The sequence below is a fragment of the Legionella worsleiensis genome (assembly GCF_001467535.1).
GTDB lineage: Bacteria > Pseudomonadota > Gammaproteobacteria > Legionellales > Legionellaceae > Legionella > Legionella worsleiensis.
Genome location: NZ_LNZC01000007.1, coordinates 1 through 57,671, shown reverse-complemented (window position 1 = coordinate 57,671; position 57,671 = coordinate 1). Strand labels below are relative to the sequence as shown.

The following is a 57,671-nucleotide window of genomic DNA, read 5'->3' as shown; positions in this document are numbered from 1 at the left end:
CGGCCCAAAAGCTCGATAAACTGGGCATGAGAGGTTCCAATACCTGTGAACTGGTTTTCGAACAGTGCGAAGTTCCGGCTGAAAACGTCCTTGGAGAAGTCAATCAGGGTGTTCAGGTTTTAATGAGTGGCCTTGATTACGAACGCACTATTCTTGCAGCAGGCCCTGTGGGCATTATGCAAGCATGCATGGATGTTGTTTTGCCCTACGTGCATGAACGCAAACAATTTAATCAGGCAATTGGAGAGTTTCAGTTTATCCAGGGTAAACTTGCCGATATGTACACAGAACTTAGCGCATCCAGAGCATATCTGTATGCCGTTGCAAAAGCCTGTGACAACGGTATGGTAAGTCGTAAAGATGCAGCAGGCGTTATTTTATATACTGCAGAAAAAGCAACACAAATGGCGCTTCAGGCAATTCAAACCCTGGGTGGTAACGGATACATTAACGAATACCCCACAGGACGATTGTTACGAGACGCCAAACTGTATGAAATTGGAGCTGGCACGTCTGAAATCAGAAGAATGTTGATAGGTCGTGAACTTTTTAAAGAAACTGCATAAGGAATAGTGACATGGAACAAAACGATGTGGTAATCGTAGCAGCAAAAAGGACTCCTATGGGAGCGATGTTAGGTTCGCTTTCTGCTCTTTCAGCACCAGAGCTTGGCGCAATAGCTCACATGGCTGCGTTAACTCAATCAGGACTTACCCCTGCAGAAATCGATGAAGTCATTAGCGGTTGCGTACTCCAGGCTGGAATAGGACAAGCGCCTGCAAGACAAGCTGCAATCAAGGCAGGAATACCCAATTCTGCTGGTGCCACAACCATCAATAAAATGTGTGGTTCGGGAATGAAAGCCGCCATGTTGGCACATGACTTGATTAAAGCAGGATCAGCACAAGTTATTCTGGCAAGTGGAATGGAAAGTATGAGTAATGCGCCATATCTACTCGCAAAAGCACGTTCAGGTTATAGACTGGGACATGGTGAGCTGAAAGATCACATGTTCCTTGACGGACTTGAAGATGCCTATGAAAAAGGACAGTTGATGGGATGTTTTGCAGAAACAACTGCCAAACATTTCAATTTCTCCAGAGAACAGCAGGATGAATTTGCAATCCGCTCTATGACCAATGCACTTAAAGCTATGGAAAGTGGCGCATTTAGAGATGAAATTGTTCCTGTGACCTTAACTACCCGTAAAGGTGACGTAACTGTAAGTGCGGATGAAGGTCCTGATCCTGCAAAACTGACTAAAATGTCACAATTAAAACCAGCCTTCCAATCAGACGGTACGGTGACAGCAGCCAACTCCAGTTCTATTTCAGATGGTGCGGCAAGCCTTATCCTGATGAGTGCGGCCAATGCGGAAAAGCGTGGTATCTCTCCTTTGGCAAGAATAGTTGCTCATGCCAGTCATGCTCAAGCGCCTCAATGGTTTACAACTGCCCCTGTAGACGCCATTCGTAAAGTAATGAACAAAGCATCATGGAAACAAAATGATGTTGATCTTTATGAAATAAACGAAGCGTTCGCAGTAGTCACCATGGCAGCAATATCGCAACTTGAATTAAACCCTGAACACGTTAATATTCATGGTGGCGCATGTGCTCTGGGTCATCCTATAGGTGCTTCAGGTGCACGTATACTGGTTACTTTATTGCATGCATTAAAACAACAAGGCAAAAAACGTGGTGTTGCTTCTTTGTGTATTGGTGGCGGTGAAGCAACGGCTATGGCTATTGAACTGATGTAACCAAGCAAAAATTCACTTATACCTCACCCTATAGTGAATCGTTCTAATGCCGTGCCTATCCAGGTGATGGACACTATGAAAAGAAGCGTGGATTTAACCATGCTTCTTTTCATAGTACCGTTCACTTCGTTGGCGTCAAAGATTCATGTTAAAATTGTGGCGAACAGTTAATAATAAAAATAAAGGATGTACATGCTACGACAAAGTCTTATTTATCTCTTATTGAGCGTTCTGGTTGTAATCTTTGCCAGATATGCGCACCTGCTTATTGTTTACATTGATCTGTTATTTACCTACATCAATCTGAAATTAACACCAATATTCAGCCAGACTGGATGGGGATTAATTATAAGAAAAGTGCTGGTATTGATGTTTATGCCCATAGTGATCACGGCAATACCCGCCCTTCTTTACAGGGCTATCAAAGGCCGAGAGATGCCTCATTTTATTGCTGTTGTCTGGGTAATCTGGACCATCATCGTATTGAGCGTTATTTTGATTCGTTAAGGACTCAGGCATGGCACAACTAATCAGTCAAATCAACACGGGCAGTCAGGAATTTAAAAGCAATCAGGCTGCAATGCAGATTCTGGTGGATGAGCTTCGTAACAGAATCAAGGAAATCGCCTTGGGTGGCGATGAAAAAGCCCGCTCCCGACACTTGCAGCATGGTAAATTACTGCCCAGAGAACGTCTGCATCAATTATTGGACCCTGGTAGTCCGTTTCTTGAATTATCACAACTTGCAGCCTATCAGGTTTATGAGGACAACATTCCGGCCGCAGGCGTTATTGCCGGTATAGGAAGAGTATCTGGAACTGAATGCGTTATTGTGGTCAATGATGCTACGGTAAAAGGGGGTACCTACTACCCGCTTACCGTTAAAAAACACTTAAGAGCTCAAGAAATAGCCCTTGCCAATAATCTGCCCTGTATTTATCTTGTAGATTCGGGTGGCGCTTTTTTACCTCTTCAAGATGAAGTCTTCCCTGATAGAGATCATTTTGGCCGGATTTTTTATAACCAGGCTCAAATGTCTGCCCGAAACATCCCACAAATTGCGGTAGTTATGGGATCATGCACCGCTGGCGGAGCCTATGTTCCTGCAATGGCGGACGAATCCATCATGGTTAAAAATCAGGCCACTATTTTTCTGGGCGGCCCTCCTTTAGTTAAAGCGGCCACTGGTGAGGTGATTAGTGCGGAAGAACTGGGCGGCGCAGAAGTACATTGCCGACACTCAGGCGTTGCAGATCACTATGCAGAAAACGATGCTCATGCCCTGCATCTGGCACGTATTGCCGTAGAAAACCTGAACAGAAAAAAGATTGAAACCATTACACGCACCCAAACAAAAGAGCCACTTTACGATCCTAAAGAACTTAACGGAATTGTCCCCAGTGATCCCAGAAAACCTTTTGATATTAGAGAGATTATCGCTCGTTTGGTTGATGGCTCCGAATTTGACGAATTTAAAGCCTTGTTTGGAACAACACTGGTCTGCGGATTTGCAAGACTTTATGGTTATCCAGTTGGCATCATTGCTAACAATGGAATTTTATTTGGTGAAAGTGCATTAAAAGGAAGCCATTTTATTGAATTGTGCTGTCAACGTAAAATTCCCTTGATCTTTTTGCAAAATATAACCGGCTTTATGGTAGGTTCCAAATACGAGGCATCTGGAATTGCTAAACATGGCGCAAAAATGGTTACCGCAGTTGCTAATGCCAATGTACCCAAATTTACCGTGATCGTTGGCGGAAGCTTTGGTGCTGGAAACTATGCCATGTGCGGACGTGCCTATAATGCCCGTTTTATCTGGACCTGGCCTAACTCACGTATCTCAGTCATGGGTGGAGAGCAGGCTGCCAATGTGCTGGCGCAGGTCAACAGCGAAAAATATGCCAAACAAGGTAAAATTTGGCCTATTGAAGAGGAAGAGCAGTTTAAAAATCAGCTGCGTTCCCAGTATGAAGCACAAGGCAATCCTTACTACGCCAGTGCAAGGCTATGGGATGATGGCGTCATAGCTCCAGAGGATACACGAATGATACTGGGGCTTGGTTTATCTGCCGCTTTAAATGCACCCATTGAATCAACTCAATTTGGCGTTTTTCGCATGTAACTGGAATAAAACACATGAGCGACCTTCTTTATGAAATTCAAGATCACCTCTGTTTGTTAACCATTAACCGGGTTAACAAACGCAATGCTTTTGATAACCATCTTCTCACACAGATGCAAACACAGCTTGACGCAGCAATCAATAACGACAGTGTCCGGGTTATCGTGCTCAAAGCCAATGGAGCGCATTTTTGTGCTGGTGCTGATTTGGCTTGGATGCAAAGTATGATTGACTTTGATGAAGCACAAAATCTGCAAGACTCCATGATATTGGCTCGCTTGATGCACACCCTGAATCAAAGCCCCAAACCAACCATAGCCATGATCCAGGGCTCTGCATTTGGTGGTGGAGCAGGACTTGCAGCTGCCTGCGATATTAGTATTGCAGCACATTCCGCTCGCTTTTGTTTTTCAGAGGTAAAATTGGGATTGATACCTGCAGTAATCAGTCCTTATGTCGTAAAAGCTATCGGAGAGCGAAACGCAAAAATGCTGTTTATGACAGCTGAAGTGTTCGATGCAGCAAAAGCCTGCTCTCTTAATTTGGTGCAACACCTTGTCCCAGAAGAACAATTACTGGACTTTACTTTGAATTACGCCAAACAAATCATTAATAACGCACCTCAAGCAGTGACCATGTCCAAAAAACTGGCTCAACATGTAGCGAATAAAGACATTGATGAGGAACTGGTTCATTACACAGCCAGCCTTATTGCTCAAAAACGTATTTCTGCTGAAGGACAAAAAGGCCTGCACGCTTTTTTAAATAAAGTAACACCTAACTGGAACTAGGAACTTGCATGTTTAATAAAATTCTGATCGCTAATAGAGGTGAGATAGCCTGTAGAATCATAAAAACAGCGCGCTCCATGGGGATTCATTCCGTAGCAATTTATTCATCTGCAGACAAGAACAGCCTTCATGTTCAATTGGCTGACAGCGCCTGTTATGTTGGAGAGGCGGTGGCAAAAGACAGCTATCTGAATATAGATCATATTATTCAGGCAGCAAAAGACAGTGGGGCTGAGGCAATTCATCCTGGTTACGGGTTTTTGTCAGAAAATCCCGGATTTGCTAAAGCCTGTGAAGAAGCCGGCATTGTTTTTATAGGACCTTCAATTGAAGCACTGGATGCCATGGCCTCAAAACAGCTGGCCAAACAACTGCTTGAAAAAACCAACGTTCCTTTAACTCCAGGATACCATGGCAAGGATCAATCAGAAGACCGATTGCTGGCAGAAGCAAAAAAAATTGGCTTTCCAGTACTGATCAAAGCAGCGAATGGCGGCGGCGGTAAAGGCATGAGAGCCGTTCATAACGAAAGTGAGTTTAGTGCGTGTCTGGCTGGAGCCAAAAGAGAGTCGCTCGCCAGTTTTGCAGATGACACCATGATCATTGAAAAACTACTGCTCAATCCCCGTCACGTTGAATTACAAATTATCGCTGACAATCACGGATCTGTAGTTCATTTATTTGAAAGAGATTGCTCCATTCAACGAAGGCATCAAAAAATAATCGAAGAAGCCCCTGCTCCCAATCTCACAGATTCCTTAAGACGCAGATTAGCTGATGCTGCCTGTGAAGTAGCCCGATCAATTAACTACAGAGGCGCCGGTACAGTTGAGTTTCTGGTTGACAGTCAAGAACAATTTTATTTTATGGAAATGAATACCCGACTTCAGGTTGAACACCCGGTGACTGAAATGATTACAGGAATAGACCTGGTCGCCTGGCAATTTAAAATAGCCGCTAATCAACCGCTTCCTCTGGCGCAAAATGACATTAAGGCCAAAGGACATGCTATAGAATGTCGAATTTATGCGGAAGATCCTTTTAACGGGTTTATCCCCTCAATTGGGCAATTGAATTTTTTGCAAGAACCCAATGGCGAAGGAATTCGTATTGATACAGGAGTCAGGGTTAACTCTCATATCACCATGTATTACGATCCCATGATCGCTAAATTAATCGCTTGGGGAAATAACAGAGGAGAAGCGTTGCAACGCTTGAGTCAGGCGCTTGGCCATTATTATATAGGTGGGGTAAAAACCAATATTCCGTTTTTGCAAGCCATATGTCAGCACCCTAAATTTACTCAAGCCGAGCTGAGTACTGATTTTTTAACACAAGAACACATTGAGTTATCAACCCCGAATTGGCATTTGGCACTACGTCTGGCAGTCGCTTATGATTATTTGCAAACGGTGCACTCGGTGGGTGACCCCTTACTAAAAGACACTTTCGCCTGGCAGATGCACATTCAAAGTCACTGGGTTTGGCGTTACCAACACGATGGAGATATTACCGAAGTATATGTAACCCCAATTGACAAGCAAAGTTTCAAACTCAAGCTGGCAGATAACGAGGAATTCATTAGCGCAAATTGTAATGACAATCTCTTACAAGTAGAGCTCAACCAACATCATTATCAAGTGACTGTTGATAACAAAGAAAGAAATCTGACTTTATATTCCAGTCAGGGTCAAATAAACATCGAGCGCTTTCGCTGGAATAAGCTGGATGCACATGCGTCGCAACATAAAGGTCAACTGACCGCCCCCATGCCTGCAACAGTAGTTGCCATTTTGAAAAAAGCAGGAGAACAAGTCAAAGCTGGGGACAGATTGATTATTCTGGAAGCGATGAAAATGGAACACACCATTCATGCTCCAGTAGATGGTATACTTGCGGATGTATTTTACACAGTAGGCGCACAAGTAAGTGAAGGAGCGGAATTGCTTTCACTCAGTGAATCGGATTCATAAATTACTGAGATTAATATGGACTATCCTCAACACGTGACAATAATAGAAGTAGGTCCTCGTGATGGCCTGCAAAATGAGTCCTCTTTTGTATCCACGGAACATAAAATTGAACTCATCAATAAACTTAGTCAAACAGGCCTAAAGCATATAGAAGCAACCAGTTTTGTATCTCCCAAAGCCATACCGCAACTGGCGGACGGTGAAGAGGTATATCGTGCGATTTTAAAAAATCCATCCATAGCCTATTCAGCACTGGTTCCTAATGAACGTGGCATGATTAAAGCGCTACAAGCAGGGGTTCGAGATGTGGCCGTATTCACCGCAGCAAGTGAATCGTTTAACCAAAGAAATATCAATTGCTCCATTCAAGAGAGTATAGAGCGATTCAAGCCCGTTCTTGATTTGGCCAAAGCTAACGCAGTCAAAGTCAGAGGGTATATTTCCTGTGTTCTTGGTTGTCCTTATGAAGGAGAAGTAAGTCCCGCTAAAGTTGCTGAGGTTATGCAAAAATTGCTGGATCTGGGTGTGGACGAAATATCGCTCGGGGATACCATAGGCGTTGGGACTCCCAGACAGACCCAACTCGTGTTGGATAAAATTTTAAGACTTATCCCCTTAGACCAGTTGGCCATGCACTTTCACGATACCTACGGTCAGGCTATTGCCAATATCCATGAATCGCTACACCACGGAGTGTATCGTTTTGATAGTTCTGTAGCTGGTCTTGGAGGCTGTCCCTATGCCCGAGGCGCAAGCGGTAACGTTGCCACCGAAGACGTGTTATATCTGATGCACGGCTTGGGAATAAATACTGGAGTTGATATATTTAAAATCGTGGCGACTGGAGACATGATTTGCAAACAATTGGGACGCAAAAATCAATCCAAAGTAGCCAATGCATTACTGGCGAATCCCTGTAATTAACCCATTTCATTCAGGCCTGATTGCTGCTCATAGGACACATCAGGGAAGTATACAGCAAGAGAGAACAATTCATGAACGAAGTAATATGGACCCCTAAAAACCCTCAAAATACCCGCATGGGGCAATTTATGCGCTTTGCAGCGGAGCAACATTGCCAGATTTTTGAAAACTACCATGATCTGCACAGTTGGTCGGTTAAACATCCTGATGCCTTCTGGCAAACTGTGTGCGATTTTTTTGAACTCACTTTTGATACCCCGCCGCATCAAATACTTAATTATTATGAGTCCATGCTGGATGCTCACTGGTTTAGCGGTGCACGATTTAACTTTGCACAAAAATTATTATCACGCCAAGATGAACATCCAGCACTTATCAGCATTAACGAAGCAAATGAAAAACAAATACTAAGTTATGGGCAATTGTACAAGGAAGTTGCACAGTGCGCAGCTGGGCTCAAGGCTATTGGTGTAGGTATTGGCGACAGGGTTGCAGCGCTCATGCCCAATATTCCCTCGACAATAATCGCCATGCTGGCAACGACTTCTCTAGGAGCTGTGTGGTCTTCTTGCTCACCGGATTTTGGAGCACAGGCGGCTATAGACCGTTTGGGACAGATTGAACCCAAGGTATTGTTTATTTGCGATGGGCATCAATATCAGGGAAAAACTCATAGTGGCGCTGAAAAAATTATTCAATTAAAAACCGCAATTACCTCATTAAAACAAGTAGTGATTTGCCCCAATATTAATGAAAAAATCAACATCAACGAGCTCCAGGATGCCTTATATTGGAATGATTTCCTAAAACCGGCAATGGATTGTGAGTTTGCAATTCTGCCTTTTAATCATCCAATCTACATCCTTTTTTCATCAGGTACTACAGGAAAACCCAAGTGCATCATTCACGGTGCGGGCGGCACTCTAATCCAGCATTTAAAAGAATTGGGATTGCATACCGATTTACAAGATACTGACAATTTATGTTTTTATACCACCTGCGGCTGGATGATGTGGAACTGGACGGTATCTGCTCTTGCGCTAGGTGTTACACTCACTTTATACGAGGGCTCACCCACCTATCCTGAAGCTGATCGCTTATTCAAATTGATTGATGAAGAACGTATTACAGTGTTTGGAACCAGCGCAAAATTCATTTCATCTATAGAAAAAGCAGGAGTAAGACCCAACGAACAATGCAACTTATCTCAACTCAGATGCATTCTCTCCACAGGCTCTCCCCTGCTGCACAAAAATTATGATTTTGTTTATGAACACATTAAGAATGACGTTCAGCTCAGCTCCATTTCGGGAGGAACCGATATTATTTCCTGCTTTGCCTTAGGCAATCCCATGCTTCCAGTATATAGGGGTGAACTCCAATGTATTGGTTTGGGGATGGACGTGGATGTATTTAATGAAGAAGGGAAATCCATACACCAGGCACGTGGTGAATTAGTCTGTACCAGGCCTTTTCCATCCATGCCGGTAGGATTTTGGAACGATAAAGATAAAACAGCCTATACCAATGCCTATTTTACCCGTTTTCCGGGTGTATGGGCTCATGGTGATTTTGCTGAAATAACCCAACATGACGGCCTCATCATTTATGGACGTTCAGATGCCGTACTCAATCCCGGTGGCGTTCGAATAGGTACAGCCGAAATCTACAGGCAAGTTGAAAAAGTTGACGCCGTCATGGACAGTATCGTCATAGGTCAAGATTGGCAAGATGATGTTCGGGTAGTTTTATTTGTTAAATTACGCGAAGGCATTAACCTTGATGAGGATTTAATACAGCTTATCAAGCGCACTATAAAAGAAAATGCCTCACCAAGGCATGTTCCCTCCAAAATACTGCAGGTCAAGGACATTCCACGAACCATTAGCGGCAAAATTGTCGAGGTGGCGGTCAGGCAAATTGTTCATGGCCAACCGGTACAAAACATTCAATCCCTGGCCAATCCTCAGGCTTTGGAGTGTTTTAAAAACAGAACAGAGTTATTAAATTAACTCTTTGTGATTCGTTGTTTGTGTCATGAAGTTGGTGGAAAAATAGTACTACATACTTCATGACATATATTTCTGAGCATTTAGAAATATCAAAAAACTCTGGCACCAAAAAGCAGTGCCAGAGCAAAATTAAAAAAAATCCAAATGTACCTTACCTGATTGGACTTAAGGTTGACAAACCTTCTTCATTGCTACTTTCTGGACCCTCAAGGGATAATTGTTTATTCGTTTTTTGCACAGCAGCTGCCAGGAACAACATCACTAAATAACCCACACCAAGTACAGAAAAAAAACCATACAGCACCTCGTAGCCCGATGACTTAAGTGCACAGGAGTCCATAACGCCCCCCCAACGAGGTGGATTACCCCCGTAAGTTTGATAACATGCACTTCTATACTCACTCGGGTCTGCCTTAAAGCCCAATAAATCAGGTAACCAGGTTAACACATTATCCATTATTTCATTCTCCATAATAAAACAAAAACTTACCATTACTTCAGTTTAATGAACACCGCATGCGTTTGTGACATGACTCATTTGAATCAAAAATGTGTTCATAAAACCAAAGATTCGATACCCACAAACAACCGACTAATTATTTACAAAACATAAGGTTATCGTTTCGATAAGAGTCACTCTGTCATAAATAAATGCTGATTGGATCCTGAGCATATACTGAAAGATAAAAGATGACAACAGGATTACAGAAATACACAATGTATAAGCGAGTTCTCTCAACTTATCTCAATGGCAATGTCTAATGATTGGCCGCTTACGCTGGCAAGACTGTTTTCAGAGGATATATAGTGAGCGAGTAATACAAAATTATTATTCATCACTTAAGCTCAAAGGGATACCTATTGGAAGTTTTTATTAGAGTATATGAGTGGAAAAGCATTATATTGATTCATAATTAAACACATGGTATTATTGTTATCTTTATGTGCCATTGGAAATCAAATGCGTGATAATGATATAAAAAAAAACCATAGAATAACTAAATCGTTATTAAAGCCGAGAAAGCAGTTTAAAGAGGATACTAAGGGATCTGTCTTTGGTGGAACACATGGTGCACGAGGTCAATTTTTTAAACACTCGCTCAAGACATCTAAACCAAAAGCTTATTATTTGGCAGAACGGGGCAGCTATCATGAGTACTTCATCTTCGAAGTGTTTAATGCTATTGGTTTTTCTACACCCAAAGCAAGAACTGTTATAAATGATGAGAAAAATACAACTAATATAACGATGGCTAGCCGTGCAATAGATGGATATATGCCCCTGCAAGCCTATACTAATTGGTGGCCTGACAGTGGGTTTTTAGGGCACAACAAACAAGCTAAGGAAATCAAACAACGTTATACGCTAGATGTTGATAAACAAGTTATATTTGATAATGAAACTCAATCAGAAATTAAAATTTCTGGGAACCTGTTTGCAGCTAATATAGGCGAATTTCTTGTTCAAGACTCAGATTTTTCTGGCGAAGGAACAAACCTGAGTTTAATAAAAAAAGGCCAGCGTTTTCATTGTTATTTTATTGATAAAGACGGTGCATCTCTACTACCCAAGGAAAGCTATAATCAACTAGCTAAAATTGGAACAGGTTTGCCTAAATTATTTAAAGAAACATCTGATGACCAAGTGTTGGCAATCGTGAATAATTTAGCAGAACTGTTGAATAAGAATAACAGCAGCGAGTGTTCTAACTTAGAAAAAATATTTTTCAATCCAAGATCTGCAAGTATTTTACGGTTATATTTAAAACATTTCATAGAACAAAAAATTATAGAATCTATAAATTCAATTAATTTTCGTTTTGCCATAGAATCAGAAGGAAATCTCCTTTTTAATCGATTTTTTAAACTCGAACATCCTCAGATTCTTCAAATTAAATCAGAGTTATTAGAAGCGGTAAAAAGTGAATTTAATAAGCACAATGACAATGAAGATTGGAATTTTAGTGAAAAACAGGATGTTGAGTCTTATATTAAAAATCTTGAAGCAATTGTTCCTGGAGCACTTAAAGCGGTATTGAATAGAAATAAAGGGATATCATTGATCAATGCAGGCGCACTGTTAAATGAGATTATAACTCCAGGAAATATTGATGAATCAAAAACATACACTATTGAAGCCGTCCCAGGGTTAACAGCATCAGGGGTAATGGTCAAAGAGGGTACTCATGACCACTTTGAATTTAGAACCAGCATGAGCTTAGAGGAATTTATTTATAAAGTCTTTAATATTTTTTATTCTAACCCAGCTTATGGGTATACATTCAATACTGACCAATGCAATATAATACCCTATGACCCTGTTGTAATGTATAACAATATTAAACATAATGCTGAATTAATAATAAGCCATTTCACTGAAAATAAACCTGATATACTAAACCAATTTAAAGAAAGAGAAGCTATTCGTGAACGAATTGCATTGGCTGTTATAAGACGGTTTTCATTTAATAAAAAACTAGACTCTAAGCAGCAGCAGTTATACGCTAATATTGTTGAAGACTTACGCGGCCCCTACTATACATCGCTTTTTTCTGATCAGACATCAAAACTAATTTCCCTTAAAGATGAAGAGAATAAAGACCTTCTTGAACGAATTTGCATTGATAACGAGTCAGAGTTAAATATTTTTTTAGTCAACAATATTTTGCTTACCTTGACAAAAAAATGCTCTGAATATCAAAATCATATTAAGCAATCAATACTTAAACTCGCACTTCAAATACCAGAAAAGTTTATAAAGGAGTGCTATCATATGGATGGCAGTCTTGATATTGATAAACTGATTAATATTAATGACTCTGGCATAGAATGCTCGTCCTCAGGAACTTTATCAAATCAACTAACTCATGAATTTTCGTTGGCTTTAAATAAATATAAAATAGTTAACGCCATGAATAACCATCTTAATGATAATACTGTGAACAGCATAGCTGATCGTATCAACAATATGCAAAGTGTACTTTCCGAAGAAAACAAAAATATATTGAAAAATCGTCGTGATTCATCAAATGGAATTAAATTTTTAGAATACATCTTCCATATTCTAACACTAGGTATTTATTCGAAAGCGAGTAAAGGTACCTTTGCTTTTTGGAAAGCTCATGGTGAAAGTCTAACAAACTGCGTTGAAGAAAAAATAGAATCAGTTAATTCTCCAACTTTCTAATTCGCCAGCATCATTTCCTTTTCGGGTAAAATGAATTTATTTATCCGAAGAGAACGGGTGGACGCAGGGCAAACGCATCTAAATTATGAACATAAATCTCCACCCTTTTGCCTACGTCCTGTGCTTTATGCGCAGGAGCCATGCGATCTTAGTGCAGGCAAAGATCTGGATTCTGCGCATAAAGCGCAGAACGTAGGCGTCTTGGTCTTAGATAATACGTTTAGATGCTTTTACCCTGCGGGTGGACGCAGCGAATAGATAATTTAAGAAAAATATCAACCATAAAAAGTTTAGACATAATTTAAACAATATCCCCAATACTAAAATTTGGGAGAGATTCTATCGCAGCAAGCCAATAATGTACCCGATCTGAAACCAACAGCTGTGTTGAATTTTATGAACAATCTGCTTTATTTCAAAGGCCATAGTGTGTATAATGTCAACTTGCGTCGATTTGAACATTCAGCTTGCGGACGCTCAAAAAAGTTCTCTTTTTTGAAAAAACGGCTAAAGCGGGCAGTTATTACCCCCCTCTTCAAAGTCTTCCGCAGCATATTCCAGGTTATTGTTATGATTGAATTGTGTGGAGTAACGAAATCCTTTTTTGGAAAACCCGCCTTGCAGGATATTAATTTATTCATTCAAGAAGGCGAGATATTCGGAATTATAGGCAAAAGTGGTGCAGGAAAATCTACTTTATTGCGGTGTATGAATCTTCTGGAGCGTCCTGATTGTGGCGATGTTTTAATCGATGGCCAGAATCTCATGAATTTATCATCAGGCGATTTGGCCACTGCTCGTCATAAAATCGCCATGATTTTTCAACAGTTTAACTTGCTTAATTCCAAAAATGTTTATGACAACATTGCCCTGCCCATGCGTATTCAGGGAATAGATGAAGAGACCATCAGTGCAAAAATCAATGAGCTCTTACCTCTTGTCGAATTAACCGACAAGAAAAATGCCTACCCTGGCCAACTCAGTGGGGGACAAAAACAACGAGTGGCTATTGCCCGAGCACTAAGCTGCTCCCCCAAAATACTGCTTTGTGATGAAGCAACATCTGCTCTTGATCCTGAAACAACCGATGCAATCCTGAGCCTGCTCAGTAAAATTAACAAGATCTATGGCATTACTGTTGTTCTCATTACCCATGAAATGGATGTAGTCAAACGAATCTGTAACAGACTCTCGGTGATGATCAATGGCTCCATAGTAGAAACAACTGCGCTGTCCAATGTACTGGACAATCAAAACAGCCTCGCTCGTTCTATGCTCTACGCCCGGCTCAGCCCCGAATTGCCTGCTTGCCTGACCAGCAGAATGGCGCCTTATGCAACGGACAAACCCCTGCTGCGCTTGTTATTTCAGGGCGAAGAAGCAACCGTTCCCTTCATCAGTCAAACCAGTAGGGAGCTGAATATAGACATTAACATTTTACTGGCCAACATCGACAGATTTGATTCGGTCACCTGCGGTGTGCTTGTTGTGGAATTAACTGCAAACCCCTTATTGCTCGATGCCTTTGTGGAGCGCTGCAATCATGTCGGTTTAACTGTGGAGAAATTAGGTTATGTCCTACCCGATGGTCTTTGATTTGCTCAATGCAACTGGTGAAACACTTTACATGGTGATCACCAGTACCTTTTTTGCCGTATTGCTGGGATTTCCTTTAGGAACATTACTGTATGCAAGCCACCGAATCAAAAATAATCCCAAATTGCATAAAACACTTTCGGTAATCATTAATGTATTACGCTCTATTCCTTTTATTATTCTTCTGGTCGCCATCATTCCACTGACTCGGCTCATTGTAGGTACTTCTATTGGCATGAATGCAGCTATAGTTCCCCTGACCATTGGAGCCATCCCATTTTTTGCACGATTGGTTGATAATGTTTATCAAAGTTTACCTTCCGGTCTGATAGAAACAGGCTATGCAATGGGAGCCAGTCCCAACCAGATTATCCGTCACATCCTGCTGCCTGAAGCCAAATCCGGCTTAATTCATGCCATTACGGTTACAGCAATTACCTTGATAAATTACTCGGCAATGGCAGGCACCGTTGGCGCTGGCGGATTGGGAACATTGGCAATAAACTACGGTTATCAACGATTTAATGCGGGCATTATGATTGCAACAGTGCTTGTATTAATTCTACTGGTTCAGCTCATGCAAATGACTGGAGACTATTTGGCTAAACGGTGTACTCACCATTAATGAAGAGATATCACATGCGAATTTTAAGTTGTTTAGTATTCATTTTCAGCCTGGTTGCCTGCAGCAGCAAGCCCACACCCAATACACTGGTCATAGGAACAATTGCCGGACCTGAAACTGAACTCATCCAAACAGCCAAGGAAGTAGCTGAACACGACTTTGGGTTGACGATAAAGATTGTAGAGTTCAATGATTACAACCTGCCCAACGAAGCCTTGCAAGATGGCAGTCTGGACGCTAATGTTTATCAACACTTGCCCTACCTCAAAGCAGCCATGGCCGCTCATGGCTATACCCTGGAAGCCATAGGAAGAACCTTTGTTTATCCTATGGGCATTTATTCCAAAAAATACAAATCTCTGGAAGAGCTACCGGATAACAGCATTATTGCCGTACCCAACGATCCCAGTAATGAAATGAGGGCTTTTTTATTACTGGAAAATGCTCATTTAATAACACTTAAAGATGAAACCAGCGCTGGCGTACCCGAAATTAAAAGTAATCCCAAAAATCTGCAGTTTAAAGAAATGGACGCTGCTCAGTTGCCACGAGTTCTACCTGATGTTGCCGCAGCAGTTATTAACACGACCTTTGCCCTGCCGGCAGGACTAAATCCACGCCATGACGCCCTTTTTACAGAAAGCAAAGATTCACCCTATGCCAACATCATCGTCATTCGTAAAAACACAGAAAAAAGACCGCAGTTGGAGCTTTTTGTCAAAGCATTGAACTCTGATAAAGTGAAAACAAAAGCGCAGCAACTTTTTGGTGATGCCGCAATACCTGCCTGGAGCACAAGTAACTGATGAGCGTTAACAAAAATTGCGTTAATAAAGGTATAATTTTTTCTTAATTAAATCATGTTATACTTTAATTAACACGTCCCATGATTCGGAGATACATATGCCAGGTCCTTTACTAACTCGCATACCGTTAATCGGCAAACATTTATTTTCCAATGAATACATTAATCAGCTGACACCTAAAGCTATTGAAGATCTGGGTAAAACGTACCGTAATATCATAGGGCTTGGAAATAATCCAAGCTTTGCTGACCAGGCATTTAATACATTGGATTCCCAAAGAACAGAAAGCAATGCCGTAACGCTCATCAAATCAAAAGACCTGTATGGGTCATCCATTTTTGACAAAATGGACGACCGTAAAAATAAAGAAGCATCAGAAGCTGCCAAAGCAATAAAAAATACGCTGACAAATCAACTTAAAACCGAACCTGCTTATACTAAGGCTTTGAAAAAATACAATGATCAAATTACATTCTTCAAAGAATTGGTAAAGAAAATTCCCAATGAAAAGTTTGGTGCAGAAGCACTACTGAGCACCTACAAGTATTACATTGATAAAGCCAGAGCAGCGATAATGGCACAACAGGATTTGGACAAAAATCATCTGGAACAACAATTTGACAGTGAAGAATTTAAGGCAAACCTGCAAACCGTCTACGGTATAAAGAAAGATGATGCTGATGCAGATCAAAGACTTGCTCACATCAAAACAACCATGATCAACGATCTGGTCAATGCACAAAAGACTCAGTTAGCTGAATTTGATAAATCAACCTCTGCTTCGATTAATAAACTTCATCAGGCTTCTGCTGAAGAATACCGGCAAATGGGATTGATAGAAACCCTCAAAAGAGCACATAACGATAACGTTGCAATGCTTGAACACTTGGCTGAAAAAAACAGAAAAAAAAATGAGGAAAATGAGGAAAAGGTCAATGTACCCAGTGTGGCACTTGCGAATGTCGATGAAACTGGGGCAAAAATAAAAATGACCAACGTCAAACTGGGAGACATTCAGTCTTTTAAATCAATGACCGGCATGGAGATAAAGCAAGAACAGCCAGGAGTTTTTAAATTTCAGTTCGATGTATTAAGTCCAAGATATTATCAAAGTCTTGCCCAAAAACCGCTTACCGATTTCCTGTTAATATCGCAACTGATTAAGACTCAAGGAAACGATAAAATCAACTGGACTATAGACATTAAAGATCCCAAGACTTTGATGGAACGAGCAAGACAAGCTATAGAAGGTTCGGTGAGAGCCGGATTTGCTCTGGACAAAATCAAAATTTGCGACAAATCAGGTAGAGAATTAAAACTTGAAGAAATCTTTAAAGACCACTCGGAAGCTTTTAGCCGGGTACAAAACAGAGCGGCTGAAATTCAACAGGAACTTGCCACATTAAAAGCACCTGAAATCAAGTCAGCCAAAAACAGCTATGCAAAAGAAGCCATTCAGGCCCTTAAAAATAAAAATAATCCACCCCCACAACCACAACCTGGGGATAATCCTAATCCTGCTCCAACTGTTTAAATGACACCACACCATGCAAAACGGCTCTCCCAAACATTTTTTGGGGAGAGCCGTTGGTGATAAAATCACCGAGTTTTGTTCATTAATTAATCAGGTTGTAGCCTTGATGCAGCGTAAGCGAAATCAAGGAATTACTTTCCAATCAAGTACCGAGTTAGCCTAATTCGTGGTTTTTTTTTCAGTTCGTAAATAATGTTGAAAATACTATACGAATTGGATAAGAGAATACTCATTATGAAACTTAATTGTTTTAGTAAATTGTTATCCTGGTTGATTACTGAGCTGATTGAAATTCGATTCACTTTCTATTTGACGAATTGGTTGTGCACCATCTTTTAACTCCTGAATAATACACACCAGATTATGTTGACTTGTAATAGCGAGTCTATCTGCCAAATTTCCGATAAAACTGGCATTATTTTTGATGCGAGTAATAAAGGCATTCAGAAAAGATGAAAATTGCTTGCTGTATTCAGATTCTTTATCACAATAATGCGCCTCAACCCGTTTAATAAGTGACTCAATAACCGAACTGTCTAACAAATTAATCGAGTGGGCAGATGGCATTGAGGGTTTGGCATAAAAACCATAAATAAATTGGCTCACAGGAAGATGATTTCGAGTACCAAGAAAAGTTAAAGGAAGACAGTGAATATCTAAAGGACGAGCAGTTTCGACTGAGGTAGTAAGTGTCAATTTTTCATTGGCAATACATTGAAGGCATGCATCAAAAAAATCCCTAAAACGTTTAAACAAGCACTCAAGCCCAGGATCATAGGTAACGCAGGAGATGAGCATTAAAGCATCTCTTTTTAATGTTTTCAACACGAGTTTTTTTTGATTTCTTTGGTCTTTTACGGTATTTCTTAATTCATGTTCAGGATGAACCATCATATCAACAAAGACAGCTCTTAACTTGGATGAGCATTTGCGACTATCAGAACTTTTGCATAATGGCGACTGCAGCGTTTTTGGCCCTTTTGCCTGCAATATCAACAAATCACACTCAGGTATTTGTTGAACAATAGAATCAAAACGAGAAGGAATACGCACTATACATAAAGCGAGCAAAACAAACCAATAGGCCATAACATCAAGAAGTAACCAAAGAAATGGCGAGTGCTGGAAGTGACACAAAGACACTTCATTTCTGATTTGTTTCACCAGATGATTACGCCTGTTAATGGTTTTATAATCATAAAAAGAACTGTAACTTTCAGCAAATCTATCCAGAATAATTTTAAATGGGATCTGATGTTTCATTAAGTGCTCTGCTACGAATAACATAGGCCCTGCTCCACCACACATTCCATATAATACCAGTGATTTTTTGCGAGAGACCTCGTGCTTAGCAAATGCAATGACATCTAAAACAATATCACCAAGAGTGTCGGCTCGTTTACTTGCATGCAAAGAAAAATTACGATGATTGATTAATACCACTTCAGCATTAAAAAATTCAGGTAAAGTATGTTGAATCTGATGAATATAACCATGTTCCAATTGTAATTGACCAACCAAAGCCAGTACTGTGGTATCAGAATGTTTCTGCCTTTGCCTGATACGCAGACCTTCAAGAATAACACCGTCATGACCAGACAATAAAAATTTATAGATGCTCAAAGTGGGCATGGCTACACGTTCAATCTCAAACGACTGAGGAGAAAATGGGTGAAGAGGCATGCAGCTGGAAGTTAACAGCTCTGTGATATGTTGTTTGAGATTAAACCTGTTATGTTTTATTGAAAAAGGACGTGGGGTAAAGAGAGGCGTTGAGGTTACTGGATTCATAAAAGGCGTAATTTGTGTCCAACGCATTAATTGAGAGAGTAACTCGACACATAGTATTTTGGCGCTCATCACTATTTTTTTTTCTTCCACTGAACAATCAGGAATAACAGACAAGGCACCAACGCCATGAATTAAAGGATAAAAGAGAACTTTGGGTGCCTGTTGCAAGCATGTGTAGTGCTCATTGAAATGCAGAAAAAACGAAGCTGAAATGCGATGCAAAATCCGGTACGCCTGTGAGTCTTTTTGCAACAAACTTAAATGTCGGTCTATAGTAAGCACACAAAAATATCCCCAATCCAAATAAGGACATACAGCCAATGTTTCTTTATTAAATGAAGCAAGCAACGCATTGCGAGTGATACTTGACCCCAGCCAAAATGCCATAATCCATTTGGCATAACTGTTTGTATCTTCCGCAGGAGCAAGAGTCAAATCCTCGATCAGTAATTCTCTTAGTTCAAAATGATCAAGCGCATTAACAAGCAGTGCAGGAGCAATGAGTTGCATTTTGGATATACCTTAAATTCTGACAGAATGCTAAAAAAGAAATGTATTATAATGAACAACCGTTGTATCAAAAAAGATATTTTTCCACAATAATTGCTCATCAAATGCAGATACAGTCTTTAAAACTAATCCAACCCGAAGTGTATTTTTCTCATTTGGTAGCCTTGATGCAGCGTAAGCGAAATCAAGGTTTTTTATATGCTACGCACTCAATTAATCTCTAATTCAACTCGTATTGTATTTTCATCATTATTTAAGAACAGGAAAAACAAGCAGAAATTGGACTGACTCGGTTCTTGATCCTATGGGTCGATTCGGAGAGTAATTCCTTGATTTCGCTCACGCTCCATCAAGGCTACTTTTCTGATCAACTAAGGATTAACAGAGGGGGTCGGTGAGCTTTTTTCCAGAGTATTATTAATTTTACCTATGTTATAACGAAAAAATCGATTTGTATGTTCGTTATTTCTGTCACACATGAATGTATACGTCGAGGGACCTTCGAAAGAACGTCCAGAAATGCGCATTTCAATTTGATCGGATGTGATCTTTGTACAGTACATGTTATTAATGCCACTTCTTGATTCTCTAAATAATTGCTCTAAGGACATTACTCTTTCGTTAACAGGTTTGCTAGAGGACATCCAATTTGATTTTACATTACCCTGTACCATTCCAACCTCTTCAAGACCGTTTGGACATTGAATCCTGTCAACCAGTCTCACAATCCCTGCCGCCAGAAAAGTAATAGGCGCAGCAGTAAATGTGGCAATAACCGATACCAGAAATCTGGAAATATCAAGCATTCTGTTCAGACCGTACACAGGAAACTTCAATAGCAAAAACCACGGATTATAGGAATTGCTCATATACACTTCAGAACGCGCCAGAAAAGCGGGGATTCCCAAAGTCGCCCAATCAAACAAACCCATTCTGGCTTCTTCCCTTCTCGGATATATTTCGCCACAAAATACAGAAAAAGTGTCGCCCAATTTTTCAGAGAAAGAGGTACGAAGTGTGCGGGCATGAGGATTGTCTCTGCTTTCATTTAAAAAAGAAAAAGGGTTAAAACGCATAGTGAATCCTTAGAGTTTACAACAGACCTTTTATGCTCCTATGTCAAATCTGCATGCAACTTACTGACTGTAGCAAAAAAATCATGATTGTTTTAAATGTGACATATTTTCCTTGAAAATAGATATTTGGTCAAGAAAACAGCACTTTTTTTCTAAATTTGGCGAAAGCCTTCTAATTCTAATTCATATTTCAATTTAACTTTGGACAGCTGGTAGCCTTGATGCAGCGCCAGCGAAATCAAGGTTTATTTATATCGCACATTCAATTAATATTCTTTTATCCAACCATTCAAGGAATATAAAATTGGTAAATTATCGAAGAAATTTTGTTTCGGGAGGGACTTTTTTCTTTACCCTAACCTTGCGTAATAGAAAATCAAGTGTGCTCATAGATCAAATTCATCTATTAAAAGAAGCGGTCCAAATTACCAAAGCTCAACACCTTTTTTTAATAAAAGCCTATGTGATTTTACCCGATCATCTCCACATGATTTGGCAGTTGCCAGAGGGAGATGCGAATTACTCTGGACGGTGGAAAAAAATCAAGGCACTGTTCTCAAAATCTATAAATAAATCAGCATTTCCATTAAGCAAAACAAGGCACAACGAATATTGTTTGTGGCAACGTCGATTTTGGGAGCATACTATTAAAGACGCTAAAGATTTTGAAAATCACGTGAATTATATTCATTACAATCCTATCAAGCACGGTTTGGTTGAGTGTTTACATCATTGGCCTCATTCGTCTTTTCATCATTACTTTAAAACAGGAAAAATAAGCAGAAATTGGGCTAACTCGGTACTTGATCCTATGGGTCGATTCGGAGAGTAACTCCTTGATTTCTCTGGCTCTCCACCAAGGCTACTTTTCTGATCAATAAACGAGCAACAGCTGGTAGCCTTGATGCAGCGTAAGCGAAATCAAGGTTTTTTATATGCTACGCACTCAATTAATCTCTAATTCAACTTGTATTGTGTTTTCATCATTACTTAAAAACAGGAAAAACAAGCAGAAATTGGACTGACTCGGTGCTTGATCCTATGGGTCGATTCGGAGAGTAATTCCTTGATTTCGCTGGCGCTCCATCAAGGCTACTTTTCTGATCAATAAACGATCAACAGCTGGTAGATACTGTCTTTAAAGGCAAGCAAAATTTTCATTAAAAGGTTGCTTGCTTTTAAGTACTCCAAAAATGATATGAGCTAATTTTCGCATCACAGCTGGTAGCCTTGATGCAGCGCCAGCGAAATCAAGGTTTTTTATATGCTACGCACTCAATTAATCTCTAATTCAACTCGTATTGTGTTTTCATCATTACTTAAAAACAGGAAAAACAAGCAGAAATTGGGCTAACTCGGTGCTTGATCCTATGGGTCGATTCGGAGAGTAATTCCTTGATTTCGCTTACGCTCCATCAAGGCTTTTCTGATCAACTAAGGATTAACAGAGGGGGTCGGTGAGCTTTTTTCCACAGCATTATTAATTTTCCCTATGTTATAACGAAAAAATCGATTTGCATGTTCGTTATTTCTGTCACACATGAATGTATACGTTGGGGGACCTTCGGAAGAAAATCCAAAAATGTGCATTTCAATTTGATCGGATGTGATCTTTGTACAGTACATATTATTAATGCCACTATTTGATTCTTTAAATAATTGCTCTAATGACATTACTCTTTCGTTAACAGGTTTGCTAGAAGACATCCAATTTGATTTTACAGTACCCTGTATCATTCCAACCTCTTCAAGACCGTTTGGACATTGAATTCTGTCAACCAGTCTCACAATCTCTGACACCAAAAAAGTAATAGGCGCAGCAGCAATTTTAGCAATAAACGACACCAGAAATCTGGGAATATCAAGCATTCTGTTCAGGGCGTATACAGGAACTCCCAATAGCAGAGACCAAAGAGTAGTGGAATTGTTCATATACACTTCAGAACGGGCTAGAAAAGCGGTGATTCCCAAAGTCGCCCAATCAAACAAACCCATTCTGGCATCTCTGCTGCTCGTATATACATCGCCATAAAATACAGAATAAGTGTCGTCCAATTTTTCAGAGAAAGAGGTACGAAGTGTGCGGGCATGAGGATTGTCTCTGCTTTCATTTAAAAAAGAAAAAGGGTTAAAACGCATTGTGAATCCTTAGAATTTATAACAGAATTTTTATGCTCCTCTGTCAAATCTGCATGCAACTTGCCGATTGTGCTGGATTTGCTTTGTAACAAAAAAAATCATGATTGTTTTAAATATGACATATTTTCCTTGAAAATGGATGTTTGGTCAAGAAAGTAGCACTTTTCAATGTCGCTAATGCCTTCTTATTCGCCCTCTACTTCATATATCAATTTGAATTTGGATAGTATTTAGCACTCAAGATAGCTTTGATACAGTACATTCAATTATTTTCTAATCCAACCCATATTATGTTTTCATCATTATTTTAGAACAGAAAAAAAACTACGAATTAGGCTAACTCATTGCTTGATCCTTTAGGTCGATTCGGAGAGTAATTCCTTGATTTCGCTGGCGCTGCATCAAGGCTACTTTTCTGATCAATAAACGAGCAACAGCTGGTAGCCTTGATGCAGCGTAAGCGAAATCAAGGTTTTTTATATGCTACGCATTCAATTAATCTCAAATTCAACTCGTATTGTGTTTTCATGATTATTTAAGAACAGAAAAACAACTACGAATTAGGCTAACTCAGTGCTTGATCCTTTAGGTCGATTTGGAGCGTAATTCCCTGATTTTGCTGGCGCTGCTTCAATGCTAGCCTGGCTATTCCAAATAATTAAAATCTGATATTTTTAATAGGCAATCAACAGCAAAGTTGATACAATATTTTGGGTATCTTATTACAATATATCTATATTTTTTAAGATATTTATTATCAATAACTAATGTTGCAACTCCTTTTACAGAAATTGGAATTCAACGGGTTGGCTAAGGAGATGGCTGTGAGTACTCGTGATTTTGATGATTTTGACACTGATATTGAAGATGTAAATGATGTGGCACCAATTATTCCAGAACCAAGTCCTTCTACAAAACTGGAACGGCGCAGAAAAATAGAAGATTTGTTTGAAGAAAAAAGATTAAGAGAAGAGCTTGCGGAATTCGGTTAACTAAACTGAAAATAAGCTTAAACTCTGTCTTGAAACTAGATCTGACCGACCCCGGATGCAAGAGAAGCCGTAATCCGGGAGGTTGTACTTAAAACACCTTGGGATCTCTTCAACCGCACCCTTTTGGTATTGAAATACAAATTTTGATACATGTAATTCATTACTTAATACTCCATCAATACTTATATCAATTCAATAACTCAACATCCCCCTCTACCAGTAACGCTCGATATTTATTTTAAGAAACCCCAATAATAAACAGTTAAATTTGGAAAAAGAATATCTTAAAAATATCGCTTACCAGTTGCAGGAGATATCGATGTATTTAGAATCAACTAAAATCCACTCAATACGATTTTTCCTCGAGCCTTTCCGCTTTCCAGTAAGGCATGAGCTCTACGTAAATTGAGCGCATTAATAGTTCCCATGTGTTCTGCCACAGTCGTTTTTATTTGACCCTCGTCAACCAATTGAGCTACTTTACTTAAAATCTCGTGTTGCCTCACCATATCAGGAGTTTTAAACATCGAACGGGTGTACATCATCTCCCAGTGAATGGAAATGCTTTTAAGTTTAAATAGCTTAAAATCCAAGTGCTGCGGATCATCAATTAAAGCAAATTTACCTTGAGGTTTTAAAGCATCAACCAATGCTTTGCCGTGCTCGTCACTGTGCGTCAGGCTAATGACATAATCGACTTCTGGACAATTTATTGCCTGCAATTGAGCCTGCATATCCTTGTTGTGATTGATGACATGATGAGCACCATTATTCAGGATCCATTGAGCCGATTCCGGACGTGAGGCAGTCCCAATAACAGTTAACTTAGTTAATTTTTTTGCCAATTGAACCAAAATGGAACCAACACCCCCGGCAGCACCGGTAATTAATAGACTACCTGGTCTGGTAGGTGAGAGTTCCAAACGATCAAAGAGGAGCTCCCAGGCTGTCAAGCTGGTTAAAGGAAGGGCTGCCGCTTGCTCAAAACTTAAAGACTCTGGTTTTTTAGCCACAATTCGTTCATCAACCAAATGAAATTCACTGTTTGTGCCTGGCCTCGTTAAATCTCCGGCATACCACACCTCATCACCAGATTTAAACAGCGTCACTTCAGGCCCCACATCAATAACCACACCAGAGGCATCCCAGCCCAAAACCTTAGGCTCATTATCCTGTGGTTGAACGTTGCGTCTTATTTTAGTATCTATGGGATTCACAGCAATTGCTTTCACAGCAACCAGAATATCACGCCCTGTAACTTTAGGAGCTGGCAGCTCCAGATCGATTAAAGCCTGATCATTATCAATGGGCAATGATTTTAAATAACCTATTGCTTTCATAATTCATCCTTAAAATTAAAATGGCAGTACTTGTAATAACTCAGCTTTGCAAAAACTATATCATTATTTCTTCATCAAATCGCAAAAAACACAGATCAAACCCAGTTAAATCAGAAACAATTCTTTGAATTTCATAAGGAACGATACTGGGATCATTCGTGTATTTGTTTCATGTAAGAAAGGAGCTTTTTATCCTCATCGGTTAACATACTGTCTGAATAACCTGGATTGGGCTCATACCACCATTGCTTATTAAAATAATGCTGCAAATCAGGGGAGTTGAAAGATCTTCCATACTGAGCAAATACGGTATTACGCAAGAGTCTTAGTTGTGAAGGAGTCATTTCAGATAGCTCATCCATGGGCTTTTCAGAATTTAAAATGGGATAAATCATTTTATAGCGAACAAAACTTTTAGGAGTAAACAGACACAATGACAGATCCTCTTCAGGCTGGAATTGCAGCAAATCCCATACATAACTCCTGTTGGCGCCAGTACCCCGAATGGTCATACCTTTTGGTGTCGTCTTGAGATAGTCCTTATTGCCGTCAATTTCAGAACATAACCGTGTTGGGGTATTCGGGATGACTTCCAGACGGGTATGTCCTATGGTTTGTTTATGCCAAAGCGCTCCCGTCTTGAGAACGTAGGCAACCCAGTGATATCCCATTACATCAAAAGTAGCGCCGGTAATGTAATTATGATGAATACGTACCGATGCCAAAGGAGGAAAGACATGAGTCCATAAATATGCTTCCTCATAATACAAACCTTTATCCCTGTTTGGAGCAATTTTTTCTTTATGGGCAGATACTGTATGACCATCAACAAGCACCTGAAAATCATAAACCAAAGGCTTTCCCTGCCCCGTTTTCTGACCTTCAGGCAAAGCAATAACACTTGATTCTTCATCGTACACAGGAAAAGGGAACCCCATGGACACGCTCAGTTGTGCATTCAGTGTATTTTGAAAATTAAAATCACAACTGTAGTGCCAAGCACCGTTCATTTGTGAGCTATCCAGATTAGTGCCGGTGATGATGATGACTTCCTCAACCATTTTAATATTTGGTTGTGAAATTGGGATAGGCAAAGAACCCTCTCCACCAAAAGCGGTATCGTTTGCCATTACTCCTGTAGAAAAAAGAAGCAGAATCAAAACAACCAACAATGCAGAAGTTTTGCAGTATTTATCCGTTATTTCTGCCATGAACTCACCTTGATACCAAAATAATATTCATTATAGTTAATAATTATCGTTCTGGATTAATAACAAGGAGAGACCTATGCTTGAATCTACTGCAATGAATAAAACAACAAACCAAGCTACTTTTTAAAATACAGATCAAATCGAACAGTTTTTCCTTCAATACTGGCATCTGGAACTCTCAAAGGAGTCACTTTTTGCGGCCATTTAACCACAACTCGTTGTGTGACATGAGATAAAGCAACATGTAATAAATCGCATGCATCCTCGTCAGTACCTATCATTTGCTGTAACGCTTGCATGTCTTTTTTAACCAAAGCCGATTTGTTACGTTGTGGATGCATGGGATCGATGTAAATGACATCTGGATACTCAGCAGGATCGAGTTGGGTTAAATAAGTTCGGGTATCCAGAGTCTCAATATTCAGCTTCAGATTATTTTTATCCGCAGCACTCTGGCGAAGTAGTGCATCAGATAATAATGCAGCCATGATGGGATTACGCTCAAGCATGGTAACTTGTGCTCCGAAACTGGCTAAAATCGCCGCATCCCGCCCCCATCCAGCAGTGGCATCAATGATCTTTAAACCGGCAGCAGGTTTACAAGCACGGATCAGCCCTTGTTTTTTTCCTTCCGCTCTTCGTTTACTCCAGGTGGCAAAAGTAAAGTCGGGATAAAGCAATGAAAAATTGGGTAATTTCAAGGTAAGCTTGTGTGCAGTTAAATACAAGCAACTTGTGGCATCTTTATCAAGGTTAAGATGAAGTTGTTGTGCCAGTATGACAGCAGAGTCTTTCAAATCCTCATGTTCATACCCTAAACTGGTGATAATAGTCATGGGGTTGCCAATAATTGAGCCACATACTCAGCCAAGGAATGAAATACCGGAACCTCCGGGTAAGCACTTAGGCCATCCAAATCAGTCATTGAAGACAATACCATCACCGGAGTTGCTCCAGCTGCATAAGCAGCTTGTATATCGGAAATTCTATCGCCTATAAAGGGAACGCCTGCAAGAGAGCACCCAAACTTTTTAGCCAGTGATAACAACATACCCGGATTAGGTTTTCGACAAAAACACTGCTGGGAAGGCAGGTGCACGCAATATTCAATTGCGTCAACTTTGCCTCCAGCGGCCAGGACTGCCTGCGTCATCTTTTGATGAATCATAGCCAGATCATCTTCAGTATAAAGCCCTCTGGAAACTCCAGATTGATTGGTAGCCACCCCAATGGTATAGCCAGCCCGGCTCAATTGAGCTATGGCTGCCACACTATCGGGAATAAAAATGAACTCATCCACACTTTTGATATAATGCAAAGAGTCCTGATTTATCACACCGTCACGATCCAGTAAGATTAATTGCCTCATAACCACTGTAACATTGAAATATCAGCCACGCCCTGCAACAAATCGTTTAATTTGGATAACAGCGTTAAACGATTTCTTTTCACAGCCTTATCATCAACCATAACCATCACATTATCAAAAAAAGCATCTACCGGCTGTTTAAGACTGGCTAATTGTTTTAGAACTAACCCGTAATTGGCTTCAGTGTACAAAGTAGCTGTAGACTCGCTGACTGCATTAATGCTCGTATAAAGTGTCTTTTCTGCTCCATCCTCTAAAAGGTTGACGTCAATTTCATCTGCCAAATCTGTTGTTTGTGCATGAGCCAACAGATTATTAACTCGTTTGCATGCAGCAGAAAGGGACGCCGCTTCCGATAATGTAATAAACAGTTTTAGCGCATTCAGACGTAAGTCCAAATCAAAGAGCCAATCCTCCTGTCGAGCACGAACAGCATGGATCACATCAGCACTCACACCCTGCCCCTGATAATAAGAATGCAATCTATCGAGAATGAATTCTTTTAAATCAACAGCTGTAGCCTTATCTACAGGAACTTTTGTGCGATAGTTGGCTATGGCTTCATCAATCAAAGTCGATAAATTAAGTGGCGATGGTGTTGCAATCAACATTCTCACTACAGCTAAAGCATGACGCCTGAGTTTAAAGGGATCTTTGACCCCTGAGGGCTTTTGACCTATTGCAAAAATCCCCACTAAAGTATCCATTCTATCCGCCAAAGAGAGCGCCATACCCAACTCCGTTTTGGGCAGCATATCAGCAGCAAAACGTGGCATGTATTGCTCATTAAGCGCTTTTGCTACACTCTCATCTTCACCGTCATTTAGAGCGTAGTAATATCCCATTAAACCTTGTAACTCGGGAAACTCGCCCACCATTCCAGTCATCAAATCGCATTTGCTTAATTTTGCAGCACGTTCAGCATGTGTTATTGATAAATTAAGAGGCTGACTTAGATGCTGCATCATGGCATTGATACGCAAAGTCTTTTCATGCAAACTTCCCAGCTTATTCTGAAATACCACTTTTTCAGTTGCGGCTATATGGTTTTCAAGGGGATTTTTTTTGTCTTGTCTAAAAAAGAACGCCGCATCACTTAGACGAGCACGCATGACTTTTTCATTACCCGCAATTACCTGCTGAGGTTTGGTACTGGCAAGATTTGTAACCGTAATGAAGTGAGGCAACAATTTGTCGCTTTTATCTTTCAAGGCAAAGCACTTCTGGTGCGATTGCATGGAGGCAATCAGCGCTTCTGCTGGAACGTCAAGAAACTCATGTTCAAAATTAGCAACCAGTGCCTGAGGCCACTCCACTATAGAAGTTACTTCGTTCAATAACTCCTCAGGCATTACGGCCATGGCATTTAAAGATTGAGCCAGTTGATCCACCTGATTTTTTATAATCTTGCGACGCTCTGCAAAATCGGCAATAACATAGGCCTGACGCAACTGTTCTTCATAACTTTGAGCGTTATTAATCCTGATTTGCTGCGGATGGTGAAATCTATGCCCCCTACTTTCTCGTCCCGTTTTAACCCCAAGAATCTCATAGTCAAGCACATCATCACCATAAAGCATCACCACCCAATGTACAGGCCGGGCAAACTCGGCATCACCATCGCCCCAGCGCATGGGTTTTGCAATTGAGAGCGAAGTGATGGACTGGGCAACCAGAGCAGGAAGTAACTCTTTAGTCTGCGCACCGGAGTTGTGCATCTCACAAACCATCCAATCCCCTTTATCCGTCTGAATTCGGGTCAAGGCTTCTATAGGTACACCACAAGATTTGGCAAAACCAATTAATGCAGGGGCAGGCTTGCCTTCTTTATCAAAAGCGGCTATTACAGCCGGACCTTTTCTGGTTACTGTTTGACTTTTTTGCTCTGCTTGTAAATCACGAATCACTACAGCCAAGCGTCTTGGGGTGGCGAAGCGCATTACTTCACCATAGCTTAATTGGGCTTTATCCAATGCAGCAAGCAAGAGAGTAGCAAACTCATCAGCCAAGGGCCAAACTGCTCCAGAGGGTAATTCTTCGCACCCTAACTCAAAAATAAAATCATTGACCATCGTACACCTTTTGCATAGGAAAACCCAAAGCCTCTCGGGCGTCATAATAAGCCTGAGCCACCGCCCTGGAAAGTTGACGTACTCTTAAAATAAAACGTTGTCTCTCAGTAACCGATATGGCTTTACGTGCATCCAGTAAATTAAACGAATGAGATGCTTTCATTACCATCTCATAAGCCGGCAGAGGCAACTGTAAAGCAATCAGTTTTTGAGCTTCACTTTCGTAGTAATCAAATTGTCTGAACAATTCATCAACATTGGCGTGCTCAAAATTATACGCCGACATTTCCACTTCGTTTTGGTGAAACACATCACCATAAGTCACTATACCCTGCGAATTTTTACACCAGGGTAATTCAAACAAATTATCAACACCCAGAATAAACATGGAAATACGTTCCAATCCATAGGTTAATTCACCGGTAACAGGTTTACACGGCAATCCACCTACTTGCTGGAAATAGGTGAATTGAGACACTTCCATACCATTTTGCCATACTTCCCAACCTAAGCCCCAAGCGCCCAGAGTAGGTGATTCCCAGTTATCCTCAACAAAGCGAATATCGTCAGCCAAAGGGTCAACACCCAAAGCTCGCAATGAATCAAGGTATTTGTCCTGGATATCTAATGGAGAAGGTTTAAGCACGACTTGAAACTGATAATAGTGCTGCACTCTGTTGGGGTTTTCCCCATAGCGCCCATCGGTAGGTCTTCTGGATGGTTGCACATAGGCAGCTGACCAAGGCTCAGGACCAATGGCTCTTAAAAAGGTAGCAGGATGAAAAGTACCTGCACCAACTTCCATATCCAAAGGTTGCAGAATAACGCAGCCTTGTGCAGCCCAGTACTGCTGCAGTGTTAATATGATTTCTTGAAATGTAGTTGGTTTTGTCATGAAAATCTCAAAATTAACAATAAGGGGGTTTATGGCGACTCTTTTAGTGTTTCTCTGGCTTAGACATCATACTGCCCTCATCAGGCTTGAAACTTATAGAGACTGTGAAGTCACAGTCTCTATAATTATTTGCTTCTGGTATGTGATTTGTTAGAGAACAATCTTACACATCCAGAATCACGTCAAGAGGTCACAGAATTACTCTAGTTTCCAGCTGCTTTCTTAATGAGTTCTCTTAAAGACTCTTCACTTGCTGCACCTGGAATAAATGAAGGCTCAGAGCCGGCTTTAAATTTGCCATCTGGAGTCGATGCAACAATAAACGCAGGTGTCCCCATCAGATGTAATTTTTCAGCTAATTGACGATTGGATTCTAAAATATCAGTAACTTCTTTACTGTCCATATCTTTTTTCAGTTTATCCATATTCAAACCCAAAGATTTGGCTGCATCCATAACCAGCTTATCATCAAGACGTTTGTCAATTTTTAACAGAGCTTCATGCATCTGGAGGTATTTACCTTGCATACCAGCGGCAAGAGCTGCTCTTGATGCCGTTTCAGAACTTTTACCAAAAATAGGAAATTCTTTATAAATGACCCTAAGACCTGAATCTTTTTTCACTAAACCATCAATGACAGGGGACATTTTTTTGCAATGAATGCATTGATAATCAAAGAACTCGACTATGCTAACAGCGCCCTTGGCATTACCTACAGTAGTCAACTTACCCTGAAACAGCTGATCTGCATTTTCTAAAATAGCAGACTGTGCTTGCTGCTGCATGTTTTGCTGTTGTTTTTGTTGCAATGCTTGAGAGGCTTCTAATAATACCTCTGGATTACTGATCAAATAATCATGAACCAGTTGTTCAATTTCTTTTTTTTGAGCATCAGACATAGGGGTAGTTGTAGCATCAGCGGCCATGGTCATGGGTGATACTAAAGATGTTGCCAGTGCTCCTGCGGTTAAAAATTTTGAAAATTTCACACAATTCCCCTTATTAATGGTTAACTAATAATCCAAGTTAATTTCGGCAGCTTTTTTTGTTTATTCACTACCGCGACTGAATTTTAATTGAATCCAGTTCCTTTAGCCAGTTGCACCCTAGCATCGACGAAAGAAAAATTCAATAATTAATAATGAACTTGACCTTTCGTTTATCAATTGATAAAACGCAAATCATTATGAACTATTTGTTTCATTCCATTTAGTGTGCAATTTACGCTCATAAATAATAGGAGCATCCAATCATGGCAGCAACAGAAGAAAAAATATCCGAAGACATCAAACGCAAACTGCAATTGACTTTATTTGGGCTTATGCGTGATGAGACATCATGTCAGCCTGGACCTGACAAAATTAAAAAATACAACCGGGCCTGGGTAGCCGCACAGGCATTAGAATTATTCGAACATGTAGGGTATGGCAGACAAAATGAGGCGGAAGTCATTCTCAGAAAAAATATTGGACTATTAAGTTACAGACCATTGAGTCCTTTTAAAGACATAACCGGGGCATCCTTTTCAGGTACTGCATTTCAATATGCCCTATGGGCTATGGATACCCACATGTATAACATGATGATCGATTGTCTTCCCCAAAACGAACAGGGAGAGGAAATCAGAAAAGACTTGTTAAAGCAAGCCGAGGAGCAAAAAGAACACTTTAGTTTTAAGCCTCTTATTTCAGCACTGCAAACCTGTGTTAATAATTGTAATTCCTGGAGTACGTCTCAGTTGGAAGCGCACTGGTGTAAGGTTGTAGGCATGGCTCAGCGAGATTTACCAGCACACGTTAGGCACGAGTATTGTAATCCTTTCCCATATCTTAAAGAAACGCCAAGTTCTAAAGATGGATTAAAACGTTCTCTAAGGTTTTTAAAGGTAGAATCAGGTAATGTGTTGTTATCTAATTGGCAGACTTGGGATGCTAATACACCTGGTTTAGGTATTGATTTTGCAATTACACGCGGATCCGTTTATAACCTCTGGTCAGTACTAGGCACAAATATTATTGCGCCGTATGCTGTGGTATTTGATTTGCGTGCCATAACTGCCTTATGCCGAGTGAGAACTGCAGACTTGACGACGCTTATGGAGCGACTTCAGACCCCTATTCAAATAGCTGAAGAAGCGTCACACGCTCCAACCAGCATGGTAGTCTAATTGATGTACACAATCCCACTGCAACAAATGCTGTGGGATCCAGCGTCCAACTCTCCATTAAAAATGAGAGAGCTCATCAACTACCGTTAAGTTAGCATAGGCTAAAACCAGCCACTTGACTCCATGCTCACTGAATTTAACCTGTACTCGGGTGTGCGCACCGCTTCCCTCGATAGCAAGAACAATGCCTTGCCCAAATTTCGCATGAATCACACTTTGCCCCATAGGAATACCGGAAGATTCAGGGACCTGAGCAATAGAACTACGTGCACTGGCAGCAGGAGTAAACCGTGATTTGACTCTCACTTGTTCGAGCAACTGCTCGGGTAATTCTCGTAAAAAGCGTGAAGGCCTGTGGTATTCTTCTCGCCCATATTGACGCCTGACTTCAGCATAGGACAAAGTCAATTTGCGCATGGCTCGAGTCATGCCCACGTAACATAAGCGACGCTCTTCTTCCAGGCGTCCCGGCTCCTCAAGCGATTGTTTGCCTGGGAAGACACCCTCTTCAAGACCAACCAAAAATACGCAAGGAAATTCCAGACCCTTGGCTGCATGCAAGGTCATTAAATGAACAGAACGCTCGTACTCATCAGCCTGCATCTCGCCCGCTTCCAGTGAAGCATGAGCTAGAAATGCGTTGACCAAGGGAAGTTCTTCGTCCTGATCCTGTTCGTAGCGAAATTGTTTGGCCGCATTAATCAATTCTTGCAGGTTGTCCAATCGTGATTCTGATTTATCACCTTTAATTTTACTGAAGTGAGCATAAAGCCCGCTTGATTGAATCACTTCGGATAATTGCTCATCCAATTCCGTAGCGGCAGTTTTTAACTGCAACTGTTCTATCAAATGGATAAAGCGTTGTAACGATGTAGCGGAGCGCTGTGTCATGGCATCGGATTGCAGCAAATAGTGTGCGGCACTCCACAAGGAACATTGCTCTGTCTTGGCATAATGCCGTAAATCTTCCAGCGTTTTTTCACCAATTCCACGAGTAGGAAAATTAACAACACGCTCGAATGCGGTATCGTCGTGATTATTGACTACCAAACGTAAGTATGCCAAGGTATCTTTTACCTCTGCTCTATCAAAGAATCGCAGCCCCCCATAGATTCTATAGGCAATTCCGGCGCGTAATAAGGCCTCTTCCAACACCCGTGATTGAGCATTAGAACGATACAATATGGCAATTTCATCAGCACTGCCACCCTGATTCAGTTCCATCATGATGCGTTCGGCAACAAAACGGGCTTCCTCAATCTCGTTAAACGCACTGTATACCGTGATTTTTTCACCTGCATTTCCTGCCGTCCATAAATCCTTACCCATACGTGACTGATTATTGGTAATTAAGGCATTTGCTGCTTCAAGAATGGTAGCCGTTGAGCGATAATTTTGTTCCAGCCTTATTGTAAGCGTGTTTTTAAAGTCTGTAGCAAATTTTTGGATGTTTTCTACCTTGGCACCACGCCAACCGTAGATAGACTGATCGTCATCGCCTACCGCTAATACAGGAGTATTATCTCCGGCAAGTAAACGAATCCAGGCATATTGAATGGTGTTAGTATCCTGAAATTCATCAACCAATATCGCTTGGAATCTATCCCTGTAATGCGCCAACAGTTCAGGATTATCTCTTAACAGCTCATGGGTTCTTAATAATAATTCGGCAAAATCAATAACGCCCGCTGTTCGACAGGCTTGTTCGTAAGCACTGTATATTGCGACCAAGGTTTTAGTTGGACCGTAAGAAAGGGCATTAACATGTTGAGGCCTTATGCCTTCATCTTTTCTACCGTTAATAAAGGACTGCGCTTGCTTGACAGGCCACCGTTCAGAATCAAGATTTAGCGAGGCAATAACCCGTTTAATCATTCGAGCCTGATCTTCAGAATCCAGAATGTGAAACTGCTCGGGCAAATGAGCCTCTTTATAATGGCGACGCAACAGACGGTGGCATAAACCATGAAAAGTACCCACCCAAAGTCCCATCACAGGATCTTTTAGCATGCTGCTTAGTCGAGTACGCATTTCTCCAGCGGCTTTATTCGTAAAGGTAACAGCAAGAATTCCATGGGGTGAAAGCTGTTCTTTTTCAATTAACCAGGCAATTCGGCTGACCAAAACCCGAGTCTTACCGCTACCGGCACCGGCCAAAACCAACATATTATTTAAAGGTGCTGTAACAGCCTCGTACTGTCGTTCATTCAAGCCTTTAAGGAGCTCTGTCATGCTCATAAATACAGTCCAGTTGAATAGAGATGGGACATTATCTTCAATTTAACTCATAAAGACAAAGGGATTATGCACGTCCTGGATAGAAAAGCCTGAAAAACGAGTTTGTTTTTAAAACGTATTCACAACGCATAATACGGTAATTTTTTGTTTTACAATTAATTCAAGTATACTATAAAAAAAATGATAAAGGACTACTATGCATTCTCTCTATCCAGCAATAAAACCCTATGCCCAACATGAGGTTAGGGTCAGCAAATCGCATCAGCTGTACGTCGAAGAAACGGGTAACCCTGAAGGTATTCCGGTTATTGTGCTCCACGCAGGTCCGGGGGGTGAAGCAGACCCTCATCTCAGACGCTTTTTTGATCCTCAACGCTTCAGAATCATTCTGTTTGACCAAAGAGGTTGCGGGCGTTCAACCCCTCACCTGGACATTACAGAAAACACTACTTCATTACTTTTGGATGACATAGATACCATTCGAGATTTTCTAAATCTTTCAGAATTTGTTCTCTTTGGCGGTGGGTGGGGATCGCTCTTGGCCCTTCTTTATGCACAAAAATTCCCTCAACAAATCAAAGCATTATTATTACATCAGATCTTTTTGGGTCGGAAACAGGACATTGATTGGTTTTACAAACAAGGGGCAAGTCTTGTTTATCCTGATTATTGGCAGGAATTTATCAGCATGGTTCCAGAGAACAAGCAAGATCGTATTCCACAGTTTTACGCAGATTGCCTGCAAGGTTCTAACGATCTGCTGCGGATGAGTGCTGCAAAAAACTGGGCATTATGGCAGGCACGATGCAGTAGCTTGCAACCGCATCTGTACGTGATTGATCAATACAGCGATCCTCATTTTGCGCTTGCCCTGGCTACATTGGAATCACATTTCATCACCAATCATTATTTCATTGAAGAAAATCAGGTGATGAATAATGTCAGTAAAATCAGACACATACCAACCTACATTGTACACGGACGATTTGATCTGGTGAGCCCTTTGGCCGGCGCTTGGGAGCTGCATCAGGCAATTCCTGCATCCAATCTTAGAATAGTCAGAGATGCCGGACACTCAGACAGAGAATCAGGAATAATTGATGCCATCATTTATGCCACCAAAGAAATATCCAAACAAGGATTGGATGCATGTTAACCGTACTGCAACGAGTTTCCGAAGCACGAGTTGACATTGATAACACCACCGTTGGATCAATTAAGCAAGGTCTTATGATTTTGTGTGGTTTTGAACCCGATGACACAGAATCCCGGTTAAGCAAGATGCTGCATAAGTGTCTTAATTACCGTGTATTTGCTGACAGTGAAGGCAAAATGAACTTAAGCCTGAAAGAGATCAACGGTGGTCTTTTGTTGGTACCGCAATTTACCCTCATGGCGGACACCCAAAAGGGCCTCAGACCCAGTTTTTCAAATGCAGCATCACCAGAACTTGGTAAACAGCTTTTTGATAAATTACTGAACATGGCGTTTACAGCTCATCCCAACACGGCTAGCGGGTGCTTTGGGGCGGACATGCAGGTTCATTTATGTAACGATGGACCGGTTACGTTTTTAATGCAGTTTTAAATTACATCCAAATAATTGCACCAAAAGCGAAATAAATCATAAAGCAAAAGGCTTGTTTGTTATTCATTAAATTTCTTGATGAAACAGCAGTTTGCAAGAAGTATAAACTGGTGTAACATCATTTTAAGTATCTAATAAATAGAAATAATCATGCGCTTAATTGTTACATTTGCTTCGGTGGTCAGTTCTTTGATATTAACAGGATGTGCTCATAAAGGGACAAATCCCATAGACCCATATGAACCATTTAATCGCAAAGTTCATAACTTTAATATGGCATTTGATGCAACCGTACTCAAACCACCGACCCGTCTTTATGTAGCTGTTGTGCCTGCGGTAGTACGTAAAGGGGTAAATAATGCGTTTAATAACCTTGATATGTTGCCCACCGTAGCCAATGATATTTTACAAGCGAAAGGAAAATGGGCAATAAGAGACTCCTGGCGTTTTGTGATTAACTCAACCCTTGGTGTGGCTGGAGTTTTTGATGTAGCAAGTACATTTGGCCTGCCTCCCCATTATAATGATTTAGGGCTAACCTTCGCCAAGTGGGGAGATAAAAAATCACCTTATATCGTTATTCCCTTTATAGGCCCCAGCACAATCAGAGATGGATCGGGATGGCTGTTTCAATTTGCTCTCTGGAGTCCTTACGTATATATGGAGAATGATGCCCTGGCTTTTGGACTTATAGGCTTAAGGTACGTTGATTTGCGTTCACAACTTTTTGAATCAGAGCGGTTAATGAGTGAAGCGTTGGATCAATACTCATTTATTCGTGATGCCTATTTACAGCACAGAAGTTATCTTATTACTGGAGCAGAACAAGATAATGGTTCTCTCTATGCCCAAGACGTACAGGCAGACGAATCAGCGGCAGCTAATGATTATGTAGATGAGTAAGTAGTCAAGCTATTATTTAAGAAGTGGCTTCCCTAAAACAACAGGAAGCCCTGATTAAGCCCTCTTTTTTGCAACCAATATCAAACTCGTTAGTGACGAAGTTTTGCCAAACCTTTCAGAAAATCTCCGGCAATATCCAAGCCCGTCTCGGCGGCTATCTCTCGCAAACAAGTGGGGCTGGTCACGTTAATTTCAGTCAAGTAATCACCAATCACATCAATACCAACAAAGTACAAACCTTTAGCTTGCAGTACAGGCGCAATTTGTTCACAAATCCAGCGATCTCTTGCTGTGATAGGAACCACCTCACCCCTGGCACCAGCGGCCAAATTTCCTCTTAACTCACCCGGTGCAGGGATCCGAGCCAGAGCATAGGGCACAGGCTCACCGTGAATCACCAGAATTCTTTTATCACCGGTCTGGGCAATTTCAGGAATATAGGATTGAGCCATGATGCATTTATTTTGACCTTTAGTTAATACTTCAAGAATCACAGATAAATTTCTTCCCTGCTCATCAACATGAAAAACCGAGCTCCCGCCCATTCCCTCAAGGGGTTTAAAAATCACGTTTTGATGTTCTTGCCAAAAAGCTTTTAATCTTTTTATGTCTCTGGATACCAAAGTAACCGGACAACACTGGGGGAAGTTTAAAGTAAAAAATTTCTCATTAGCATCACGCAAACTTTGTGGCTTGTTAGCAACCAGCACCCCATCTCGCTCAGCTAAATCCAAAGCATAAGTCGAATAAATGTACTCCATATCAAAAGGAGGATCTTTACGCATCAGAATAATATCAAAATCACTTAATGCCTGCTCCCCCAAATCTTTTGTTTTAGCCCAATGAGGGGAATGTAAATCGCCCAGGCTGATTTCATGAACGCATGCATAAGAACGACCCAAACGGCAAAATAAGTCCTCCTGAGTAAAATAAACGCACGACCATCCCATGGCCTGAGCACTGGCAATCATGGCAACCGTTGTGTCCTTATAAGGATGCAAACGATCTATCGGATCCATTAAAACTGCAAGTTTCATTACTCGCCTCCTATAGCTCTTATTTCTCTTGCGGCAGCTAGAGCAGCCAATCGGGCAATAACCCCGTAAACATAAAAACGATTAGGGCAATCCACTACTTCCAATTCATCAGATGGCATATTACAAGCCTGAGCAAAGGCAAGTGGCTCAAAATGCATTCCTGGAGCATTCAGATTTTCATCAATTCCACGCCCTTTATGGACTCGGTAAAATCCTCCGACAACAAACTGACCAATCATATAAACCACAGGCTCGGCCACCGCTCCATCAGGCATGGTTTCAAAAGTATAAACACCTTCCTGAATGATCACTCTGTCTACTTTTTTACTTCCTTTGCTACTGGACATTCGGGTACGCTGTTTTCGATTTAACTGCCTGATTTCATTGGCATCATGAACCATCATTACACTCATACCATAAGTACCATTGTCTGACTTGACTACGACAAAAGGTTTTTCTTTTATTCCATATGCAGCGTATTTTTCTCTAACCTGGGCAAGAATTTTATCAACCTCCAGAGCCAATTGCTCTATTCCTTCCTGAGCCATAAAATCTATGCCATTAATTGCACTGAAATAAGGATTAATTAGCCAGGAATCGAGATTAATCAACTCAGCAAACTCTTCGGCCACCTCAGCAAAAAACTGAAAATGACTTGATTTAAGACGAGATGCCCAACCCAGTTTGGCAGTAGGTCTGATACGTTGCTCTAACCCCTCAAGCAACGGCGGAATACCGGAAGACAAATCATTATTTAGCAGTAAAAAACAAGGGCTGAAATCATCCAGACCTACTCGGTCTCCTTGCCTGCGCAAAGGCTCTATCAGTAAACTTTCACCATGTTCAAGCATGATTTCTTTAGGATTAGTAATTTCAGGATCAAGACTACCGATTCTGACGATAAACCCTGCTTTAGTAAAAACAGTACGCAAGACATTCAAACTCTCTAAGTAGAATTTATTACGGGTATGACTCTCGGGTAATATTAAAATTTTAGTACAACCCGGGATGTAATCGTTCAATACCGACTGAGCAGCCTGAATACACAATGGCAGAAAATCAGGATTGAGATTATTAAACCCGGCTGGAAATAGATTAGTATCTACTGGAGCCAGTTTAAAACCGGCATGACGTAAATCCACCGAAGAAGTTAAAGGTGCTGGAGTCTCTTTCCATTTTTTCCTAAACCAAGCCTCGATTGGTGCGATGTGATTTAATAGAATTTTTTCTACATGATATAAAGGTCCTGATTGAGCAGTAGTCAAATGCGGAACCGGTATTTCATTAGCGTTCATCTGTATTCTCTAAGTTTGGCAATGGTCAGATGTTACCTTATGTTCATGTTAAAATGAAAGATAAAGTGATTTTTGCTGCGGGCATGATCTTGCAAACTGCACGCATTGCCTTCTTAAGTGCTTGAGTGTCATAATCTATCAATTCCACATTACCAATGCTCATACCTGTTTATGGATAAATTAAACTCCTTCAAAGCACTTCTGCTTCTGATTATTTTAGGTTTTATCTGGGGGTCGGGTTACTCATTGGCTAAATTTGCCATGATCAACGGAGTACCACCACTTGGTTATGCCTTCTGGCAATCCTTGGGGCCTGCGTTGCTTTTATCCTGTATTTGTATCGCAACCCAAAAACATAGCTTCTTCAACCCGTCGTTCTATCCCTATTTTTTCATCTGCGGCTTGATAGGAATCGCTATTCCAAATACCAACATGTACTTCATTGCCAGCCATATACCAGCAGGATTACTTGCCGTGCTAGTTAATACAGTCCCTCTTTTGGTCTACCCACTGGCTCTTGTAACAAAACAGGAACAATTGGATGGATGGCGATTTTTTGCATTAATACTCGGTATGACAGGAATCATGTGCATCATAGGAGTAAATACCAGCGGGTTTTATTCTGGCTGGACATTGCTTGCGTTGTTGAGTCCTTTTGGTTTTGCGCTGTGCTCGGTTTATATAGGAATAAAACAACCCAGGGGAATTAATGCGCTTCAGGCTGCGAGTGGCATGCTGCTTACAGCAACAGTACTGCTCTTTCCCCTCGTTATATCCCAAGGTGCTTTTTATTCCCTTGCAGGCCCATTTACTTTTGTGAAACAAATTATTGTGTTGGAAATTATCTTATCCAGCATAGGGTATTTGATTTTTTTTACTCTAATACGTTTGGCTGGTCCTGTATTTTACAGTTTAACCGGTGGAGTCGTTGCCCTGACGGGATTATTTTGGGGTTATCTTGTTTTCGGTGAAGCCCCCTCCCCCATGCAAACGCTGGCTATTCTTTTAGTCATTTCTGCAATTTTTCTGTTATCATGGAGACAATCAATACCCGTTAAAGGAGCATGATTAATGATTGGGGAGTTAGCCAAGCAGTTCAGTACTCAGCTGGAAACCTTTTTTTATTTAATTGCTTTAATCAATGGCCTGCTGCATGTAATCTTTGCTGGTGCCGTAGCTCGAGATGCCGGAAATTTATACAGAATAGGGCAAAAACCTGTTCTGGTGTCGGCTCCTACCTGGGCATTTGCCACGTTAATAGGTGGTGTGCTGACTGCAACAATTTATTGGCTGCTGCATCATTCAACATTAACCAGACCATCAATGAGAGATATTCGTTATGACAAAGCATGAGATTAATACCGTAGATGTTCATGAGCTAAAAAACAAAATGGATACTCAATCAAATATCTGTTTGATTGATGTCAGAGAGCACGATGAACGTAACGATATTCGGATACCAGGAACCTTGCATATTCCCAAAGATGAGATCGCATCACGAATTGCCGACTCAGTATCGGATAAATCCAAACCCATTTACCTGCACTGCCGAAGCGGTGTTCGGTCGCTTTATGCGGCGCAGTGTTTACTAGATTTGGGTTATCAGGAAGTTTATTCGGTTAATGGTGGAATAATGGACTGGGCTATGTTTGGTTATCCTGTCGAGCGATAATAATTTTTTCTTCCTAAAAACAGGTTTAGCACAGCAAGAGCTTACCCGTTATCATCTCGAATTGAGATCATCTCTCGGTACAAGACGAAAAACAGCCCCGTACCGAGACCTGATATGGGCTCGTTTTTTGCGGATGAGATGTTTTTTTTAACATCTGCATTTTATAAAAAACAACCCATACCATGCTCACCCAATCAGCTAAATCGCCTTGATGGCATGGGTACTGGTTCTGCTGAAGGTGTTGAGCTCGTCCGTAAATAAGATTGCGAGGGACTTGATGAAAAGATACTGGAACTGGATTTAAGCGAGCCGCCTGATTGTTTGTACTTTACCTTGGCTGCATTGTTATTTTTAATTACTGCATGCGCCTGTTTAAGAGTTAAATCGTTAATATCATCCTCGACGCTGTATTCTTTGATATCAAAAGGTTGGATGTGTAAATAACCTTCGGGACTAAAGCCTTCAACATAAACATGATGATTTAAAAATTCCAACAAAGCTTCGTACATTTTAGCCAAATCGATATCATTTGGCACATTGTCTTTTAAATTAAGCGAATTATACAAACCACGCTTTAATGTGCTGCTATCAGGACTTGTTACAAAAGAACATATGCCGCTATATGTTTCAACTATTTTTTCATGAATATAAAAAGCCAGTGTATTTAATACAAGAGCCGCTTTACGCAAATCATCCTCTCCATTAAGAAGTTCAATTGTTTTTAATAGAACTCGGGATTGCACTTGACGTGGGCCAGAAATTTTTTCCAATTTGTTCCAGAGAAATTCAAGATACTTTTCATCGGAACCTGAATCTGAAGCTGAATATGAATGTTCCGCAATCAACTGTTGTAGACGCTTCTTTTCTTCTTCACTAGGTGCGTGAGCAATAATCAATGTTGCTATGCTTTCCATAATGCGTTGTTTTAATAATTTGTAGGCTACCAGCTCAAAAGACATAAAATATTCTCCTAAAACTCTATTAACAGGATTGATGAATTTCGCACATCAAAAATCAGTGTAAACCAATTAGTCATTTACGTCATGTATTTTTCTTACACTACCCAATTAAATTTCAACCAATTGATTTTAATGAGAAAAATTTGAATAAAATTAACAAAACCTAACGAAATGAATTGAAAAAAAAATAGCTCATGCAATCAAATTTTATGTTGCATTACTCTTCTTTATTGCGGTAATTTAACCCGGAGTTTACTTACTAATAAAGACAATAATGAATATTTTTTTCCGATTTCTGCTGATAATGTGTGCGTTTAACAGTTATTCCTATAGCGCCCAACCCAAGCTGATCCTACAAATCGTCATTGATCAGCTTCGAGGTGATTTACTGGCTCACCATCAACATCAATTTGGTGCTAAAGGCTTTAATTATTTGTTAAACCATGGATTAAACTTCAATAATACCCATCATCCTCATGCAAACACCACAACCTGTGTTGGTCATGCGACTATAGCAACTGGTAGTTATCCTTTTTTACACGGTGTGATTGATAATGATTGGTTTGACCGCAAATCCAAACACCTTGTTTATTGCATGGAGGATTTAAACAGCCAAATTTTACCAACTCAACACACCAGGATGCCATTAGAAGGTCGCTCCCCCAAAAACATGCAAGGCACGACTTTGGGTGATGAAATGAACCTGGCTAATAAAGGAAAAGTTTTTGCGGTCTCGTTAAAAGATCGTGCTGCGATTACCCTGGCGGGGCATTCAGGTAAAGCATTTTGGTTTGATAAAATGAATGGGGGCTTTATTACCAGTGATTATTATTACTCCAGCTATCCACAGTGGGTTCAAAACTGGAATAAAAATTACAAACCCGAGGTCTTTGACTGGAATCTCAGCCAACCTTTGACCTATTACCAAAACAGCCGTACAAAACCGTTTAAGGCAAATTATGGGGACTTCAACCAAACTTTTCCTCATCACATCACCAACCCACCCTCAGAATCTTATTTCAAATCCTTATCCAGAACCCCCAAAGCAGATCAGTTGACCGGAGATTTTGCCGAGCAACTCTTAATCAACGAAGGCATAGGGCGCTCAAATAATCAGACCGACTACCTTGCAGTCAGCTTTTCCGCTGTAGATACTATAGGACACCAATTTGGTCCCAACAGCCTTGAAGCAGAGGACAATTTACTGCAACTGGATAAAACACTGGAGCATTTTCTATCTATAGTTGATAAACAGATTGGTCTTGAGAATACGTTAATCATATTAACAGCAGATCATGGTGTCAGTGACAGCCCCGCATACCTGAAAGAGTATCACATTCCTCAGGGACAACCTCTGGATGTTCAGGCATTGGAAGAGTCAGTACGGGAGATGCTAACCAAAGAATACCAGCTCCCAAAAGATGCACTGATGTCCGTCACTCCGCCATTTGTCTATCTGAATCATCAGATCATTGCAGATCATAAGCTGAATCTGTCTCATGTGAGTGATTTTTTAGCGAATGCTTTAACCAACCAGCAAGGCATATACATGGCATATTCATTGCCAGTTACCCGTAGTTCTGAAAATTGGCTCACAAAAAAGGTAAACCGAATGGCCTACCCCTACAGATCAGGAGATGTTTACTTCATTCCCCCACCCTATCAATCACATCATGATAAACAGGAAGACAGGGTCTCGCATGGAACTCCGTGGCAATACGACAGTTACGTGCCCTTATTGTTTGTAAATCCCAAATTTAAACCCGAACTGATTTCAAGACCAGTTTATACTACAGATATCGCGGCTACCTTATCCGCCTTATTAATGATTAAACCACCATCCGAATCTGTAGGTGTACCGCTTCATGAAGTACTGGAACGATTCAACACAGCATCCTGAAAAATAAGCGTCATTACAGGAAATCATCCTGACAAAGTGCTCCAATAGTCACTTTGCCAGGATGCATACTGGGTATGATGCTGAGATTGGATCAATGAATAAAACGAAAAACAAAGATTAAAAAGCAGGAAAAACACTCTATTTAATTGAAATTATCGCAAAATAGCTTTACTATTTGCGCAAAATTTTAAACGATACTATTATGACCAAACAAGCAATTATTATTGGAATTTCTGGACCGTCTGCATCAGGTAAAAGCCTGCTGGCAAATACTATTGTAAGCGAACTTGGCTCCGAACAAGTCGTTGTTATCTCGGAGGATGCTTACTACAAAGACAATGGTCACATGCCCTTCGCTGATCGTGAAAAAATAAACTACGATCATCCAGACTCCTTCGATCATGCCCTGCTATGCGACCATCTTCGGCAACTAAGAACGGGTAATGCTGTCGATATTCCTATTTATTCTCATTCAAAACATTTGCGTCTGCCAGAAACCAGAACCATTGGGCAACATGCAATTATTGTTTTGGAAGGAATTTTACTGTTCAGTGATAAAGCGCTGCGGGAAATTATGGATATTCGCATTTTTATGTCCACTCCCTTGGACGTTTGCCTGACTCGCCGTTTAAAACGAGATGTTGTTGAGCGTCATCGATCCTTTGAATCGGTACTTCATCAATACGAAACCACAGTCAGACCCATGTATTTGCAATTTATCGAGCCATCAAGCCGCTATGCTGATATTATCGTACCACGTGGTGGTGAAAATAGAATTGCTATAGAAATGATTCAAGCTAAAATGCGTGAATTACTCGCATCACATACTACTAAATAAGCGCATTACGAAGGAGACTACGGTGGGATTTTTATCTGGAAAAAAAGCATTAATAATCGGGTTGGCAAGTAATCGTTCCATAGCTTACGGAATTGCAAAAGCATTTCATGCTCAAGGCGCTGAGCTTGCCTTCACGTATCAAAATGAAAAATTACAGTCTCGGGTCGAAACCATGGCCGCCGAGTTTAATTCCAATCTCACATTTCCTTGTGATGTAGCTCGAGACGAAGACATAACCGCTTTATTTCGCAATCTGGGGACTCACTGGGATAAACTGGATGTATTGATTCACTCCGTTGCCTACGCCCCTGCCGATCAGATCAGCGGTGATTTTCTCGAGTGCTCCAACAGAGAAGGCTTTAGAATAGCGCACGACATTAGCGCCTACAGCCTGGTAGGACTGGCTCAGGCCGCATTACCCATGATGCAAGAAACTCAAGGCTCTATCCTCACGCTGAGCTATTATGGAGCTGAAAAAGCTGTTCCAAACTACAATGTAATGGGTATAGCCAAGGCAAGCCTTGAAGCAGCTGTCCGCTATCTCGCAGCAAGCCTCGGACCAAGGGGACTTAGAATTAATGCCATATCAGCAGGTCCAATAAAAACCCTCGCTGCAGCTGGAATTAAAGATTTTCGTAAGATTCAGGCAGCCTACGCAAACATTACACCGCTGCAAAGAAACGTAACTGCCGATGAGGTAGGAAATACCGCCGCATTTCTATGTTCAGACCTGGCATCCGGAATAACCGGTGAGGTAGTTCATGTAGACGCAGGGTACCATGCCGTTTCTACAATGAGTGAATTAGGACAATAACTCCGCCTTTGCTCAAACGCCATTGAGTATTAGCCCATGCGATGATCGTATGGACTGATACTCTTTGACATTATTATGTTTAGGGTCTGTTGTCATTCACCTCTGCCTACGTGCCGTGGCTTGTCAAGAGAACCTAATTTCTACAAAAAAATAAAGCGGTTGCAAACAAATAGCCTGATTGGTTTAATGACACCAATCAGGACAATTTAAAATCTTTTTTTCCAAACCATAACTTAACACATCATCCATAACATTTTTTTTTCCTGTTCATCCCGAAAATCAGTCCTATTGCTGGATGGTATAGATTATCGGAAAACATTTTGAGAATATTCGATAAAAATCTGGAAAGCAGGATATTTATCCAGCAATGGCATTCAACCAACACTAACAAATACAGTTGAACGATACCCTGACTTAATCTAATCTTGGGTACTAGCAAACAGATTAAATTTTTTAAATTGATAAAAAAATCGATAGGGCAATCAATTATTATTTTAGGGGTGTTAATTACTTACACACTACTTGGTTATTTATCGATAAACGATCAGTTCAAACTTGATTTCAGTACTTTTTATTCATCCTTACAGGCATTAAGTCATGGCAATAATCCATACGCATCCTTAACAGCCGACTATCTAGCAGTTCCCAGAACACTGCCTCATAATTTGTGTCCTCCTTTTTTCCTCATTCTAACCTATCCTCTTGGATTGATGAGCTATCATCCAGCTCTGCTGTGTTGGTTGCTTGTGTCTTTTATTTCTGGGTTAATAGGCGCTCGAATAAGCTTTTCTATGGTTTTGAATCAAAAAAGTTTAAGCCAATATGGTTTTTTATTGACTCTTTTTTATTTGATGCTTTTTTCAACCATCATGAATCTTGCTATAGGCCAAATAGGCTCATTATTGTTTTTATTTGTCATGGCCGGTTACCATTTTTATTTAAAAAAACACTATTATTGGGCGGGTATTTTTTGGGCAACTATCATTTCAATCAAACTGTTTCCTGGATTATTGTTTTTTTATGCATTGGCAGAACGGCGATTTAAACTAATACTGATTATGCTTGGCTCATGCTTATGCTTTTGGGCCATTCCCTTTATCCTGTATGGTGCGCAACTGTATCTCGATTACTTTAACGTTATGACTCAAGTAAGCTGGTATGCCGACAGTTGGAATGCCAGTATTTACGGTTTCTTATTTAGACTGTTTACGTTCAGCTATTATGTACCTAATGAAATGCGGCAGCAAATTAACCTGATTTATTTATTCGTATTTCCCCTTGTACTCGGTATTTATTACTGGTTGCTGAAGAGCTCTCCCCCAAAAAACAGCATCCATTTGATCAATCATTACCGATTTTGCCTCACTCTGGTGTTTATGCTGCTGCTTAGTCCTCTGGGTTGGATTTATTATTCCTCATTATTAATTCTGCCCCTGGCTTTGTGTTGGTTCAACGAGGTACCTACAAACACTTCCGGAAAACGTCCTTCGAAAGCTTGGTTGTTTTGTTTCTTTTTGATTAATTGTCCCTTTGATTACGTAGCAACAGGATTTACTCCCTCTTTGCTAATGCGGATAAGCATTTACTCACTTCACTTTTACGGTCTTTTGCTACTGGCTTATCTGATGTCTAAAGAAAAAAAACTCATGGGCAATAACCTATTAAATTCAGTGCCAGTATCAGGCTCATTCATAGCAATCCTGTTGATTGGCATGATTATACCCGCAGTCAGTTTTGTACTTATATTCAGCAAACAATAAATTCATGAGTTACTATTTTTTATCAACCCACAGCCAAAAGATATATTTTTGAACCAAAAGATCATAATATAGACATTAATTGCAAAATTGAATATAATCCTAATTAAGAAAACTTTATTGGGGTATTTTATGACTTACACAAAAAAAGAGCTAAAAAAACCTGTCGCACTGCTGGATGTTGATAATACCCTAATTTTTGGAGATAGTTCCGCAATTCGCTATAACGATGTATTAATAGAAAAGTTAATTGCTGAAGGAATCTTGGATGTTTACCTGTTTACCTCAATGCGAATTACTCAGGAACAGATAAATGACCGTTTAAGGTTAATTGAATATTTAAAAACCAAGGAATTAACCGTTCATGGGGTCATATCAACATGCGATATTCTTTGGCGTGAAAGAGAATTAGCTTATGAATTTCAACAGGAATTCGATCAACAAATCATAACCCATGGTAATTCAAAAACTACTGATGAAATAACCAGAGAGCTTTTTTCAAACGATCGTTACAAACCACTTTTGAATATAGCAAACACTGAAGCAGGAATTGCATTTGAAGAAGGTCAAAACAATCTTCCTGCAACAAAAGAACAAGAGACTAGCCTGGTAAACGCCGTTGGAGTAGTAATAAAATATTTACATGGTAATTCTGATCACGAAAAAGGGACATTACTCACCGCTTTTCTTAGCAAGAAACCCGAATGGGTTGGTCAAGTGGTTGTTGTAGATGATGGAAAACCCAACATTGATGCCGTCAACTCTGCTGCTCAAAAATTACCCAACGAAAGTGTAATAGCAATTCATCACGCAATAACGACTACAGGAGCCAATGGGCGTCAAAGGACAACTAAAGAATTGTCTAGGGAACAGCTTGATGCAAAGTTTTTACCGGTTCAAAAAAATACATTCCTCATGAACCTGGACAAATACACTACAGTAAGAGAGCAACACGATGAATACAAACACAGTTTTTTCTGCATAGGCTTAGGACACAGTAAAACACAGAAAATAGATGCTGTTAATGCGCTGAAATCAGCAATAAAGGATCCGACCAATGCCTCTAGCATCACTGTAGAGCAACTCGCTGCATTAAGAAATGGTGAATTAGGTAAGATGATACGTTCATTTGTCAAAAAAGGTGGAGCAAATTCAATTCTTACTAATGAGGAAAACTCCATCACCACAGTTCGTGAGTTTGTTCAAGCGCTCAATAACCGCATCGAGCAAAACAACAAACCAACTGCACGCATCGGATGATGGAATTCATTTTATGGCCTTATAAAATTAAGGCCAGCTATACTGAACCGGTATATTTGATGCCTGCATAAGCTCCCATCAATCCAAAATCTGAATTTGGCCGCGTGTTGAATGTCAACGTTTCCAAACTAAGATCATTTTCATGCAATGGACTGAAATAATTAGCGACCATATAACCCAAATCAAAGATTAAGTTACCCTGGGTCATTCCATAGGTATAAGTAGCACCTATTTTAGCCTCAAGCTCAGGAACCAAAGCAAGATAAGATGAGCGAACCGGTCGACCTGTTTGATTGAACGGTGCATTATCAGAATACTTGGTGTCTCCAGCAAGTAATGCGGTTGCTGCGTTAGCATAGATCGCAAAACCATTCAAAAAATCATAGGACAAATCTGTGCCTATTCGAGGACCCGCCCCACTAAACTTATATCGGTTTGTTATGCTGATGTCGCCGTTAGACGCATCATCTGGAGGCAGTAATCCCGAAACGATTTGACGTGCTATCAAAGTAACGTCCACATTGGCGTATTGCACTCCTCCGTGAAAACGGATGTTTTTATTAGCACCAAAATCTACATGCTGTCCAAACTCAACATTGACCTGATTAAAATCAGAGCCACGATATCGGTAATCAATAATAGTCGCTTGGGTCTGACCAGCAACTCGTCCAGGAGCCGGATTAATTCTTAAATCATTGGGCTCCTGCCAATAGGTCCAGTTCAGAGTCAAATCGTTTCCGGTATTGAAATGATAAGCCCCTTCCAAGCGAAAACCCCATTCAAAATTATCAGGGTATTTTTCAAAAATACGAACCCCGGATCCACTGCCAATATTGAGATTATTTAACTCGCTATTACTGTACATTGATTGTAAATAAAGAGCTTGGATTCCAATATCCCAAGTCGTTTGTTCACAAGGAACCGTTGCGTTTCCAGGGGTACAAACTGGACCCATAGTTCCTGAGAAAACGGAGCTGCTCCCTAGAACAAGCAGCGTAAGTGCTGTTTTTTTAAACATCCTTCATCCTTATCCTGATTAGTTTCCTTTGTAAAAATACACAAATTTTGAACAATCCTTTATTGCCAATTCCCACAGTGAAGTATCTGGTTAATATCAAGGAATATGATTAACTGATGAAAAAATTAAGAGATTAAAATAAACCTCGTATTTTCCACTGCACAAGCGGGATTGAGCGTTAATGTTCACTTTTTGCAACAAAAACGCAGGTATAGTACCCACATCAGCAGGTTATTTCAATTAATAAAACAGATATTAATCAGCAACATAGATTTTTATTTAGCCTATATGAACGCATTCATCAGCCATGCCTCCTATGATAATTCATTAAAACTGCTCTATCAGTCAGATTCATGATTATTTGTATACGAAGTAGAAATAACATCGAAATTAAAAATCCTTAACCTCATGATTGAATTCTGTTTTTTTTAAAGGTATATTTCTTCCCGCTAAATAATAAGAATAATAAAGGATGATTATGAAAAAACATGTTTTTGCTTTATGTTGCATTGCTTCATTACCTGCTGCTGCAGGAACAATGGGAGAAATTTCCCATCCTATGCCTTGGTTTGCTTCAATTGGAACAGGTTATTCCTGGACTGAGCGCTCCGGTATCGTAAATCCTGAGCCTACATTTTGGGATAATGCGGCGCAAGGCTACGACGGTGAGTTGTCTAATGAAGGTTTTTATACATTCACAATTGGAAAACAGATTCACCGCTACATTGATTTAAGCGTCAGTTATTACAATAACGAAGATATTGATTACCAAATCTTCCAAACTGGAGCCAGCGGCACCCCTGGATTCACAGGTTCTGTAAGAAACCGTTTCTTTACTCTGAATAATAAATCAGTTTTAGCGAATATCATTTTACACAATGATTCAGCGTACCAAACACCCTGGTCACTTAATGTAATGCCCTTCATTAGCGGTGGTATTGGTGCAGGTTATAACAAAGTCAATAACTTCCATACTGTAGGCGTAATTCCTTTACCTACAGCTAACGTAGGTTCTACTACATCAATAGCCTACCCTGTAAGCAATACATCGTTTGCCTGGCAAGGAAGTGTTGGTATTAACATCCAACCCGATGCAAGTCATTTAAGCGCTAACATTGGCTACAGATACTTTAGTGGTGGTACATTCAGAGGTCCTGGTTACGTTTACACCAACAGCGATGGCTGGAGTTATGGAATTCCATGGAAAGGTACCCTGGAAGCAAACCAACTTTTTGTTGAATTTAAATTTACAGCCTAAAAAATATCTCAATTGGCAGCGTAATAATTTACGCTGCCTTTTTTCTTAGAAAGTGCGCCCAATTCTTTGCACATCACAAAATCAAATGCCCCCAAAGTTTTTATAAACCTGAAGTTCATCAAACCATAAAAAACCTCTTTACTAGCTGCTTTTAGCGCATATCTTTTGCTTTTTAACTCAAAATTAAGCAACAAATAAGACACTAATTTTAAATCAAGAAAAAACACTGTTTAAAACTGCCTTTAGTTATCTGGAAAAAAGCCATATAACAAAACATGATGTTCATCATAAACTTCTCCTAATAGTTGAGCCCTATCATTCTATCCATACGGGGTTAATCTAAAACTACATGGAGCCGCAAGTGAAACAATAGATAATAGACACAATCGTTAAAGCGAAATTAGCCAAGGACATCATCAAGTGCAAGTGCTGCCGGGATAATTTCTGTCAAAATCAGGCAACCAGGAAGGTAGAATTTTTAAAAGCCGGCATGATTTGCATATAGATACGCACCCCTGTTGATTTAGTCTAATATTTTGATTAAGATGAAATGTATTTGATTATTTTTCATAAAGTTAAAGTATAAATTCTATTTCAATAACAAAATAAATAAGGACATATCATGTTAAAAAAATTGTCGTTTTCTGCTCTTGCTATGGCATCAGCTGTTTCCTTTGCCGGTACTATGGGACCAGTTGTTCAAGATTCAGGTTATAGCTTTTTTATCGGTGGTGCCGCTGGTATTGGTATGCTGCAAGGCGACTATACTGGGTATAATCCAGTAAACACAGACACTCATTATGCCAGCCTCGGTGATAACAGCTTTATAGGCGGCGGTTTGTTGGGTATTCAAACCGTTTTGGCCAACAATGTGTATTTGGCTTTGGTTGGAAATGTTCTGTATAACAGCCAGGATAGCGTTCAACGCTCCAGTACAGGTCCTTCAACTAATCCTGTAAGAAATCACGACGTCACTGTTAGCAATGATTTCCAATACGGTGGTAACATCCGCTTGGGTATGAAGATGGGTAATGCTACTCCTTACATCCTGGGTGGTGTTGAAGCAGGCAAATGGGAGTTAGGCCTCGGAAATATTAGCTCTACCTGGAATAGAGGTATTGCACCATTATCCGGTATAAATTACAGCAAAACCCTTACTGGCGGTCAAGCTGGTGCCGGTATTTTAGTTGCTCTTAACAACAACTGGAATATGGGTATGGAATATGCTCATACATGGTTTGGTGATGTGAATGTTGATCTTATTGATGGTGTAACTGCTTTTCGTTGGAATCATAAAGCAGACATCCAACAAGATCAGGTTCTGTTCTCTCTGAACTACATCTTTAACGCTTAATATTTTGATACAAACACTTTTTTTATTTAATTTCTATCGCTCTAAGATTTGAAATAAAAATTCCAATACTGCGCATTTATGCGCAGTATTGTTTAACGCTGTTTCTCCTTTTTTTCAATCACTCCCCTGCACTTTCATTGATCTGGTGATCGCAAAGGTATTGATAAGGCGCTTCCGGATTTTGGGATAAGGTGAAATAGATGTCATTGCTTTGCGTCAGTGCAATATAACTAGCAAGACATGCCGTAATATAGTGACTGTACACATCGTTGAGTTCAAACCATACTAAAATATAATTGTCTATTCCACTGCGATCTTTATCAATTTTTACCTTTTGAGCGTAAGAATCAATAACAGAAACTTCTGGCTCAATATATTTTTCATAAAAAACACCTGCTTTACTGTAATTTATTATCGCCAGAGGCTTAAACTTATCTGGCGTATTATTAGTAAAAAACAAGCGAACATGATAAGAAAAACTATTAAAACCTGATAATAAGCACACAATAACAATTAATTTTCTCATCCTTAATCCCATCATTTTATTGTAATTTTAAATGCGGCCTATTGAATACTAAAATACAGAATCCTGGCAATAACTTTAGAATTTTTGATATTTAATTTACTTCGATAAATAAACAGTTATAACGTCAAGCCATACGTCAACGTCTTAAGAGCAAATCAAAAAGATATAGAAAAAAGAACAAACTGGTTTGTACACATTTAATGATTTAAATTAGGACAGAGAAGTCAACCGATTTTTGGGAACACAAAAATCAATTAACTCTCATCCATCAATTCAGTAAAAGCAAAACAGATTAAAAGCTTGGGGCCAAGGTATTATCAACGCAATCAGAAACGGCTTTGATTGCATTTCCTAATAAAATACATAAAGTACCTAATAACCCAATACCTAGCGCAGCAGGCAATAAGGCAGCAGTAATAAGCAAACTGGGAATAATCGTCAGTACACCTACTGGGAACAGAAGGTATGGCGTAACATCATAGTCACCATCAGGTTGAGCAGTAAGGCAATTATAAGAAAAGCGGGTTGGTTGTGTTGCCACGTTAAACACACCACCCCAAAAATTAGTGATCACTGACATGCAATAGCTCTGGATAATTTAGATGGTTTTTATTTTATCAAAAAGAAATTAAGCCAATATTAACAAATCAATTGAACAATTAACTACTTATCTACTCTTTTGAATAACATTAAAGGCAACAAATTTTCTTATTAATGTTTGCATATACCACAGATCCGGCTATACTTAAAATGGCTGTTTTTTGCCCAAATAGCACCAATAAGTACCAAGGAGATCGATATGAAGATCAAATCAACATTAGTTGGATTAATAATCGCTGCTTCCATGGTTATTGCAGCAGGGCCTTTACAAGCAGAATGTATTAACCCGGAACCAGGATGGCATATGGTTTCTAAACATTGCAACTTTAAAAATGCCGATAACTGGCAAGAATATGCCAGCGGTATCTATCTACAACCAGTGCCTGGAGCTTTTCTAAAATAGATTCGGGACACAGTTATATTTTCACTAACCAATGGGATCACATTCTATATGATCCCATTAAACATTTCATGGTCTCTGAAAAGCAGCCAAGTATTCATGAGTTCTAATTTGTCTTTTCACAAAAGATCATCCAAAAACGTCTGTTTTGATGCAAATTAAACAGTTTACGAACCTTATGTTATTATTAAGCACTTTAAATTCATCAAAGACAGCTGTATATGCCTTTCAATATCGAACAAGAAGCAATCAAAGAAGAGCAAAGCATCCAGACCCTTCGTGATAGCGCTTCATTTAAAGCCGCCGAAACGCTTGTCAGGCTCTTGGCCTCACGTTATTGTTTGCAACAAAAAAAAACTAATGATTCAGTTCACGCAGCATCTTCTTCTACTGCCTCGTCTTCCCCCGATCCAATAGTAACGACTGATTGGCGTGATAATCAACAAGAGCAAAAGCAAATGTTAACAGAGGATACTAGCCTGCTGCATCAGGCTGATAAAACATATCCTGGCACTTTGACAAAATGGGTAGATCCACTTTCACCAAAAGAACTGATGTCTCTGTTAAACTTTAAAGACGATAATGGTACCACCGTGCTGCAGCAGGTGATAAAAAACAACCCTAAAGCACTAAAACACGTTCTGTTGCTCTTAAATGAAAACGACCGATTTATTGCCGTAATGGAAACAAATCATAAAGGCAACACGCTCCTGCATGAAATATCAATAAATAAGCCTAAATTATTGATAGAAATTGTTGACTGCCTCTCAGAAACACAAAAATCAGACGCAATCATGGCAACAAACGAAGATGGTGATACCATCTTGCATCTGATCGCCATGACTTACCCTAAAATACTTCTTCAACTCATTGACTACTTGCTGTTGGAATTAAAAGAAAATGTAGTGATGAAAAAAGGCAAGGACGACTCTACTTTGCTGCATCTTGTGGCACTTGATTCCCAGGCATTAACGCAGTTATTTCAGCTAGTGACCAAAACAGCAAAAGCTGACGCTGCATTAGCATGCGATAAGAGCGGCAATAACATGGCGCATTGTGTATTTTATAATTCCAATAGCCTGAAACTGTTTTTAGACTGGCTTCCTAAACCTGCATACTTTGCGGCTTTAACGGCAAGGAATAAAGAAAATTGTGTTGTGCTGGAACAAATTACACGACACAACCCCGAACTATTAATACAAATTCTGGATTCTTTTTCCGAAACACAAATACATGCCGCAATACTGGCAAAGTACAAAAATGGCAACACTCTATTACACGTGATTGCCCAAACTCACCCGGACTATCTTATACGACTTCTGGATTATCTATTAGAAGATGAAAGAACTCCCGCTTTGAGAATACCGAATGACAATAACTTGAATGTATTGCGTCTTCTGGTAGAAACAAATGTCACAGTCCTGATAGAGCTAACGAACTACCTGCCCACAAGAGAAAGAGTAGCCTCAGTAGCACATCAAAATCAGCAAAGCTCTGTTGATTTGTTAGTTACAGCTCAGAATACCTATAGCCTATCATCCTCACCTGCCTCCTCATCAGTCTCAGACTCTTCGCCAACCCACGGCAGATTTTCATTGTTCAGAAGAATGGAACATGCGCAACAGGCTGTACAAAAATCTGAAGGGGATAGTAAAAACAAATTAGCTAGACTCCTGAAGAGAAGCAAACCTAATGCTTCTGAGCTCCGAAAAATTGCAAAAACTAATCCCGATCAGTTGATCCCCATTCTAAGATCGTTTTCCGAGAGTGAAAGGCACACTGCATTGCTGGAAAAATACGAAGACGGCAACAACCTATTGCACCTGATCGCCTTTTACCATCCCCTCTTCATAAAACACGTGCTGAATTATCTGCTAAAAGATAAAAGAATGGACGCTTTGATGATACTTAATGGCAATGGATTGGACGTATTACACATCCTGGCAGAAACAGACGCCACAGCCTTAATCAGTCTTCTGATCTACCTACCCCCAGAAAAAAGAGCAACTGCTGTAGAAATTAAAAACACACTTGGTGAATCAGTAGCACACCAGGTGGTACATGATCCTGCGTTGATAAAAATACTCATGGAGTGCCTGCCCAAATCTGACAGAGTTGGCGTGGTGACTTTATGTAATAATAACCAAATGTCGTTGCTGCATTGTGCAGTATTGTATCCAGATTCTTTACACCTGCTTCTGTATTACCTACCCCTAAAAGAAAAAGCAGATGCGGTGCAGTTCTGTAGTCTTGGCGATGGTTATACCCCTATAAAACATGCTAAACATCTGTCGAAATTTGAATCACTTCGCATACTCGAAGCGGTTGATGCACAAAAAAAAATAAAAGAGGACGCCCCAAAAAAAACAGAAGAGGCTGCGCAAAAATATTTCAAGTCATTTATACCCCATAGAATTAAGTCCTCACAAACCTCGTTATCCCTCTCTGATTCTTTTTCAATCGAAGGTATGAATTCGTTTGTTGTAGTCATAGATAAGGAGCAACACATTGCGGATACAACTGAAAAGGAGAGCGAGTTGGATGCAGTTAAAGTGCAAAGTCCTGCCTTATAAACAACGAGTGGCAATTGGGCATGATGCGATCTCTGTGCATGCCCTAAACACCTACGCACAAATTTTACTTAAACTGATATCACAATTAACCCTCATTTTCTCTAGCTAACGCATGAGAAAGTAAAACAACAGTTAAAACGCATCACCCATCACCTCTCTCATCCAAAAAGCGCCAGTTCTTTTCATATTGAACATTTTACATTCCTCGTGATAATGTAAAGCACTTTAAATTTTGCAAAGTCCATAGCGCATGCCTTTTAATCTTGATCACCAGATACTCGAAGAAGCTCAACAAAAACAGAGCACTCACAATCATGTCACCTCAAACGCTGCTGCATTGCTTGCCATCCGGCTCGCTGGAACATATTTTTTGCAAGAACACAACGCCCGTAGCTCCAGTCAGGCCGCATCCTCATCTTCGGTTACCGCTGCATCCTCCTCTTCTTCTACTGAAGAACACTCATCCATGACTCTTGGGATATCCCAAAGTTCTGCTGGACGAGAAAAAATGCGGCGTATCAGAGCACGTTACGAACGCAGAGCCAAATCATCGGTGTTGGAACCTTCAACCAGAGGCTGGCTCAGCACAATTTTGGATAACAATATTCTCAATAAAGAAATTGACCGGGTCACGCTGGTGGAAGAGCATGAGGGAAAGCGGGTTTCCACCGTATGGTATCTGCCGCTCCCCGAAGTTTTTTCCCTAGTGCTGTGCGCACTGATGGATAAACACGAGCAAGCATGGCCTGTACCTCCCGGCAGTACCGCAACCAAGGAACGACTGC

General features: G+C 40.3%; 52 protein-coding genes (1 of these 52 running past the window's edge). 33 read left to right on the top strand and 19 right to left on the bottom strand.

Features of this window, described 5'->3' with window-relative positions:
- The 8 genes from Lwor_RS04475 to Lwor_RS04440 all read left to right on the top strand — a co-directional run.
- Positions 1–566: the 3' portion of an isovaleryl-CoA dehydrogenase gene (locus Lwor_RS04475; RefSeq protein WP_058492712.1), read on the top strand. The gene continues 595 nt to the left of window position 1, outside the view; only the last 566 of its 1,161 coding nucleotides appear in the window; its start codon lies off the left edge, out of view; it ends in the stop codon at positions 564–566.
- An 11-nt stretch (positions 567–577) separates the two neighbouring features.
- Entirely contained in the window at positions 578–1,762 is a 1,185-nt protein-coding gene (locus tag Lwor_RS04470; RefSeq protein ID WP_058492711.1) for a thiolase family protein, read from the top strand.
- Between the two features lie 192 nt (positions 1,763–1,954).
- The gene (locus Lwor_RS04465) at positions 1,955–2,269 is read left to right on the top strand and encodes a hypothetical protein (protein WP_058492710.1); all 315 of its coding nucleotides are present in this window, start codon (positions 1,955–1,957) and stop codon (positions 2,267–2,269) included.
- Positions 2,270–2,279: 10 nt separating this feature from the next.
- Positions 2,280–3,887 carry a carboxyl transferase domain-containing protein gene (locus Lwor_RS04460; protein WP_058492709.1) on the top strand — a complete coding sequence of 536 codons (1,608 nt, stop codon included), beginning with the start codon at positions 2,280–2,282 and terminating at the stop codon, positions 3,885–3,887.
- 14 nt (positions 3,888–3,901) lie between these two features.
- Positions 3,902–4,678, top strand: a complete 777-nt coding sequence (locus tag Lwor_RS04455; RefSeq protein ID WP_058492708.1) for an enoyl-CoA hydratase-related protein — start codon at positions 3,902–3,904, stop codon at positions 4,676–4,678.
- An 8-nt stretch (positions 4,679–4,686) separates the two neighbouring features.
- Entirely contained in the window at positions 4,687–6,651 is a 1,965-nt protein-coding gene (locus Lwor_RS04450; protein WP_058492707.1) for an acetyl/propionyl/methylcrotonyl-CoA carboxylase subunit alpha, read from the top strand.
- 15 nt (positions 6,652–6,666) lie between these two features.
- Positions 6,667–7,575 carry a hydroxymethylglutaryl-CoA lyase gene (locus Lwor_RS04445; RefSeq protein WP_058492706.1) on the top strand — a complete coding sequence of 303 codons (909 nt, stop codon included), beginning with the start codon at positions 6,667–6,669 and terminating at the stop codon, positions 7,573–7,575.
- A gap of 71 nt (positions 7,576–7,646) precedes the next feature.
- A complete protein-coding gene (locus Lwor_RS04440; protein ID WP_058492705.1) occupies positions 7,647–9,587 on the top strand; it encodes an acetoacetate--CoA ligase in 1,941 nt (646 codons plus the stop codon).
- 151 nt (positions 9,588–9,738) lie between these two features.
- Here the strand turns inward: Lwor_RS04440 and Lwor_RS04435 are convergent, their stop codons facing one another.
- Positions 9,739–10,044 carry a hypothetical protein gene (locus Lwor_RS04435; protein ID WP_058492704.1) on the bottom strand — a complete coding sequence of 102 codons (306 nt, stop codon included), beginning with the start codon at positions 10,042–10,044 and terminating at the stop codon, positions 9,739–9,741.
- Positions 10,045–10,548: 504 nt separating this feature from the next.
- On the opposite strand from Lwor_RS04435, the gene Lwor_RS04430 reads away from it, so the two are divergent.
- The 6 genes from Lwor_RS04430 (at position 10,549) to Lwor_RS13700 (ending at position 17,498) form a co-directional block, all read left to right on the top strand.
- Positions 10,549–12,774: a hypothetical protein gene (locus Lwor_RS04430; protein ID WP_147279876.1), complete on the top strand. Its 2,226-nt coding sequence runs from the start codon at positions 10,549–10,551 to the stop codon at positions 12,772–12,774.
- Between the two features lie 570 nt (positions 12,775–13,344).
- Complete coding sequence (locus Lwor_RS04420; RefSeq protein ID WP_058492701.1) at positions 13,345–14,370, top strand: methionine ABC transporter ATP-binding protein; 1,026 nt, start codon at positions 13,345–13,347, stop codon at positions 14,368–14,370.
- Positions 14,348–14,995, top strand: coding sequence for a methionine ABC transporter permease (locus Lwor_RS04415; RefSeq protein ID WP_058492700.1), 648 nt, complete (start codon positions 14,348–14,350; stop codon positions 14,993–14,995). The genes Lwor_RS04420 and Lwor_RS04415 overlap by 23 nt, the downstream gene beginning before the upstream one ends.
- Before the next feature lie 14 nt (positions 14,996–15,009).
- Positions 15,010–15,801, top strand: a complete 792-nt coding sequence (locus Lwor_RS04410) for a MetQ/NlpA family ABC transporter substrate-binding protein (RefSeq protein WP_083501573.1) — start codon at positions 15,010–15,012, stop codon at positions 15,799–15,801.
- A 97-nt stretch (positions 15,802–15,898) separates the two neighbouring features.
- Positions 15,899–17,335 (top strand): hypothetical protein, encoded by a 1,437-nt coding sequence (locus tag Lwor_RS04405; protein ID WP_058492698.1) that lies wholly within the window; start codon positions 15,899–15,901, stop codon positions 17,333–17,335.
- Positions 17,336–17,348: 13 nt separating this feature from the next.
- A complete protein-coding gene (locus Lwor_RS13700; protein ID WP_157063126.1) occupies positions 17,349–17,498 on the top strand; it encodes a hypothetical protein in 150 nt (49 codons plus the stop codon).
- A 98-nt stretch (positions 17,499–17,596) separates the two neighbouring features.
- Here Lwor_RS13700 and Lwor_RS04400 read toward each other — a convergent pair whose 3' ends face one another.
- Together Lwor_RS04400 and Lwor_RS04390 are read right to left on the bottom strand one after the other, a co-directional pair.
- On the bottom strand, positions 17,597–19,636 hold the full coding sequence (locus tag Lwor_RS04400) for a hypothetical protein (protein WP_058492697.1): 2,040 nt from the start codon (positions 19,634–19,636) through the stop codon (positions 17,597–17,599).
- A gap of 371 nt (positions 19,637–20,007) precedes the next feature.
- Complete coding sequence (locus Lwor_RS04390) at positions 20,008–20,712, bottom strand: hypothetical protein (RefSeq protein ID WP_058492695.1); 705 nt, start codon at positions 20,710–20,712, stop codon at positions 20,008–20,010.
- Positions 20,713–21,016: 304 nt separating this feature from the next.
- Between Lwor_RS04390 and Lwor_RS04385 the strand changes: the two genes are divergently transcribed.
- Complete coding sequence (locus tag Lwor_RS04385) at positions 21,017–21,544, top strand: REP-associated tyrosine transposase (protein WP_058492694.1); 528 nt, start codon at positions 21,017–21,019, stop codon at positions 21,542–21,544.
- Positions 21,545–22,146: 602 nt separating this feature from the next.
- Here the strand turns inward: Lwor_RS04385 and Lwor_RS04380 are convergent.
- A complete protein-coding gene (locus Lwor_RS04380) occupies positions 22,147–22,851 on the bottom strand; it encodes a hypothetical protein (RefSeq protein ID WP_058492693.1) in 705 nt (234 codons plus the stop codon).
- Between the two features lie 824 nt (positions 22,852–23,675).
- On the opposite strand from Lwor_RS04380, the gene Lwor_RS13900 reads away from it, so the two are divergent.
- Positions 23,676–23,843 carry a PA3496 family putative envelope integrity protein gene (locus Lwor_RS13900; RefSeq protein WP_169792188.1) on the top strand — a complete coding sequence of 56 codons (168 nt, stop codon included), beginning with the start codon at positions 23,676–23,678 and terminating at the stop codon, positions 23,841–23,843.
- 335 nt (positions 23,844–24,178) lie between these two features.
- Here the strand turns inward: Lwor_RS13900 and Lwor_RS04375 are convergent, their stop codons facing one another.
- From Lwor_RS04375 to Lwor_RS04345, 7 genes are all read right to left on the bottom strand, one after another.
- Complete coding sequence (locus Lwor_RS04375) at positions 24,179–25,183, bottom strand: zinc-binding alcohol dehydrogenase family protein (RefSeq protein ID WP_058492692.1); 1,005 nt, start codon at positions 25,181–25,183, stop codon at positions 24,179–24,181.
- Between the two features lie 152 nt (positions 25,184–25,335).
- Positions 25,336–26,394 (bottom strand): YARHG domain-containing protein, encoded by a 1,059-nt coding sequence (locus Lwor_RS04370; RefSeq protein WP_115091065.1) that lies wholly within the window; start codon positions 26,392–26,394, stop codon positions 25,336–25,338.
- A 116-nt stretch (positions 26,395–26,510) separates the two neighbouring features.
- A complete protein-coding gene (locus Lwor_RS04365) occupies positions 26,511–27,230 on the bottom strand; it encodes a class I SAM-dependent methyltransferase (RefSeq protein ID WP_058492691.1) in 720 nt (239 codons plus the stop codon).
- Complete coding sequence (gmhB, locus tag Lwor_RS04360) at positions 27,227–27,763, bottom strand: D-glycero-beta-D-manno-heptose 1,7-bisphosphate 7-phosphatase (protein WP_058492690.1); 537 nt, start codon at positions 27,761–27,763, stop codon at positions 27,227–27,229. The genes Lwor_RS04365 and gmhB overlap by 4 nt, the downstream gene beginning before the upstream one ends.
- Positions 27,760–29,835 (bottom strand): glycine--tRNA ligase subunit beta, encoded by a 2,076-nt coding sequence (glyS, locus tag Lwor_RS04355; RefSeq protein ID WP_058492689.1) that lies wholly within the window; start codon positions 29,833–29,835, stop codon positions 27,760–27,762. Before glyS ends, gmhB begins: the two co-directional genes overlap by 4 nt.
- A complete protein-coding gene (gene glyQ, locus Lwor_RS04350; protein ID WP_058492688.1) occupies positions 29,825–30,730 on the bottom strand; it encodes a glycine--tRNA ligase subunit alpha in 906 nt (301 codons plus the stop codon). The genes glyS and glyQ overlap by 11 nt, the downstream gene beginning before the upstream one ends.
- Positions 30,731–30,933: 203 nt before the next feature.
- Positions 30,934–31,719 (bottom strand): DsbA family protein, encoded by a 786-nt coding sequence (locus Lwor_RS04345; protein WP_058492687.1) that lies wholly within the window; start codon positions 31,717–31,719, stop codon positions 30,934–30,936.
- A gap of 263 nt (positions 31,720–31,982) precedes the next feature.
- On the opposite strand from Lwor_RS04345, the gene Lwor_RS04340 reads away from it, so the two are divergent.
- Entirely contained in the window at positions 31,983–32,897 is a 915-nt protein-coding gene (locus Lwor_RS04340; RefSeq protein WP_058492686.1) for a hypothetical protein, read from the top strand.
- 57 nt (positions 32,898–32,954) lie between these two features.
- On the opposite strand, the gene uvrD is transcribed toward Lwor_RS04340, so the two are convergent.
- On the bottom strand, positions 32,955–35,135 hold the full coding sequence (gene uvrD, locus Lwor_RS04335; RefSeq protein ID WP_058492685.1) for a DNA helicase II: 2,181 nt from the start codon (positions 35,133–35,135) through the stop codon (positions 32,955–32,957).
- Between the two features lie 196 nt (positions 35,136–35,331).
- Between uvrD and pip the strand changes: the two genes are divergently transcribed.
- From pip to Lwor_RS04320, 3 genes are all read left to right on the top strand, one after another.
- Entirely contained in the window at positions 35,332–36,291 is a 960-nt protein-coding gene (pip, locus tag Lwor_RS04330; protein ID WP_058492684.1) for a prolyl aminopeptidase, read from the top strand.
- The gene (gene dtd / locus Lwor_RS04325; RefSeq protein ID WP_058492683.1) at positions 36,285–36,722 is read left to right on the top strand and encodes a D-aminoacyl-tRNA deacylase; all 438 of its coding nucleotides are present in this window, start codon (positions 36,285–36,287) and stop codon (positions 36,720–36,722) included. The genes pip and dtd overlap by 7 nt, the downstream gene beginning before the upstream one ends.
- Positions 36,723–36,872: 150 nt before the next feature.
- Positions 36,873–37,625 (top strand): MlaA family lipoprotein, encoded by a 753-nt coding sequence (locus Lwor_RS04320; RefSeq protein ID WP_058492682.1) that lies wholly within the window; start codon positions 36,873–36,875, stop codon positions 37,623–37,625.
- A gap of 89 nt (positions 37,626–37,714) precedes the next feature.
- Here Lwor_RS04320 and gshB read toward each other — a convergent pair whose 3' ends face one another.
- Positions 37,715–38,662 (bottom strand): glutathione synthase, encoded by a 948-nt coding sequence (gshB, locus tag Lwor_RS04315; protein ID WP_058492681.1) that lies wholly within the window; start codon positions 38,660–38,662, stop codon positions 37,715–37,717.
- On the bottom strand, positions 38,662–39,957 hold the full coding sequence (gshA, locus tag Lwor_RS04310) for a glutamate--cysteine ligase (protein ID WP_058492680.1): 1,296 nt from the start codon (positions 39,955–39,957) through the stop codon (positions 38,662–38,664). The genes gshB and gshA overlap by 1 nt, the downstream gene beginning before the upstream one ends.
- 171 nt (positions 39,958–40,128) lie before the next feature.
- Between gshA and Lwor_RS04305 the strand changes: the two genes are divergently transcribed.
- From Lwor_RS04305 to Lwor_RS04295, 3 genes are read left to right on the top strand one after another with little or no spacing between them, the layout of a single operon-like run.
- Complete coding sequence (locus Lwor_RS04305) at positions 40,129–41,025, top strand: DMT family transporter (protein ID WP_058492679.1); 897 nt, start codon at positions 40,129–40,131, stop codon at positions 41,023–41,025.
- 3 nt (positions 41,026–41,028) lie between these two features.
- Positions 41,029–41,310, top strand: a complete 282-nt coding sequence (locus Lwor_RS04300; RefSeq protein WP_058492678.1) for a hypothetical protein — start codon at positions 41,029–41,031, stop codon at positions 41,308–41,310.
- Entirely contained in the window at positions 41,297–41,629 is a 333-nt protein-coding gene (locus tag Lwor_RS04295; RefSeq protein WP_058492677.1) for a rhodanese-like domain-containing protein, read from the top strand. The genes Lwor_RS04300 and Lwor_RS04295 overlap by 14 nt, the downstream gene beginning before the upstream one ends.
- Before the next feature lie 194 nt (positions 41,630–41,823).
- Here Lwor_RS04295 and Lwor_RS04290 read toward each other — a convergent pair whose 3' ends face one another.
- Complete coding sequence (locus Lwor_RS04290; RefSeq protein ID WP_058492676.1) at positions 41,824–42,588, bottom strand: hypothetical protein; 765 nt, start codon at positions 42,586–42,588, stop codon at positions 41,824–41,826.
- 271 nt (positions 42,589–42,859) lie between these two features.
- Between Lwor_RS04290 and Lwor_RS04285 the strand changes: the two genes are divergently transcribed.
- The 5 genes from Lwor_RS04285 to Lwor_RS04265 all read left to right on the top strand — a co-directional run bounded on the left by Lwor_RS04285 (position 42,860) and on the right by Lwor_RS04265 (position 49,157).
- Positions 42,860–44,488, top strand: a complete 1,629-nt coding sequence (locus tag Lwor_RS04285; RefSeq protein WP_415582902.1) for an alkaline phosphatase family protein — start codon at positions 42,860–42,862, stop codon at positions 44,486–44,488.
- 202 nt (positions 44,489–44,690) lie between these two features.
- Entirely contained in the window at positions 44,691–45,326 is a 636-nt protein-coding gene (gene udk / locus Lwor_RS04280; RefSeq protein ID WP_058492674.1) for a uridine kinase, read from the top strand.
- A gap of 22 nt (positions 45,327–45,348) precedes the next feature.
- Positions 45,349–46,140, top strand: coding sequence for an enoyl-ACP reductase FabI (locus Lwor_RS04275; protein WP_058492673.1), 792 nt, complete (start codon positions 45,349–45,351; stop codon positions 46,138–46,140).
- 458 nt (positions 46,141–46,598) lie between these two features.
- A complete protein-coding gene (locus tag Lwor_RS04270; protein WP_058492736.1) occupies positions 46,599–47,900 on the top strand; it encodes a glycosyltransferase family 87 protein in 1,302 nt (433 codons plus the stop codon).
- Between the two features lie 129 nt (positions 47,901–48,029).
- The gene (locus tag Lwor_RS04265) at positions 48,030–49,157 is read left to right on the top strand and encodes a hypothetical protein (RefSeq protein ID WP_058492672.1); all 1,128 of its coding nucleotides are present in this window, start codon (positions 48,030–48,032) and stop codon (positions 49,155–49,157) included.
- A gap of 37 nt (positions 49,158–49,194) precedes the next feature.
- Here Lwor_RS04265 and Lwor_RS04260 read toward each other — a convergent pair whose 3' ends face one another.
- Positions 49,195–50,175 carry an Lpg1974 family pore-forming outer membrane protein gene (locus tag Lwor_RS04260; protein WP_058492671.1) on the bottom strand — a complete coding sequence of 327 codons (981 nt, stop codon included), beginning with the start codon at positions 50,173–50,175 and terminating at the stop codon, positions 49,195–49,197.
- Between the two features lie 478 nt (positions 50,176–50,653).
- Between Lwor_RS04260 and Lwor_RS04255 the strand changes: the two genes are divergently transcribed.
- On the top strand, positions 50,654–51,433 hold the full coding sequence (locus tag Lwor_RS04255) for an outer membrane protein (RefSeq protein ID WP_238584621.1): 780 nt from the start codon (positions 50,654–50,656) through the stop codon (positions 51,431–51,433).
- Between the two features lie 8 nt (positions 51,434–51,441).
- Here the strand turns inward: Lwor_RS04255 and Lwor_RS04250 are convergent, their stop codons facing one another.
- Positions 51,442–51,660 (bottom strand): hypothetical protein, encoded by a 219-nt coding sequence (locus tag Lwor_RS04250; RefSeq protein ID WP_058492669.1) that lies wholly within the window; start codon positions 51,658–51,660, stop codon positions 51,442–51,444.
- Between the two features lie 395 nt (positions 51,661–52,055).
- Here Lwor_RS04250 and Lwor_RS04245 point away from each other — a divergent pair, with 395 nt between their 5' ends.
- Positions 52,056–52,787: an outer membrane protein gene (locus Lwor_RS04245; RefSeq protein ID WP_058492668.1), complete on the top strand. Its 732-nt coding sequence runs from the start codon at positions 52,056–52,058 to the stop codon at positions 52,785–52,787.
- Positions 52,788–52,905: 118 nt separating this feature from the next.
- Here Lwor_RS04245 and Lwor_RS04240 read toward each other — a convergent pair whose 3' ends face one another.
- The gene (locus Lwor_RS04240; protein ID WP_058492667.1) at positions 52,906–53,313 is read right to left on the bottom strand and encodes a hypothetical protein; all 408 of its coding nucleotides are present in this window, start codon (positions 53,311–53,313) and stop codon (positions 52,906–52,908) included.
- 292 nt (positions 53,314–53,605) lie between these two features.
- Entirely contained in the window at positions 53,606–53,893 is a 288-nt protein-coding gene (locus Lwor_RS04235; RefSeq protein WP_058492666.1) for a hypothetical protein, read from the bottom strand.
- 219 nt (positions 53,894–54,112) lie between these two features.
- On the opposite strand from Lwor_RS04235, the gene Lwor_RS04230 reads away from it, so the two are divergent.
- The 3 genes from Lwor_RS04230 to Lwor_RS04220 form a co-directional block, all read left to right on the top strand.
- Positions 54,113–54,316, top strand: a complete 204-nt coding sequence (locus Lwor_RS04230) for a hypothetical protein (protein WP_058492665.1) — start codon at positions 54,113–54,115, stop codon at positions 54,314–54,316.
- 218 nt (positions 54,317–54,534) lie between these two features.
- Positions 54,535–56,886 (top strand): ankyrin repeat domain-containing protein, encoded by a 2,352-nt coding sequence (locus tag Lwor_RS04225; protein WP_058492664.1) that lies wholly within the window; start codon positions 54,535–54,537, stop codon positions 56,884–56,886.
- A gap of 250 nt (positions 56,887–57,136) precedes the next feature.
- Positions 57,137–57,671, top strand: a 535-nt coding sequence (locus Lwor_RS04220; protein ID WP_157063125.1) for a hypothetical protein, incomplete at its 3' end; no start/stop codon positions are given.

What these genes read in the sequence shown, in the direction of transcription:
- Lwor_RS04435 (WP_058492704.1), bottom strand. Translation starts at nt 10,044, where the DNA reads ATGGATAATGTGTTAACCTGGTTACCTGATTTATTGGGCTTTAAGGCA.
- Lwor_RS04455 (WP_058492708.1), top strand. Translation starts at nt 3,902, where the DNA reads ATGAGCGACCTTCTTTATGAAATTCAAGATCACCTCTGTTTGTTAACC.
- Lwor_RS04305 (WP_058492679.1), top strand. Translation starts at nt 40,129, where the DNA reads ATGGATAAATTAAACTCCTTCAAAGCACTTCTGCTTCTGATTATTTTA.
- Lwor_RS04400 (WP_058492697.1), bottom strand. Translation starts at nt 19,636, where the DNA reads ATGCAACTCATTGCTCCTGCACTGCTTGTTAATGCGCTTGATCATTTT.
- Lwor_RS04450 (WP_058492707.1), top strand. Translation starts at nt 4,687, where the DNA reads ATGTTTAATAAAATTCTGATCGCTAATAGAGGTGAGATAGCCTGTAGA.
- dtd (WP_058492683.1), top strand. Translation starts at nt 36,285, where the DNA reads ATGTTAACCGTACTGCAACGAGTTTCCGAAGCACGAGTTGACATTGAT.
- Lwor_RS04265 (WP_058492672.1), top strand. Translation starts at nt 48,030, where the DNA reads ATGACTTACACAAAAAAAGAGCTAAAAAAACCTGTCGCACTGCTGGAT.
- glyQ (WP_058492688.1), bottom strand. Translation starts at nt 30,730, where the DNA reads ATGACAAAACCAACTACATTTCAAGAAATCATATTAACACTGCAGCAG.
- Lwor_RS04255 (WP_238584621.1), top strand. Translation starts at nt 50,654, where the DNA reads ATGAAAAAACATGTTTTTGCTTTATGTTGCATTGCTTCATTACCTGCT.
- Lwor_RS04430 (WP_147279876.1), top strand. Translation starts at nt 10,549, where the DNA reads ATGCGTGATAATGATATAAAAAAAAACCATAGAATAACTAAATCGTTA.
- Lwor_RS04465 (WP_058492710.1), top strand. Translation starts at nt 1,955, where the DNA reads ATGCTACGACAAAGTCTTATTTATCTCTTATTGAGCGTTCTGGTTGTA.
- uvrD (WP_058492685.1), bottom strand. Translation starts at nt 35,135, where the DNA reads ATGAGCATGACAGAGCTCCTTAAAGGCTTGAATGAACGACAGTACGAG.
- Lwor_RS04415 (WP_058492700.1), top strand. Translation starts at nt 14,348, where the DNA reads ATGTCCTACCCGATGGTCTTTGATTTGCTCAATGCAACTGGTGAAACA.
- Lwor_RS04245 (WP_058492668.1), top strand. Translation starts at nt 52,056, where the DNA reads ATGTTAAAAAAATTGTCGTTTTCTGCTCTTGCTATGGCATCAGCTGTT.
- Lwor_RS04290 (WP_058492676.1), bottom strand. Translation starts at nt 42,588, where the DNA reads ATGTCTTTTGAGCTGGTAGCCTACAAATTATTAAAACAACGCATTATG.
- Lwor_RS04370 (WP_115091065.1), bottom strand. Translation starts at nt 26,394, where the DNA reads ATGGCAGAAATAACGGATAAATACTGCAAAACTTCTGCATTGTTGGTT.
- Lwor_RS04445 (WP_058492706.1), top strand. Translation starts at nt 6,667, where the DNA reads ATGGACTATCCTCAACACGTGACAATAATAGAAGTAGGTCCTCGTGAT.
- Lwor_RS04380 (WP_058492693.1), bottom strand. Translation starts at nt 22,851, where the DNA reads ATGCGTTTTAACCCTTTTTCTTTTTTAAATGAAAGCAGAGACAATCCT.
- gmhB (WP_058492690.1), bottom strand. Translation starts at nt 27,763, where the DNA reads ATGAGGCAATTAATCTTACTGGATCGTGACGGTGTGATAAATCAGGAC.
- pip (WP_058492684.1), top strand. Translation starts at nt 35,332, where the DNA reads ATGCATTCTCTCTATCCAGCAATAAAACCCTATGCCCAACATGAGGTT.
- Lwor_RS04365 (WP_058492691.1), bottom strand. Translation starts at nt 27,230, where the DNA reads ATGACTATTATCACCAGTTTAGGGTATGAACATGAGGATTTGAAAGAC.
- Lwor_RS13700 (WP_157063126.1), top strand. Translation starts at nt 17,349, where the DNA reads ATGCAAAACGGCTCTCCCAAACATTTTTTGGGGAGAGCCGTTGGTGAT.
- Lwor_RS04225 (WP_058492664.1), top strand. Translation starts at nt 54,535, where the DNA reads ATGCCTTTCAATATCGAACAAGAAGCAATCAAAGAAGAGCAAAGCATC.
- Lwor_RS04230 (WP_058492665.1), top strand. Translation starts at nt 54,113, where the DNA reads ATGAAGATCAAATCAACATTAGTTGGATTAATAATCGCTGCTTCCATG.
- gshB (WP_058492681.1), bottom strand. Translation starts at nt 38,662, where the DNA reads ATGAAACTTGCAGTTTTAATGGATCCGATAGATCGTTTGCATCCTTAT.
- udk (WP_058492674.1), top strand. Translation starts at nt 44,691, where the DNA reads ATGACCAAACAAGCAATTATTATTGGAATTTCTGGACCGTCTGCATCA.
- gshA (WP_058492680.1), bottom strand. Translation starts at nt 39,957, where the DNA reads ATGAACGCTAATGAAATACCGGTTCCGCATTTGACTACTGCTCAATCA.
- Lwor_RS04260 (WP_058492671.1), bottom strand. Translation starts at nt 50,175, where the DNA reads ATGTTTAAAAAAACAGCACTTACGCTGCTTGTTCTAGGGAGCAGCTCC.
- Lwor_RS04420 (WP_058492701.1), top strand. Translation starts at nt 13,345, where the DNA reads ATGATTGAATTGTGTGGAGTAACGAAATCCTTTTTTGGAAAACCCGCC.
- Lwor_RS04440 (WP_058492705.1), top strand. Translation starts at nt 7,647, where the DNA reads ATGAACGAAGTAATATGGACCCCTAAAAACCCTCAAAATACCCGCATG.
- Lwor_RS04240 (WP_058492667.1), bottom strand. Translation starts at nt 53,313, where the DNA reads ATGAGAAAATTAATTGTTATTGTGTGCTTATTATCAGGTTTTAATAGT.
- Lwor_RS04320 (WP_058492682.1), top strand. Translation starts at nt 36,873, where the DNA reads ATGCGCTTAATTGTTACATTTGCTTCGGTGGTCAGTTCTTTGATATTA.
- Lwor_RS04235 (WP_058492666.1), bottom strand. Translation starts at nt 53,893, where the DNA reads ATGTCAGTGATCACTAATTTTTGGGGTGGTGTGTTTAACGTGGCAACA.
- glyS (WP_058492689.1), bottom strand. Translation starts at nt 29,835, where the DNA reads ATGGTCAATGATTTTATTTTTGAGTTAGGGTGCGAAGAATTACCCTCT.
- Lwor_RS04405 (WP_058492698.1), top strand. Translation starts at nt 15,899, where the DNA reads ATGCCAGGTCCTTTACTAACTCGCATACCGTTAATCGGCAAACATTTA.
- Lwor_RS04375 (WP_058492692.1), bottom strand. Translation starts at nt 25,183, where the DNA reads ATGAAAGCAATAGGTTATTTAAAATCATTGCCCATTGATAATGATCAG.
- Lwor_RS04295 (WP_058492677.1), top strand. Translation starts at nt 41,297, where the DNA reads ATGACAAAGCATGAGATTAATACCGTAGATGTTCATGAGCTAAAAAAC.
- Lwor_RS04300 (WP_058492678.1), top strand. Translation starts at nt 41,029, where the DNA reads ATGATTGGGGAGTTAGCCAAGCAGTTCAGTACTCAGCTGGAAACCTTT.
- Lwor_RS04460 (WP_058492709.1), top strand. Translation starts at nt 2,280, where the DNA reads ATGGCACAACTAATCAGTCAAATCAACACGGGCAGTCAGGAATTTAAA.
- Lwor_RS04390 (WP_058492695.1), bottom strand. Translation starts at nt 20,712, where the DNA reads ATGCGTTTTAACCCTTTTTCTTTTTTAAATGAAAGCAGAGACAATCCT.
- Lwor_RS04470 (WP_058492711.1), top strand. Translation starts at nt 578, where the DNA reads ATGGAACAAAACGATGTGGTAATCGTAGCAGCAAAAAGGACTCCTATG.
- Lwor_RS04340 (WP_058492686.1), top strand. Translation starts at nt 31,983, where the DNA reads ATGGCAGCAACAGAAGAAAAAATATCCGAAGACATCAAACGCAAACTG.
- Lwor_RS04410 (WP_083501573.1), top strand. Translation starts at nt 15,010, where the DNA reads ATGCGAATTTTAAGTTGTTTAGTATTCATTTTCAGCCTGGTTGCCTGC.